Annotated in this window: 52 protein-coding genes, 1 other RNA gene and 5 pseudogenes (2 of these 58 cut by a window edge); 33 read left to right on the top strand and 25 right to left on the bottom strand. The window is 60.9% G+C overall.

What is annotated here, in order from left to right:
• The 6 genes from minC to lpcA all read left to right on the top strand — a co-directional run.
• Positions 1 to 475, top strand: partial view of a septum site-determining protein MinC gene (gene minC, locus N5J71_RS01980; RefSeq protein WP_004423412.1) — the 3' portion only. 257 nt of this gene lie to the left of the window's left edge; the window shows 475 of its 732 coding nt (coding positions 258–732); its start codon lies off the left edge, out of view; it ends in the stop codon at positions 473 to 475.
• A 100-nt stretch (positions 476 to 575) separates the two neighbouring features.
• Positions 576 to 1,391, top strand: coding sequence for a septum site-determining protein MinD (minD, locus tag N5J71_RS01985; protein WP_004423409.1), 816 nt, complete (start codon positions 576 to 578; stop codon positions 1,389 to 1,391).
• Positions 1,388 to 1,642: a cell division topological specificity factor MinE gene (gene minE, locus N5J71_RS01990; RefSeq protein ID WP_004423407.1), complete on the top strand. Its 255-nt coding sequence runs from the start codon at positions 1,388 to 1,390 to the stop codon at positions 1,640 to 1,642. The genes minD and minE overlap by 4 nt, the downstream gene beginning before the upstream one ends.
• Before the next feature lie 149 nt (positions 1,643 to 1,791).
• Entirely contained in the window at positions 1,792 to 2,427 is a 636-nt protein-coding gene (locus tag N5J71_RS01995) for an RluA family pseudouridine synthase (protein ID WP_004423405.1), read from the top strand.
• Positions 2,428 to 2,603: 176 nt separating this feature from the next.
• A complete protein-coding gene (locus tag N5J71_RS02000; RefSeq protein ID WP_279916203.1) occupies positions 2,604 to 3,893 on the top strand; it encodes a M18 family aminopeptidase in 1,290 nt (429 codons plus the stop codon).
• A 152-nt stretch (positions 3,894 to 4,045) separates the two neighbouring features.
• Positions 4,046 to 4,633 (top strand): D-sedoheptulose 7-phosphate isomerase, encoded by a 588-nt coding sequence (lpcA, locus tag N5J71_RS02005; protein WP_108234836.1) that lies wholly within the window; start codon positions 4,046 to 4,048, stop codon positions 4,631 to 4,633.
• Between the two features lie 275 nt (positions 4,634 to 4,908).
• On the opposite strand, the gene N5J71_RS02010 is transcribed toward lpcA, so the two are convergent.
• Positions 4,909 to 5,658 (bottom strand): helix-turn-helix transcriptional regulator, encoded by a 750-nt coding sequence (locus tag N5J71_RS02010; protein ID WP_004423396.1) that lies wholly within the window; start codon positions 5,656 to 5,658, stop codon positions 4,909 to 4,911.
• Between the two features lie 245 nt (positions 5,659 to 5,903).
• Between N5J71_RS02010 and N5J71_RS02015 the strand changes: the two genes are divergently transcribed.
• The 3 genes from N5J71_RS02015 (at position 5,904) to N5J71_RS02025 (ending at position 9,619) form a co-directional block, all read left to right on the top strand.
• A complete protein-coding gene (locus N5J71_RS02015) occupies positions 5,904 to 6,608 on the top strand; it encodes a hypothetical protein (protein WP_074860267.1) in 705 nt (234 codons plus the stop codon).
• 61 nt (positions 6,609 to 6,669) lie between these two features.
• The gene (lon, locus tag N5J71_RS02020) at positions 6,670 to 9,066 is read left to right on the top strand and encodes an endopeptidase La (protein WP_074860269.1); all 2,397 of its coding nucleotides are present in this window, start codon (positions 6,670 to 6,672) and stop codon (positions 9,064 to 9,066) included.
• A 160-nt stretch (positions 9,067 to 9,226) separates the two neighbouring features.
• Positions 9,227 to 9,619 carry a protease inhibitor I42 family protein gene (locus N5J71_RS02025; RefSeq protein WP_004423391.1) on the top strand — a complete coding sequence of 131 codons (393 nt, stop codon included), beginning with the start codon at positions 9,227 to 9,229 and terminating at the stop codon, positions 9,617 to 9,619.
• Between the two features lie 263 nt (positions 9,620 to 9,882).
• Here the strand turns inward: N5J71_RS02025 and N5J71_RS02030 are convergent, their stop codons facing one another.
• The 7 genes and pseudogenes from N5J71_RS02030 to N5J71_RS02060 all read right to left on the bottom strand — a co-directional run bounded on the left by N5J71_RS02030 (position 9,883) and on the right by N5J71_RS02060 (position 14,643).
• Positions 9,883 to 10,644 carry an ABC transporter permease gene (locus N5J71_RS02030; protein ID WP_074860274.1) on the bottom strand — a complete coding sequence of 254 codons (762 nt, stop codon included), beginning with the start codon at positions 10,642 to 10,644 and terminating at the stop codon, positions 9,883 to 9,885.
• Positions 10,641 to 11,570 carry an ABC transporter ATP-binding protein gene (locus N5J71_RS02035; RefSeq protein WP_004423387.1) on the bottom strand — a complete coding sequence of 310 codons (930 nt, stop codon included), beginning with the start codon at positions 11,568 to 11,570 and terminating at the stop codon, positions 10,641 to 10,643. The genes N5J71_RS02030 and N5J71_RS02035 overlap by 4 nt, the downstream gene beginning before the upstream one ends.
• A gap of 263 nt (positions 11,571 to 11,833) precedes the next feature.
• Entirely contained in the window at positions 11,834 to 12,775 is a 942-nt protein-coding gene (locus N5J71_RS02040; RefSeq protein WP_125873506.1) for a 2-hydroxyacid dehydrogenase, read from the bottom strand.
• Positions 12,776 to 12,788: 13 nt separating this feature from the next.
• Positions 12,789 to 13,091: pseudogene (garD, locus tag N5J71_RS02045) on the bottom strand (galactarate dehydratase); the annotation flags it as partial.
• Positions 13,067 to 13,321: an SAF domain-containing protein gene (locus N5J71_RS02050; RefSeq protein WP_341783734.1), complete on the bottom strand. Its 255-nt coding sequence runs from the start codon at positions 13,319 to 13,321 to the stop codon at positions 13,067 to 13,069. The gene N5J71_RS02050 and the pseudogene garD, both read right to left, overlap by 25 nt.
• A 23-nt stretch (positions 13,322 to 13,344) precedes the next feature.
• A pseudogene (locus tag N5J71_RS02055) lies at positions 13,345 to 13,874 on the bottom strand (enolase C-terminal domain-like protein); the annotation flags it as partial.
• A gap of 21 nt (positions 13,875 to 13,895) precedes the next feature.
• Positions 13,896 to 14,643: pseudogene (locus N5J71_RS02060) on the bottom strand (IS5 family transposase).
• A gap of 169 nt (positions 14,644 to 14,812) precedes the next feature.
• Here N5J71_RS02060 and N5J71_RS02065 point away from each other — a divergent pair.
• Both N5J71_RS02065 and N5J71_RS02070 read left to right on the top strand, forming a co-directional pair.
• Positions 14,813 to 16,438, top strand: a complete 1,626-nt coding sequence (locus tag N5J71_RS02065; protein ID WP_279916204.1) for a methyl-accepting chemotaxis protein — start codon at positions 14,813 to 14,815, stop codon at positions 16,436 to 16,438.
• A gap of 254 nt (positions 16,439 to 16,692) precedes the next feature.
• Positions 16,693 to 16,923 (top strand): PA4570 family protein, encoded by a 231-nt coding sequence (locus N5J71_RS02070; protein WP_004423370.1) that lies wholly within the window; start codon positions 16,693 to 16,695, stop codon positions 16,921 to 16,923.
• A gap of 257 nt (positions 16,924 to 17,180) precedes the next feature.
• Here the strand turns inward: N5J71_RS02070 and bamJ are convergent, their stop codons facing one another.
• A complete protein-coding gene (gene bamJ, locus N5J71_RS02075) occupies positions 17,181 to 17,810 on the bottom strand; it encodes a BamJ family beta-barrel-assembly machinery protein (protein ID WP_004423369.1) in 630 nt (209 codons plus the stop codon).
• Between the two features lie 213 nt (positions 17,811 to 18,023).
• Here bamJ and N5J71_RS02080 point away from each other — a divergent pair, with 213 nt between their 5' ends.
• The 3 genes from N5J71_RS02080 (at position 18,024) to N5J71_RS02090 (ending at position 23,268) form a co-directional block, all read left to right on the top strand.
• Positions 18,024 to 20,513, top strand: coding sequence for a hybrid sensor histidine kinase/response regulator (locus N5J71_RS02080; RefSeq protein ID WP_279916205.1), 2,490 nt, complete (start codon positions 18,024 to 18,026; stop codon positions 20,511 to 20,513).
• Positions 20,503 to 21,573: an HD domain-containing phosphohydrolase gene (locus N5J71_RS02085; RefSeq protein ID WP_116619625.1), complete on the top strand. Its 1,071-nt coding sequence runs from the start codon at positions 20,503 to 20,505 to the stop codon at positions 21,571 to 21,573. Before N5J71_RS02080 ends, N5J71_RS02085 begins: the two co-directional genes overlap by 11 nt.
• A 69-nt stretch (positions 21,574 to 21,642) precedes the next feature.
• Positions 21,643 to 23,268 carry a methyl-accepting chemotaxis protein gene (locus N5J71_RS02090; protein ID WP_084341509.1) on the top strand — a complete coding sequence of 542 codons (1,626 nt, stop codon included), beginning with the start codon at positions 21,643 to 21,645 and terminating at the stop codon, positions 23,266 to 23,268.
• Between the two features lie 41 nt (positions 23,269 to 23,309).
• On the opposite strand, the gene N5J71_RS02095 is transcribed toward N5J71_RS02090, so the two are convergent.
• From N5J71_RS02095 to N5J71_RS02130, 8 genes are all read right to left on the bottom strand, one after another.
• Complete coding sequence (locus N5J71_RS02095) at positions 23,310 to 23,438, bottom strand: DUF2256 domain-containing protein (RefSeq protein WP_021488275.1); 129 nt, start codon at positions 23,436 to 23,438, stop codon at positions 23,310 to 23,312.
• Positions 23,435 to 24,970 carry a cryptochrome/photolyase family protein gene (locus tag N5J71_RS02100; protein ID WP_279916206.1) on the bottom strand — a complete coding sequence of 512 codons (1,536 nt, stop codon included), beginning with the start codon at positions 24,968 to 24,970 and terminating at the stop codon, positions 23,435 to 23,437. Before N5J71_RS02100 ends, N5J71_RS02095 begins: the two co-directional genes overlap by 4 nt.
• Positions 24,967 to 26,367, bottom strand: a complete 1,401-nt coding sequence (locus tag N5J71_RS02105; protein WP_167377339.1) for a 3'-5' exonuclease family protein — start codon at positions 26,365 to 26,367, stop codon at positions 24,967 to 24,969. The genes N5J71_RS02100 and N5J71_RS02105 overlap by 4 nt, the downstream gene beginning before the upstream one ends.
• A complete protein-coding gene (locus N5J71_RS02110) occupies positions 26,364 to 26,666 on the bottom strand; it encodes a DUF6482 family protein (RefSeq protein WP_074860642.1) in 303 nt (100 codons plus the stop codon). Before N5J71_RS02110 ends, N5J71_RS02105 begins: the two co-directional genes overlap by 4 nt.
• Positions 26,667 to 26,807: 141 nt before the next feature.
• Positions 26,808 to 27,299, bottom strand: a complete 492-nt coding sequence (locus tag N5J71_RS02115) for a TIGR00645 family protein (RefSeq protein WP_084341507.1) — start codon at positions 27,297 to 27,299, stop codon at positions 26,808 to 26,810.
• Between the two features lie 140 nt (positions 27,300 to 27,439).
• Positions 27,440 to 27,793 carry a PA4575 family protein gene (locus tag N5J71_RS02120; protein ID WP_279916207.1) on the bottom strand — a complete coding sequence of 118 codons (354 nt, stop codon included), beginning with the start codon at positions 27,791 to 27,793 and terminating at the stop codon, positions 27,440 to 27,442.
• Positions 27,794 to 27,958: 165 nt separating this feature from the next.
• Positions 27,959 to 30,448, bottom strand: coding sequence for a Lon protease family protein (locus N5J71_RS02125; RefSeq protein WP_108233821.1), 2,490 nt, complete (start codon positions 30,446 to 30,448; stop codon positions 27,959 to 27,961).
• A gap of 83 nt (positions 30,449 to 30,531) precedes the next feature.
• Entirely contained in the window at positions 30,532 to 30,690 is a 159-nt protein-coding gene (locus N5J71_RS02130; RefSeq protein WP_162884198.1) for a hypothetical protein, read from the bottom strand.
• A gap of 48 nt (positions 30,691 to 30,738) precedes the next feature.
• Here N5J71_RS02130 and N5J71_RS02135 point away from each other — a divergent pair, with 48 nt between their 5' ends.
• Positions 30,739 to 30,936, top strand: coding sequence for a hypothetical protein (locus tag N5J71_RS02135; RefSeq protein ID WP_242408725.1), 198 nt, complete (start codon positions 30,739 to 30,741; stop codon positions 30,934 to 30,936).
• A 66-nt stretch (positions 30,937 to 31,002) separates the two neighbouring features.
• Positions 31,003 to 31,230 (top strand): magnesium transporter, encoded by a 228-nt coding sequence (locus N5J71_RS02140; RefSeq protein ID WP_242408747.1) that lies wholly within the window; start codon positions 31,003 to 31,005, stop codon positions 31,228 to 31,230.
• Here the strand turns inward: N5J71_RS02140 and N5J71_RS02145 are convergent.
• On the bottom strand, positions 31,200 to 31,544 hold the full coding sequence (locus tag N5J71_RS02145) for a TraR/DksA family transcriptional regulator (RefSeq protein WP_004423355.1): 345 nt from the start codon (positions 31,542 to 31,544) through the stop codon (positions 31,200 to 31,202). The genes N5J71_RS02140 and N5J71_RS02145 overlap by 31 nt on opposite strands.
• A 144-nt stretch (positions 31,545 to 31,688) precedes the next feature.
• On the opposite strand from N5J71_RS02145, the gene N5J71_RS02150 reads away from it, so the two are divergent.
• Positions 31,689 to 33,542, top strand: coding sequence for an Lnb N-terminal periplasmic domain-containing protein (locus tag N5J71_RS02150; protein ID WP_185754944.1), 1,854 nt, complete (start codon positions 31,689 to 31,691; stop codon positions 33,540 to 33,542).
• Between the two features lie 66 nt (positions 33,543 to 33,608).
• A complete protein-coding gene (locus tag N5J71_RS02155; RefSeq protein WP_004423350.1) occupies positions 33,609 to 33,854 on the top strand; it encodes a PA2433 domain-containing protein in 246 nt (81 codons plus the stop codon).
• Positions 33,855 to 33,870: 16 nt separating this feature from the next.
• On the opposite strand, the gene N5J71_RS02160 is transcribed toward N5J71_RS02155, so the two are convergent.
• The gene (locus N5J71_RS02160; RefSeq protein ID WP_004423348.1) at positions 33,871 to 36,786 is read right to left on the bottom strand and encodes a hybrid sensor histidine kinase/response regulator; all 2,916 of its coding nucleotides are present in this window, start codon (positions 36,784 to 36,786) and stop codon (positions 33,871 to 33,873) included.
• Positions 36,787 to 36,915: 129 nt separating this feature from the next.
• Here N5J71_RS02160 and ssrA point away from each other — a divergent pair.
• The 5 genes and pseudogenes from ssrA to N5J71_RS02185 all read left to right on the top strand — a co-directional run.
• Positions 36,916 to 37,307: a transfer-messenger RNA gene (ssrA, locus tag N5J71_RS02165) on the top strand.
• Positions 37,308 to 37,406: 99 nt separating this feature from the next.
• A complete protein-coding gene (locus N5J71_RS02170) occupies positions 37,407 to 39,860 on the top strand; it encodes a site-specific integrase (RefSeq protein ID WP_033987918.1) in 2,454 nt (817 codons plus the stop codon).
• A gap of 168 nt (positions 39,861 to 40,028) precedes the next feature.
• Positions 40,029 to 41,297: a site-specific integrase gene (locus N5J71_RS02175; RefSeq protein ID WP_033987917.1), complete on the top strand. Its 1,269-nt coding sequence runs from the start codon at positions 40,029 to 40,031 to the stop codon at positions 41,295 to 41,297.
• Positions 41,298 to 42,122: 825 nt separating this feature from the next.
• Positions 42,123 to 43,055 carry a site-specific integrase gene (locus N5J71_RS02180; RefSeq protein ID WP_071537056.1) on the top strand — a complete coding sequence of 311 codons (933 nt, stop codon included), beginning with the start codon at positions 42,123 to 42,125 and terminating at the stop codon, positions 43,053 to 43,055.
• Positions 42,982 to 43,150: pseudogene (locus tag N5J71_RS02185) on the top strand (IS66 family transposase); the annotation flags it as partial. The gene N5J71_RS02180 and the pseudogene N5J71_RS02185, both read left to right, overlap by 74 nt.
• Before the next feature lie 6 nt (positions 43,151 to 43,156).
• Here N5J71_RS02185 and istA read toward each other — a convergent pair.
• Positions 43,157 to 44,682, bottom strand: a pseudogene (gene istA / locus N5J71_RS02190) (IS21 family transposase).
• A gap of 380 nt (positions 44,683 to 45,062) precedes the next feature.
• Between istA and N5J71_RS02195 the strand changes: the two are divergent.
• A complete protein-coding gene (locus N5J71_RS02195; RefSeq protein ID WP_257598491.1) occupies positions 45,063 to 45,449 on the top strand; it encodes a DUF4113 domain-containing protein in 387 nt (128 codons plus the stop codon).
• A gap of 9 nt (positions 45,450 to 45,458) precedes the next feature.
• Here N5J71_RS02195 and N5J71_RS02200 read toward each other — a convergent pair whose 3' ends face one another.
• From N5J71_RS02200 to N5J71_RS02210, 3 genes are all read right to left on the bottom strand, one after another.
• Positions 45,459 to 46,328, bottom strand: a complete 870-nt coding sequence (locus N5J71_RS02200; RefSeq protein ID WP_257598490.1) for a site-specific integrase — start codon at positions 46,326 to 46,328, stop codon at positions 45,459 to 45,461.
• A gap of 275 nt (positions 46,329 to 46,603) precedes the next feature.
• Complete coding sequence (locus N5J71_RS02205) at positions 46,604 to 46,741, bottom strand: hypothetical protein (protein WP_156157183.1); 138 nt, start codon at positions 46,739 to 46,741, stop codon at positions 46,604 to 46,606.
• A 313-nt stretch (positions 46,742 to 47,054) separates the two neighbouring features.
• On the bottom strand, positions 47,055 to 47,954 hold the full coding sequence (locus N5J71_RS02210) for a LysR family transcriptional regulator (RefSeq protein WP_279916208.1): 900 nt from the start codon (positions 47,952 to 47,954) through the stop codon (positions 47,055 to 47,057).
• A 263-nt stretch (positions 47,955 to 48,217) separates the two neighbouring features.
• On the opposite strand from N5J71_RS02210, the gene N5J71_RS02215 reads away from it, so the two are divergent.
• From N5J71_RS02215 to atzD, 9 genes are read left to right on the top strand one after another with little or no spacing between them, the layout of a single operon-like run.
• Complete coding sequence (locus N5J71_RS02215; RefSeq protein WP_156157184.1) at positions 48,218 to 49,072, top strand: cysteine hydrolase family protein; 855 nt, start codon at positions 48,218 to 48,220, stop codon at positions 49,070 to 49,072.
• 2 nt (positions 49,073 to 49,074) lie between these two features.
• On the top strand, positions 49,075 to 50,124 hold the full coding sequence (locus tag N5J71_RS02220) for an ABC transporter substrate-binding protein (RefSeq protein WP_003459780.1): 1,050 nt from the start codon (positions 49,075 to 49,077) through the stop codon (positions 50,122 to 50,124).
• Between the two features lie 19 nt (positions 50,125 to 50,143).
• The gene (locus tag N5J71_RS02225; RefSeq protein WP_003459778.1) at positions 50,144 to 50,935 is read left to right on the top strand and encodes an SDR family NAD(P)-dependent oxidoreductase; all 792 of its coding nucleotides are present in this window, start codon (positions 50,144 to 50,146) and stop codon (positions 50,933 to 50,935) included.
• A 10-nt stretch (positions 50,936 to 50,945) separates the two neighbouring features.
• A complete protein-coding gene (allB, locus tag N5J71_RS02230; protein WP_003459776.1) occupies positions 50,946 to 52,394 on the top strand; it encodes an allantoinase AllB in 1,449 nt (482 codons plus the stop codon).
• A gap of 54 nt (positions 52,395 to 52,448) precedes the next feature.
• Entirely contained in the window at positions 52,449 to 53,333 is an 885-nt protein-coding gene (locus N5J71_RS02235) for an ABC transporter ATP-binding protein (RefSeq protein WP_003459774.1), read from the top strand.
• A complete protein-coding gene (locus N5J71_RS02240) occupies positions 53,330 to 54,091 on the top strand; it encodes an ABC transporter permease (RefSeq protein ID WP_003459772.1) in 762 nt (253 codons plus the stop codon). Before N5J71_RS02235 ends, N5J71_RS02240 begins: the two co-directional genes overlap by 4 nt.
• 15 nt (positions 54,092 to 54,106) lie before the next feature.
• Positions 54,107 to 54,709 (top strand): LOG family protein, encoded by a 603-nt coding sequence (locus N5J71_RS02245; RefSeq protein ID WP_003459771.1) that lies wholly within the window; start codon positions 54,107 to 54,109, stop codon positions 54,707 to 54,709.
• A 31-nt stretch (positions 54,710 to 54,740) separates the two neighbouring features.
• On the top strand, positions 54,741 to 55,166 hold the full coding sequence (locus N5J71_RS02250; protein ID WP_003459770.1) for a DUF3830 family protein: 426 nt from the start codon (positions 54,741 to 54,743) through the stop codon (positions 55,164 to 55,166).
• A gap of 36 nt (positions 55,167 to 55,202) precedes the next feature.
• Positions 55,203 to 56,294 (top strand): cyanuric acid amidohydrolase, encoded by a 1,092-nt coding sequence (atzD, locus tag N5J71_RS02255; protein WP_003459769.1) that lies wholly within the window; start codon positions 55,203 to 55,205, stop codon positions 56,292 to 56,294.
• A 13-nt stretch (positions 56,295 to 56,307) separates the two neighbouring features.
• On the opposite strand, the gene N5J71_RS02260 is transcribed toward atzD, so the two are convergent.
• Together N5J71_RS02260 and hpxZ are read right to left on the bottom strand one after the other, a co-directional pair.
• On the bottom strand, positions 56,308 to 56,994 hold the full coding sequence (locus tag N5J71_RS02260) for a GntR family transcriptional regulator (protein WP_039964396.1): 687 nt from the start codon (positions 56,992 to 56,994) through the stop codon (positions 56,308 to 56,310).
• A gap of 15 nt (positions 56,995 to 57,009) precedes the next feature.
• Positions 57,010 to 57,360 carry the 3' portion of an oxalurate catabolism protein HpxZ gene (gene hpxZ / locus N5J71_RS02265; RefSeq protein ID WP_003459767.1) on the bottom strand. Its footprint extends 45 nt past the window's final position, so 351 of the gene's 396 nt are visible here — the last part of the coding sequence; the start codon falls outside the window, past its right edge; its stop codon occupies positions 57,010 to 57,012.

A 57,360-nucleotide genomic window follows, 5' to 3' on the forward strand; every position in this document is an offset into this window, starting at 1 on the left:
GGCCATCCGCGCCGTACGCGAAAGTGATGTGGCTGCCGCCGAAGCCATGGATCTGCCCGTGCTGCCGCCGTCCGGCGCGCGCGAGCGGCCTATCGACCCGGCGCCGCCGAAGAAGGTCGAGGTAAAACCCGCCGAGCCCGAGCACAAGCCCGCCCGGGTCGTCACCACACCAGTGCGCGGCGGCCAGCAGATCTATGCCCAGGGTGGCGACCTGATCGTCCTGGCAGCGGTCAGCGCCGGGGCGGAACTTCTCGCCGATGGCAACATCCATGTTTACGCGCCCATGCGTGGCCGCGCCCTGGCTGGCATCAAGGGCAACACCCAGGCACGGATTTTCTGTCAGCAAATGGGCGCCGAAATGCTGTCGATCGCCGGCCATTACAAGGTCGCCGAAGACCTGCGCCGTGACCCGCTGTGGGGCGATGCGGTACATGTCAGCCTGTCGGGTGACGTGTTGAACATCACCCGCCTTTAACGGATACTGCGGCCACTTTTTTACGGATACAAAAAGGCATCTGGAAGCCTCGATTGGCTGACGGATTCCCGCGTTTTATTCATTTTTAGGGTGAATCACCTTGGCCAAGATCCTCGTAGTCACTTCCGGCAAGGGTGGCGTCGGTAAAACCACCACCAGCGCCGCCATCGGTACCGGCCTCGCCCTGCGCGGCCACAAGACCGTCATCGTCGACTTCGACGTCGGCCTGCGTAACCTCGACCTGATCATGGGCTGCGAACGCCGCGTGGTGTACGACTTCGTCAACGTGGTCAACGGCGAAGCCACCCTCACTCAGGCCCTGATCAAGGACAAGCGTCTCGAGAACCTCTACGTGCTGGCCGCCAGCCAGACCCGTGACAAGGACGCACTGACCCTCGAAGGCGTCGAGAAAGTCATCAATGAGCTGTCGCAAAATTTCGAATATGTGGTCTGCGACTCGCCTGCTGGTATCGAGAAGGGTGCACACCTGGCGATGTATTTCGCCGACGAAGCCATCGTCGTGACCAACCCGGAAGTGTCCTCGGTACGTGACTCCGACCGCATGCTCGGCCTACTGGCGAGCAAATCGCGCCGCGCCGAGAAAGGCGAAGAGCCGATCAAGGAACACCTGCTGCTGACCCGCTACAACCCCGAGCGCGTCACCAAGGGCGAAATGCTCGGCGTCGAAGACGTCGAGGAAATCCTCGCCATCCGCCTGCTCGGCGTGATCCCCGAATCCCAGGCCGTACTCAAGGCATCCAACCAGGGCATCCCGGTCATCCTCGATGACCAAAGCGATGCCGGCCAGGCCTACAGCGACGCTGTTGATCGCCTGCTTGGCAAGGAAGTCGCGCACCGCTTCCTGGATGTGAAGAAGCAGGGGTTCCTGCAGCGCCTGTTTGGAGGTCGAGAATGAATATTTTTGACTTCTTGCGTTCGCGCAAGAAGGAAACCACCGCATCCATCGCCAAAGAGCGCCTGCAGATCATCGTTGCCCACGAACGTGGCCAGCGTACTCAGCCGGACTACCTGCCTGCCCTGCAGCAGGAGTTGGTGGAAGTGATCCGCAAGTACGTCAACATCGACTCTGACCAGGTACAGGTTGCACTGGAAAACCAGGGCAGCTGCTCGATTCTGGAGTTGAACATCACTCTGCCGGATCGTTAATCGAGTCCAGTTGCGCTCACGGCGGCTTCGGCCGCCGTGTTCGTTTGTAGCCATCGATAGCCCGTAGGAGCGAGCTCTGCTCGCGAATATCGGTGACCTGCATTTTTCGCGAGCAGAGCTCGCTCCTACCAGACCGTTGCGAACGCCCCATGCCGCTAAGCCAGATCGAAATTCTCCACCAGGACGCCGCCTTGTTGGTGATCAACAAGCCCACCCTGCTGCTGTCGGTGCCGGGCCGCGCCGATGACAACAAGGATTGCCTGGTCACCCGCCTGCAGGAAAACGGCTACCCCGAGGCGCGCATCGTCCATCGGCTGGACTGGGAAACCTCGGGCATCATCGTCCTGGCTCGCGACGCCGACAGCCACCGCGAGCTGTCGCGCCAGTTCCACGACCGTGAAACCGAGAAGGCCTACACCGCCCTGTGCTGGGGCCAGCCGCAGGCCGACAGCGGCAGCATCGACCTGCCGCTGCGCTACGACCCGCCGACCAAACCACGCCACGTGGTCGATCACGAACTGGGCAAACAGGCGCTGACCCACTGGCGCGTCATCGAGCGCTGCGGCGACTGGTGCCGGGTCGAGCTCACGCCCATCACCGGACGCTCGCACCAGTTGCGCGTGCATATGCTGTCCATCGGTCATCCGCTGCTGGGCGACCGTCTCTACGCTCACGAACAGGCCCTGGCCGCCCATGAGCGCCTGTGCCTGCACGCCAGCATGCTCGCCCTTACCCACCCGCAAACGGGTGAGCGCATGCGCTTCGAGTGCCCGGCGCCATTTTGATCGCCCGCAGTAGGGTGGATGACGCTTTTTCATCCACCTTTCTGACTGCCACAACCTGCGCCCAAGACCCCGCAAGCGCCAGCAGATAGCCTGCAACTATCGCCCCAAACGAATGCACGGCCGGCACAGCGCGATGCAAATTGGTTACACTCGCGCCATCGTTGCCCGGAGTCCCTATGCGCGAAGAACTGATCCAAGGCTTGCTCGATTTTCTCAACGCCTCGCCGACGCCTTTCCATGCCACCACCAGCCTGGCCATGCGCCTGGAAGCCGCGGGTTACCGCCATTTAGACGAACGCGCGCCCTGGCAGACCGAAGCCGGCGGCCGCTATTACGTGACCCGCAACGACTCCTCGATCATTGCCTTCAAGCTGGGCAAGCGCCCGGCCGTCGATGGCGGCATTCGCCTGGTCGGTGCCCATACCGACAGCCCCTGCCTGCGCGTCAAGCCGAATCCGGAACTACAGCGCCAGGGCTTCTTCCAGCTCGGCGTGGAAGTCTACGGCGGCGCCCTGCTCGCCCCCTGGTTCGACCGCGACCTGTCGCTGGCCGGCCGCGTGACCTACCGCCGCGACGGCAAGGTCGAAAGCCAACTGATCGACTTCTACCAGCCCATCGCCGTGATCCCCAGCCTGGCCATCCACCTCAACCGCGAGGCCAACCAGGGCTGGGCGATCAATCCGCAGAACGAGCTACCACCGATCCTGGCCCAACTGGCCAGCAGCGAAACCGCCGACTTCCGCGCCCTGCTCGCCGAACAGCTGGCCATGGAGCACGACTTCAACCCGGACGCAGTGCTGGACTATGAACTGAGCTTCTACGACACCCAGAGCGCCGCCATCGTCGGTCTCAACCAGGACTTCATCGCCAGCGCACGCCTGGACAATCTGCTGTCCTGCTACGCCGGCCTGCTGGCACTGATCGAGTCCGATGACGAGGAAACCTGCGTACTGGTCTGCACCGACCACGAAGAAGTCGGCTCCTGCTCCGCCTGTGGCGCCGACGGCCCGTTCCTCGAACAGGTGCTGCGCCGCGTACTGCCTGGCGGCGACGCCTTCGTGCGCACCATCCAGCGCTCGCTGCTGGTCTCGGCCGACAATGCCCACGGCGTACACCCGAACTATGCCGACAAGCACGACGGCAACCACGGGCCCAAGCTCAACGCCGGCCCGGTAATCAAGATCAACAGCAACCAGCGCTACGCCACCAACAGCGAGACTGCGGGTTTCTTCCGCCACCTGTGCCTGGAAAACGAAGTACCGGTGCAAAGCTTCGTGGTGCGCAGCGACATGGCCTGCGGCTCCACCATCGGCCCGATCACCGCCAGCCAGCTGGGCGTGCGCACGGTCGACATCGGTCTGCCCACCTTCGCCATGCACTCGATTCGCGAACTGGCCGGCAGCCACGACCTGGAGCACCTGGTGAAAGTGCTGACCGCCTTCTATTCCAGCCCTGAACTCCCCTGAGAACCTATTTAAAGTCTGCTGCGCTTCGGCCCTGCAGCGTTAAAAACTGGCTCGAAATGCTCATTTACAACTCGTAAACTCCGCTTTCTCGCCAGTTTTTGCCTTGCATGGCTCTAGCTCGCGAAACTTTAAGAGAGGTTCTAAGACCTACGATGATCGAACATATCCGCAACAGCCTGCAGGAAGCTCAGCGCGCGCTGGAGGCCTTCCTCGCCAACGAACAGACCCTGGGCAATATCCAGAAGGCCGCCGAGTTGCTAGTCGAGAGCTTCGAGCACAAGGGCAAGGCCTTTTCCTGCGGCAACGGCGGCTCGATGTGCGACGCCATGCACTTTGCCGAGGAGCTGACCGGGCGCTACCGCAAGAACCGTCCCGGCATCGCCGCCGTGTCGATCAGCGACCCCAGCCATATCAGCTGCGTGGCCAACGATTTCGGTTACGACTTCATCTTCTCGCGCTATATCGAGTCGCATGGCCGCGAAGGTGACGTACTGATCGCCATCAGCACCAGCGGCAAGAGCCCCAACGTGGTCAAGGCCGCCGAAGCCGCCAGGGCGCTGGGTGTGAAGGTGATCGCCCTGACCGGCAAGCCCGGCTCGCTGCTGGAAAGCCTGGCCGATGTGTGCATCTGCGCCCCGGGCGGCGACTTCGCCGACCGCACGCAGGAGCTACACATCAAGGTGCTGCACATCCTCATCGAGCTGATCGAGCGCAGGCTGAGCCCGCAGAATTACGCCTGAGAATGGGTAGAGTGGGCCGGGCGGCGATCCGCTTCAGCCCATCGTCGGCTTACATGAGGCGTGGGCTGACTGGTGGGCTGAAGCCCACCTTAATCGGCTGGGCGATCTTCGGCGTTGCGCCAATGCTGGGTTACGCCGCCGCTGATGTGGTGGCGTGTTCAACAAGGTGACAGGCGCCGCTCTCCTAAACTGCCAGCCCTGTAGGAGCGAGCTCTGCTCGCGAACAGCAGCAGCAAAAGCTTCGCGAGCAGAGCTCGCTCCCACAAAAGCGCGAGTCAGGCGGCGCGCAGGCGCTTCGGGGTCAGCCCCATGTAACGGCGCATGGCCGTGGTCAGGGCGCTCTGACTGGAGAAACCACATTCCTCAGCGATCCGCACCAGCGGCAGGTTGCTCTCGCGCAGCATGCGCGCGGCGCGGTCGAGGCGAGTCTGAAGCAGGTATTGGTGTGGCGTGAGGCCAACACTGTCCTTGAACTGGGCATGGAAGTGGCTGGGGCTCAGACACATTTCGTGCGCCAACTCGGCGACGCTGATACGCCGCGCCAGGTGCTCGCCGATATAATCGTCCAAGCGCTGCAGATCCAGCGCCCCTTGCGGCTGCCGGCGCTGTTCGCCAAACAGACGCAGATGCAGGGCTCGGAGCAATACGCCACCAAGAGAGCGTGCCAGAATCGAGTCGCTACCGTAGCGCTCAAGCTCTGCGCCGGCATAGCTCAGCAGGTGCTGGAAATCGACATCGAGGGCGGGATAACGCGGAGTTTCGAACAGACGGTGGAGCAACTCGAGGTCTTCGCTGGGGGTGTCCTGTTCGTCCAGGTCGAGAATCAGCATGCGGTTGTCGCCCATGCCGGCGAACTGGTGGGCGGCATCGCCCGGCACCAGGCAGGCGCGCATACGGCAGACTTCCCCACCGCGGCCGCCGACTTCGAATTCGGCGCGGCCGACCAGGGACATCACCAATTGGTGATGATCATGGGCATGTTCATGGGCCTGTTCATCCAGGCGGATCACACGGGCTTGTAGCATCGCAAAAGACTGGTGGCACGAAACAAGGGTTGCACTTTACTCCTTTCCCAGGGAAAACGCCGCAACCACCCACCAGCGAAACGGTTGCACCTAGAGCAACCAACGCACCAATTCGCAGCCCCGCACAACCTCAGGCCCTATTACCGTGCACCCGATCAATCCCGCTGAACCGCATTACACAGCCTCCGGCAAATGGCAGGAGAGTTGCTTCGCTCCTTTCGACCGTCCCTGACAAGCGAACCCCGATGAGCGATGCCGCCCTCATTTTTCTGACCCTGCTGGTCGTGCTGCTCACACTGAGCTACTGGCTCACCCACCGCGCGGAAAATCGCCAGTTGAAAGCCAGCAAACAGGCGGACACCGAGATCGTGCAGCGCTGCCTCGACCTGCTTCAGGCCCTGCAGAAACATCGTGGGCTGGGCGCGCAGCAGGATGCCGCGAGCGTCACGCTGCGCAATACCCAGGCGCAGCAGCTGGATCAGCTCTGGCTGAACTGGCCCGGCGCCAGCATGCAACTACCTCCCCTGCAGCACCACTGGCCGCAGTTGCGCCGCAAACCCGCTGACTTCGATGCCCACTGCCGACTGATCGAAACACTGCTGACGGTGATCGAACAACTCGAAGATCGCCTCTACCGTCAACATCACCCCAGAATTCGCGGGCTCGGCGAGGCCTGCCGCTCGCTCGAAGACCTCGCCAGGCTGCGCGGCCTGGCGGTACGCGCGGCCAATTACGAGCGCTGCCCGCCTGGGCTGCAGATGCAACTGCGCTTTCTATGCAAGCGCATGCTCGATCAGGAACAAGACTCGCATCTGCTCGCGCTGATCGAGCGCCTGCAGAGTGACCTGATCGAGTCGGCACAGATTCGCCTGGCGCCCGGTGAGTGCTTCGCCCTGCTCACCCCACTGATCGAGCAGCGCCTGCAAGGCATTCGCCTGATCCTCGACTGAAACGTTGAAAAAATCCTGCACTCGCCCCATCTAGCAACCAAAGTACACACAAAGGTGCTCCATGAACGATCAGGACAACACCCCCGAAGCTGTCGAAGTTCACGTCAAGGCCGATAGCACCGGCCTGGTACTGCCCGCGCAGCAGCTGCCGGACAAGCTCTACATCATCCCCATCCACAACCGCCCGTTCTTTCCGGCGCAGGTGCTGCCGGTCATAGTCAACCAGCAGCCCTGGGGCCGTACGCTGGCGCGCGTCAGCAATACCGAGCATAAATGCCTGGCGGTATTCTTCGTCGACACCCCGCCGGACGAACATGGCGAGTTCGACCTCGATAGCCTGCCAGAGCACGGCACGCTGGTGCGTGTACATCACGTCAGCGAGGAAGGCGGCAAACTGCAGTTCGTCGCCCAGGGACTGACCCGCGTGCGCATCCGTGGCTGGCTCAGCCGCCGCGGCCCGTATCTGGCCGAAGTTGAGTACCCACAGGCGCCCAACGACCCGCGTGACGAGGTCAAGGCCTACGGCATGGCGCTGATCAATGCGATCAAGGAACTGCTGCCGCTCAACCCGCTGTACAGCGAGGAGTTGAAGAACTACCTCAACCGCTTCAGCCCCAACGATCCATCGCCACTCACCGATTTCGCCGCCGCCCTGACCACCGCCTCCGGCCACGAGTTGCAGGAAGTGCTGGATACCGTGCCCGTGCTCAAGCGCATGGAGAAGGTGCTGCCGCTGCTGCGCAAGGAGGTCGAAGTCGGCCGCCTGCAGAAGGAGCTGTCGGCCGAGGTGAACAAACAGATCGGCGAGCGTCAGCGCGAATTCTTCCTCAAGGAGCAGCTCAAGCTGATCCAGCAGGAGCTGGGCATCAGCAAGGACGACAAGAGTGCCGATCGTGAGGAATTTCTCGCCCGCCTCGAAGGCAAGACCCTGCCCGCGCCTGCACGCAAGCGTATCGACGAGGAATTGAACAAGCTGTCAATCCTGGAAACCGGTTCGCCGGAATACGCCGTCACGCGCAATTACCTGGACTGGGCCACCGCCCTGCCCTGGGGCATTCACGGCCAGGACAAGCTCGACCTGGGCCGCGCGCGCAAGGTGCTGGACAAGCACCACGCCGGCATGGACGACATCAAGCAGCGCATCATCGAGTTCTTGGCCGTCGGCGCCTTCAAGGGTGAGATCGCCGGCTCCATCGTGCTGCTGGTCGGCCCGCCTGGCGTGGGCAAGACCAGCATCGGCAAGTCCATCGCCGAATCCCTCGGCCGGCCGTTCTATCGCTTCTCGGTGGGCGGCATGCGTGACGAAGCGGAGATCAAGGGCCATCGCCGCACCTACATCGGTGCCATGCCCGGCAAGCTGGTGCAGGCGCTGAAGGAAGCCGAGGTGATGAACCCGGTGATCATGCTCGACGAGATCGACAAGATGGGCATCAGCTACCAGGGCGACCCCGCCTCGGCGCTGCTGGAAACGCTGGACCCGGAGCAGAACGTCGAATTCCTCGACCACTATCTGGACCTGCGCCTGGACCTGTCCAAGGTGCTGTTCGTCTGCACCGCCAATACCCTCGATTCCATCCCCGGGCCGCTGCTCGACCGCATGGAGGTGATCCGCCTGTCCGGCTACATCACCGAGGAAAAGCTGGCCATCGCCAAGCGCCACTTGTGGCCCAAGCAGTTGGAGAAAGCCGGCGTGCCGAAGGCGCGCCTGTCCATCAGCGATGCGGCGCTGCGCGCGGTGATCGAAGGCTATGCCCGCGAGGCCGGCGTGCGCCAACTGGAGAAACAACTGGGCAAGCTGGTGCGCAAGGCGGTAGTCAAGCTGCTGGACGATCCCGAGGCAAAAATCCGTATCGGCGCCAAGGATCTCGAGGAAGCCCTCGGCATGCCGGTGTTCCGCAACGAGCGGGTGCTGGCCGGCACCGGGGTGATCACCGGCCTGGCCTGGACCAGCATGGGCGGTGCGACCCTGCCGATCGAGGCGACGCGTATCCACACGCTCAATCGCGGCTTCAAGCTCACCGGCCAGCTCGGCGAGGTGATGAAGGAGTCGGCGGAGATCGCCTACAGCTACGTCAGCTCGCACCTCAAGCAGTTCGGCGGCGACCCGACCTTCTTCGACCAGGCCTTCGTCCACCTGCACGTACCGGAAGGCGCCACGCCCAAGGACGGCCCCAGCGCCGGCATCACCATGGCCAGCGCCCTGCTCTCGCTGGCGCGCAACCAGGCGCCGAAAAAGGGCGTGGCCATGACCGGCGAGCTGACCCTGACCGGCCAGGTGCTGCCCATCGGCGGCGTGCGCGAGAAGGTGATCGCGGCGCGGCGGCAGAAGATCTTCGAGCTGATCCTGCCGGAGGCCAACCGCGGCAGTTACGAGGAGTTGCCGGACTACCTCAAGGAAGGCCTGACCGTGCACTTCGCCAAGCGTTATGGGGACGTGGCCAAGGTGCTGTTCGACTAAAGAGGCATATGTAGGAGCGAGCTCTGCTCGCGAAGCTTTTCAGGCTCACATACATTCGCGAGCAGAGCTCGCCCCTACAGCAAACCGTGCGTCTCCACGGTCGCCACCGACAGGTCTATGCCGCTATGCTGGGGCCAGGTTTCGTCGACTGGAGTTCGTCATGCACGCCACCTTGCGCCTGCTTATCCTGCCAGCCCTGGCCCTGCTTACGGCCTGCGCCCATCAATCCGGCACGCTGGAGCTCAAGAAAGATCGGCAGTGCCCGCTGACGCTGAACAAGGGCCAGCAGCTGATTCTCAGCCTACCCAGCAACCCCACCACCGGCTTTCGCTGGGACGTGCGTGATGGCGCGGCGAACGTACTGCAAAGCCTCGGCCCCGAGGTGTACAGCAATCCCGAAGACGCCGGGCTGGTGGGCGCTGGCGGCATTTCCACCTGGCGCTTCATGGCGCGCGAGCCAGGCGAAGGTCGCCTGCTGCTGACCTACCAGCAGCCTTGGGAGCCGAACGTGCCGCCAGCGGAAACCTTCGAGTGTGAAGTGCGGGTGAAGTGAGCAAGCCGAACACGGTAGAGCTTCTGTGGGAGGGGCTTTAGCCGCGACGACTCGAGGCAAATCGCCGCTAAAGCGCCTCCCACGGCTCAGTGGGGCCGGCGCAACCCGCTACCTATTCATGGCGGGTTGCACCCGCCCTACAGGCTGCAAACGAACAAGGGGCGCTTATGCGCCCCTCATTTCTATCGTTTCGCGGCTGAAGCCGCTCCTACAATCAGAGACGTACTCGATCTATGTAGGAGCGGCTTCAGCCGCGAATGGCCTCAGCTCTTGAGCCGGTAGCCGGTCTTGAAGATCCAGCCCACCAGTAGGATGCACAGCGCCAGGAAGCCCAGCACCATGGCCAGGCTGACACCAACGTTGACGTCCGACACGCCGTAGAAGCTCCAGCGGAAGGCGCTGATCAGGTACACCACGGGGTTGAACAGGGTCACCGTCTGCCAGGTCGGCGGCAGCATGCTGATCGAATAGAAAGCGCCGCCGAGGAAGGTCAGCGGCGTAACGATCAGCGCCGGAACGATCTGCAGCTTCTCCCAGCCATCGGCCCAGACGCCGATGATGAAACCGAACAGGCTGAAGGTCAGCGCGGTCAGCACCAGAAACGCCGCCATCCAGATGGGATGCTGAATTTCGAAATCGACGAACAGCCTCGCCGTGAGCAGGATGATCAGGCCGAGAATCACCGACTTGGTCGCCGCCGCACCGACATAGCCAATGAGGATTTCCAGGTAGGACACCGGCGCCGACAGCAGCTCGTAGATGCTCCCCGAGTACTTGGGCATGTAGATGCCGAACGAAGCGTTGGAAATGCTCTCGGTCAGCAGTGCCAGCATGATCAGACCCGGAATGATGAAGGCGCCATAACTGACGCCCTGCACCTGGGTCATGCTCGAACCGATGGCCGAGCCGAACACCACGAAATACAGCGAGGTGCTGATCACCGGTGTGGCGATGCTCTGCAGCAGGGTGCGCCAGGTGCGCGCCAGCTCGAACAGGTAGATGGCCTTGATGGCGTACAGGTTCATGCGCGCGACTCCTTGATCAGACCGACGAAGATTTCTTCCAACGAACTCTGGCTCGACTGCAGGTCCTTGAAGTCGATGCCATGCTGGGCCAGATCACGCAGCAGTTCGGCGATGCCGGTGTTCTCGTGCTGGGCGTCGAAGGTGAACACCAGGGCATGGCCCTGATCGGCCAGCTCCAGACCATAGCGCGCCAGCTCGGCCGGCACGCAGGACAGCGGCTGCTGCAGGTGCAGGGTCAGCTGCTTCTTGCCCAGCTTGTGCATCAGCACCTGCTTGTCTTCCACCAGAATGATCCGGCCTTTGCTGATCACCCCGATACGGTCGGCCATCTCCTCGGCCTCCTCGATGTAGTGGGTGGTCAGAATGATGGTCACGCCGCGCTCACGCAGACGCCGCACCATGTTCCACATGTCGCGGCGCAGCTCCACGTCGACACCGGCGGTGGGCTCATCGAGAAACAGTATCTGCGGCTCGTGCGACAGCGCCTTGGCGATCATCACCCGGCGCTTCATGCCGCCGGACAGTTCCATGATCTTGGCGTTACGTTTGTCCCACAGCGACAGATCCTTGAGCAATTGCTCCAGGTAGGCCGGGTCAGGCTTCTTGCCAAACAGGCCACGGCTGAACTTGACCGTCGCCCAGACGGTTTCGAATACGTCGCTGACCAGCTCCTGCGGCACCAGGCCGATCTGCGAGCGGGCCGCGCGGTAGTCGCGGACGATGTCGTGACCGCCGACCAACACCTTGCCCTCGCCCGGATTGACGATGCCGCAAATGATGCTGATCAGGGTGGTCTTGCCGGCGCCGTTGGGGCCGAGCAAGGCGAAGATCTCGCCCTGGCGAATGTCCAGGTCAATGCCTTGCAAGGCCGGATGCCCGGACGCGTAGATCTTGTTCAGTTGCTGGATGGAAATGACCGACTGCACGGTGGATGGCCCCTTGCCTGCGGAAAACTCCACAGTTTACAGGGCATGAGGCACTGACATCAGCGCGAGAGAGAAAAAACGGCGCACTTGTGGTGCGCCGGGGATGCAGCAGGTGAGGTAAGAAGCGATCACGGCGCTTGTGACGTCGTGACGATAGGCCAGGCTGCAGATGCCGCCCGGCGTATTCAGCGGCCGTTCATGATTGCACGCGAAGCTGTAGGGCGGGTGAAACCCGCCGCCTTGATTGGCGGGTTGCACCCGCCCTACAACGGAGTCAATAACTTGCCGGTGGCGATGAAGGCACGCAGGTTGTCCAGCACCAGATCGGCCATCTGCTGGCGGGTCTCGACACTGGCGCTACCGACGTGCGGCAGCAGCACCACGTTGTCCAATTCACGCAACGCTGCCGGTACCTGGGGTTCGCGCTCGAAAACATCCAGCCCGGCACCACCGATTACCTTCTGCTGCAGCGCAGCGATCAGCGCCGCTTCATCGACCACCGAGCCACGCGCCACGTTGATCAGAAAACCATCAGGTCCCAGCGCTTCGAGCACCTTGGCGTCGATCAGGTGATAGGTCGCCTGGCCACCCGGGCAGGTCAACACCAGGAAATCCGCCCAGCGCGCCAACGTCAGCAGATCCGGCTCGTGCTGATAGCGGCTGCCCACGACCGGGCGCCGGTTGTGGTAACGCACCGGCATGGAGAAGCCCGAGGCGCGCAGTGCCACCGCCTCGCCAATACGGCCTAGGCCGACGATACCCAGGCGCTTGCCGCTGACCCGGCGCGCCAGCGGGAAGCCCGTAGTGCTGCTCCAGGCGCCGCTGCGCACGAAGCGATCAGCCTCGGACAGGCGCCGCGCGCTGTCGATCATCAAGCCCATGGCCAGGTCGGCCACGCAGTCGTTGAGTACATCCGGCGTGGTGCTGAGCACGATGCCGCGATCACGCAGCAGCTCCAGCGGATAGGGATCGTAGCCAACGCCGAAACTGCAGATGGCGCGCAGATTCGGCAGCAGCGAAAGCTGATCGGCGGTGCAGCCGAAACGGGCCGAGGACACCATGTAGAGAAACTGCTCGCCCTGTTCGCGCAGAAACGCCAGCGGCTCGGCCTGTTGCCACAGCGCACTGACTTCATACTCGGCTGCCAGCTCGCGGTTGAAACGCTCGCTCAGCGGGCCGATCTGTAACACCTTGGCTTTGCTCATGACGATCCCCCGTTCAGGTCACCGGCGCCGGGTTGAACAGTACCAGATCGTTGTGCAGACGCAGGCGTTCGGCGCAGGTCTGCTTGTGACCGCTGGCCACGTCCAGATAGAGCTGGAAGATGTGCCAGCCCATTTGCTCCAGGGTCATGCGCCCGGAGACGATCTGCCCGGCGTCGACGTCGATCAGATCCGGCCAGCGCTCGGCCAGTTACGTGCGTGTGGCCACCTTGATCACCGGCACCATGGACAGGCCATAAGGCGTGCCGCGGTCGGTGGTGAAGATATGCAGGTTCATGCCCGCCGCCAGTTGCAGGTGCCGACGCAGCCATCCGGGTTGCGGAAGCCTGCGAAGGTGTAACCCTGCAGCGGCTCGCCGGGCGAGGTTTTGACGGTCGCCTTGGGCAGGTTGTCCAGCACTGGCGGCTTGGGCATGCACAGCACCTGCTCAGTCACCCAGCTGCCGGCGGCAATGGGTTTCAGCGCATAACCGATCACTTCGCCATAAGGCACCACCTCGCCGCCTTCGACGATATCCACCAACGCCACCTTGTGGCTCTGCGGGATGCCTTGTCCAGCTCGACGCCGAGGCCCGGCGTTTTCGGCACCTGCACCAGACCACCTTCGATGCGCAACGGGTTACGCATCAGGTACTGGCCGTCCTGCCAGATCCAGTGGGTATCGATGGCGGTCACGCGACCCGGCGCCGCAGCGGCGACGTGGGTGAACATGGCCAGGGAGATATCGAAGTGGTTGTTCGAATGCGAGCCCCAGGTCATGCCCCAGTCGTTGCACATCTGCGCCACACGCACGGAGCCGCCATGGTCCAGAAATGCGGGTCGGCCAGCGGGATATCCACCGATTGCAGGGAGATGGTGTGGCCCATCTGCCGCCAGTCGGTCGCGATCATGTTGGTCGCGGTGGGCAGACCGGTGGCACGGCGGAACTCGGCCATCACTTCACGACCGGAGTAGCCGTTCTCGGCGCCGCACGGGTCTTCGGCATAGGCCAGCACACCATGCAGGTCGCGGCACAAGGCGATGGCCTGATCCAGCGACCAGCCGCCGTTGGGGTCGAGCGTCACACGAGCATTCGGGAAGCGCGGCCAGGGTCTGTTGCCGTTTCACATAGGTAACCAGAGAAAGGCACAGGCCATGGCCACGACGCTTTCGTAATTTCTCTTGAGCTTGTCGAACCGAGATGCCACTGCCCGGTAGTGCTTTAGCCGGGCGAAGGCGTTCTCCACCAAGTGCCGGTTGCGGTAAAGACCTCTGTCCAGATCCGCGTTGCCTTTCACGGAGTTACGCTTTCTCGGGATCACGGCCTTGGCCCCTTGTTGCTCAACCTGCTGCCGAACTCTCTCGCTGTCATAGCCCTTGTCCGCGACAATGGTTTCAGCCTCCGGGAGCTTGGCAATCAATGCGGGAGCCTGGGTGCAATCATTGAGTTGCCCCCCGTAATTTCAAACTCGATGGGCAGTCCATGAGCATCAACTGCCAGGTGAATCTTGCTGGTATTGCCAGCTCGACTTTTTCCTATGGCCTCATCGTTGCCACTGGCAGCGCCTGCACTGTGTTGGTGAGCCTTGGCATAGCTGCCATCAATGAACACCCATTCCATGTCGGGCTGCGCCACAAGCTCCTTGAAAACCTTGAGCCATTTTCCAGTTGCTGACCACGCATTGAAGCGTTTATAGACCTTATTCCAGTTCCCGAACGCTTCGGGTAGATCTCTCCAGGGGCATCCCGTGCGCATGCGGTACAGCATGCCCTCCACGGTCATTTGTAGATCACGCTTGTTGTAGATGCCCTATGCAGTAGAATTTCCTGCAGCTTCGACCAATGCTTATCACTGAGCAATAATCGGGGCATTGCAAACTCGTATCGATGTTGTGTCAGAGCTTCAGCGATACGAATTTTCTCTTACATATCAACTGGTTAGCGCGAAGCGGCAACAGCCCCTAGACATGTCACAAATCTGCAACACTCATCTTCCACGCTGAGCATGCCCCGCTACGCCTGACTTCCGAGGCATACCATCATGTTCCTGCAAAAATCCCTGCGCGCGCAGATTCTCACTCTGCTCGGCGGCAGCCTGACGCTGATTCTGGTCACCGCCCTGGCCTGTTTCAGCTTCCTTTCCAGTGGTATGCAGTCCTATCGCGGCCTGCTCGATGGGCCGCTGGAATCTTCGCGCCTGATCGACGCGGCCAACGTCGAATTCAAGATTCAGGTGCAGGAATGGAAGAACGTCCTGCTGCGCGGTCAGGACAGCGCCAACCTGCAGCGCTACTGGGGCCAGTTCGAAGCGCAGGAGCGCAAGGTGCAGGACATTCTCGGCCAGTTGACCCAGGTCGCCGCAGCCGACCCGGCCTTGAAGACGCAAGTCGAGCGCCTGCGTAGCGAACATCAGGCGCTTGGTGGCAATTACCGCAAGGGCCGCGACGCCTTCGTGGCCGCCGGAGCCGATGCCAAAGCCGGCGATGAAGCCGTCAAAGGCATCGACCGCGCGGCCAGCGAGCAGATGACCGCCCTGGTCGAGCAGTTGCGCCAGAACAGCCTGAACCAGGCCGAGCAGATCAACGCCAGCGCCGCGCGCACCATTCTCAGCGGCACAGTCGTGATGCTGGCCGCCGCCCTGGTCATCGCCGTATTCAGCCTGTGGCTGGTCAACCGTAATCTGATCATCCCCATCCGCCAACTGATCGGCCATGTCGACCAACTCAGCCAAGGCCGTTTCGGCCAACGCGTGGAAAGCACCCGGCAAGATGAACTGGGCCTGCTGGCGCGCGCCGCGAACACCCTGCGCGACTTTCTTGCCAGCACCAGCGAGCGCCTGCACCACAGTACGCAGAACCTCGACAGCGCCAGCAGCGAGCTGAACGCCATCGCCTCACGCATGACCGAGGGCGTCAGCGAGCAGTTCGAGCGCACCGATCAGGTCGCCACGGCCATGCATGAGATGTCCGCCACGGCGCAGGAAGTCGCGCGCCACGCCGCCGACGCCGCGCACGCGGCCAACGATGCCGACGACTCGGCACGTCAGGGCAGCACGGTGATGCAATCGACCATCGCCACCATCACCGACATTCGCGGCGAGATCGCCAACACCGCCGAGGTGATCCGTCGCCTGGAAAGCGACAGCGGGCGTATCGGCAAGGTGCTGGAAGTAATCCGCGGCATCGCCGAGCAGACCAATTTGCTGGCGCTCAACGCCGCCATCGAAGCCGCTCGCGCTGGTGAACAAGGCCGCGGCTTCGCCGTGGTCGCCGACGAGGTGCGCCACCTGGCCCAGCGCACCGCCGAGTCCACCGCAGAGATCAACCAGATCATCGACACCGTGCAGAGCGGTGCGCTGAATGCCGTGCGCGCCATCGAGAGCGGTCAACAGCGCAGCGAACAGGGCGTGACCCAGGTCATCGAAGCCGGTGCCATGCTGCAGCGCATCACCGAAGCGGTGGAAGCCATCCGCGACATGAACCAGCAGATCGCCACCGCCGCCGAAGAGCAAACCTCGGTGGCCGAGGATATCTCGCGCAACCTTACCGAGCTGACCGCCATCGCCAGCGCCAACCAGGACAACGTCGAACGTACGCAGAAAGCCAGCCGCAACCTGCATGATATGTCCGGGCAACTGGGTGAAGTGACTCGCCGCCTGGGCTCCTGACCCGATCTGCGAACCGGCATGGCACGCGTCTCCGCCTCCAGCATCTACCGCCTGCGCGCAGAGTGAGTAGCGAGGCGCGGGATCAACAGCATGCTGCGCCCCTCCAACTCGCCTGCGGTAAAGGTCTGCACGGCTTCGCCTTGTCCGCCCCACCTGCTGAAAACAGGCAAACGACAAAAGGCAGCAATTAACCCTTGCTATTTATGTAATAGGAATTATTCTCAGTTGCGTAATGACGGCCAAGGAGACCTGCCATGACCTACCTGATCGATGCCTGGCTGGACCGCCCGCATCCCTACCTGCGCATCCTCAACCGTGAAACCGGTGAAGTCTGCGCCATGCTCGAAGAAGAAGCCCTGGACGAACTGCGTGATCAGGGCGACCTGGATTTACACGAGCTCAGCTCCAGCGAACCCATCGTCCTCAAGGAACTGGTGCGCAGCCTGTTTCTGTACTGCTACGCCCGGGCATTGCGCCCATCCTGAAAGACAAAACGGCCCTTGTGCAATGCAGAAGGGCCGTTCGTACGCCGCCTAGGGTGGACGACGCTTCACCCGTCCACCGTGGTCGCGATGGTGGACAAAAACAGCATTGCCCACCCTACAAACCTTTTGGAGGCATCGCGAGCTAGAGCGATACAAGGCAAAAACAAGGGAGAAAGCGGAGTGTACTTTTGTACATGAGCATTTCGAGCTTGTTTTTAACGCAGTAGCGCCGACGCGCAGCAGGCCGTTGGCGGTTCTTACAGAATATCCAGCAGCTCGACATCGAATACCAGCACACTGTGCGGCGGGATGCTGCCGACGCCCTGAGCGCCGTAGGCCAGCTCGCTCGGTACGTGCAGGCGCCATTTGCTGCCGGTGCCCATCAGTTGCAGGGCCTCGACCCAACCCGGAATCACACCACCGACCGGGAATTCAGCCGGCTGGCCGCGCTCGTAGGAGCTGTCGAACACGGTGCCGTCGATCAGGGTGCCATGGTAGTGGGTACGCACCTGATCCTCAGCCGACGGCTTGGCGCCCTCGCCCGCGACCAGCACTTCATACTGCAGGCCGGAGGCCAACACGGTCACGCCCTCGCGCTTGGCGTTCTCGGCCAGGTAGGCACGGCCTTCACCGGCAGCGGCTTCGGCCTTGGCGGCAGCTTCGGCCTGCATGATCTCGCGGATGACCTTGAAGCTGGCGCCCAGCTCGGCTTCGGAAACACGACTGGCCTGGCCGCTGAACGCGTCGGTCAGACCGGCGAGAATGGCGTTCAGATCGACCCCGGGCGGCGGGTTGTCACGCAGCTGACCACCGAGTTGACGACCGATGCCGTAACTGACGCGACCTTCATCGGAGGACAGGTCGGGGCTGAAGTTGAATTCGGACATGAAAGGCTCCGCTTTGGGCTGTGAAAAAAGGTCGGCCAGACTAGCACAGAACCCCATGTCATCGGACACCAGCCCTACCGTCCATCTGCCTGCAAAGGGCAGAGATCAATCCCTTGATCTGGCGCAAACACGACTACCTTTAGCTAAGCCTTACTTAAGAAAAGCCCAGATATCATATCGACATCATTCGTTCGCCCCTCAGGAGCGTGCGTCATGCAAAGCGGCTCTCAAGTCAGTCTTCGGACATGGATATGGCGCGCTTTCGTACAGACGGCATTGATTCCGCTGATTCTGGTGGAGACGGTACTGATCAGCGTCTACCTGATCAGCAACGCATCGATCCGCGATGCGCAGATATCCCATCTGCGCGAGACAACCCTGAGCGACCTGCAAGCGGCCGCCAGCCAGGAAGCGCATCGGGTCGAAAGCGAGCTGGGCCACATCGCGCGCCTCACCAGCACCTATGCCTCCCTGACCCAGCAAGCATTGGACAACAGCCAGCCGAGTGCGCCGGCAGAACTGGCCGTGACGCCCAGCGGCGTACGTTACAGCCCACGCGATGACGGTGGCGCGGCCTCCTTCTACTCCAACGTCACGCCCCTGGATAAGCAGGATCTGGACAAGGTAGCGCGCTTGGCCACCCTCGACCCGCTGATGCGTGAAACCGTGCGGCAAAACCCGCTGGTAGCCAGCATCTATTTCAACAGCTGGGACAGCTACAACCGCATCTTTCCATGGTTCGACACACCTTCGCAGTATCCCCACGACATGGTGATACCCGACTACAACTTCTATTACCTGGCAGACGCCAAGCACAACCCCGAACGCAAGGTCGCCTGGACCGACGTCTACCTCGACCCGGCTGGCCAGGGCTGGATGCTTTCTGCCGTTGCCCCCGTGCTGCGTGGGGACTTTCTCGAAGGTGTGGTGGGCCTGGACATCACCGTCGGCAAGCTGCTCGAACACATTCAGAGCCTCGACGTGCCCTGGAATGGTTATGGCGTGATCGTCAGCAAGCAGATGAACATCATGGCACTGCCTCCCGCAGGCGAAGACGACTTCAGCCTGGACGAGCTAACCACTCACTCCTACGACGAAGCCATCAGTTCGGAGCTGTTCAAGCCTGAAGACTTCAACCTGGGCAAACGTGCCGATACCGAAGACCTCGCCAAAGCCATCGCACAGCAGGACAAAGGCGTACTCTCGGTCCGACTCAACGGCCGTCCGCACTTGGTCGCCTGGGCCACGATCCCGGCTACCGACTGGCACATGCTCACCGTCGTCGACGAGGCCGAAGTGTTCAGCCAGACCAACGCACTGGCCAGCCACTACCGCAACATCGGCTACCTGCTGATCGGCGGCCTGGTGTTGTTCTACCTGGTGTTCTTCGCCTTCATGTGGGGCCGTGCCCGCGAACTGACCGAGCGCCTGCGCAAACCCATCGGCGGCATCGTCGCCATGCTCCGCGAAATCGGCCAGGGCAACTGGAAGCCCAAGCGCCCGGCGACCACCATCACCGAACTTGAGGCGATCATCGATGACGTCGAATCCATGGGCCAGCGCCTGGAACGCAGCGCCACCCAGCTTCAGCGCGCCAGCCACGAGGCCCAGGAAGCCAGCCGCGCCAAGAGCCAGTTCATCTCCAGCATGAGCCATGAGCTGCGCACCCCGCTCAACGCCATCCAGGGCTTCGCGCAATTGATGCGCATGCAACAGGCTCAGCCGGACAAGCAGGACACCGACTACCTGGAAGAAATCCTGCTCGCCAGCCGCCACCTCAACCAGTTGGTGGGCGATATCCTCGACTGGTCGAGCCTGCAGAGCGACCAGCCACGCCTGGACATGACCAAGGTCGACGCCGTCGCCCTGATGAACGAGTGCGCCGACCTGGTCGCACCGGAAGTCGAAGCCCATGGCCTGGAACTCAAGCTGACGCTGCCGGAAACAGCCGTGCCGGTACTGGCGGACCAGCGGCGCCTGCGCCAGGTGCTGCTCAACCTGCTGTCCAACGCCATCAAGTACACCCCGTCCGGCAGTATCAGCCTGAGCTGCACCAAACATGATGACCGTGTACGGCTGATGGTCAGCGACACCGGCATGGGTATCGCCAGTGAGTTGCAACCGCTGCTGTTCGAACCCTTTCAGCGCCTGGGCCAGGAGAACGGCGCCATCCAGGGCACCGGAATTGGCCTATCGTTGTGCAAGGAATATGCAGCGCTGATGAATGGCGAGATGGGCCTGCACAGCGAGCCGAACAAGGGCAGCCAGTTCTGGATCGACCTGCCGCGCCACGTCACCCCGGTACAAGCTGAAGCAGTTGAATCGACGTCGCACCAGGCATGCGTCTATCACGGCGACCTAGACCGCACGAACCGTGAAATCGTCAGCCAGGCGCTGGCCGATATCGATCTGCAGCAGTTCGAGGATGGCCAGCAACTGCTGGCGGCGCTGCACAGCAGACGTCCTGATCTGCTGCTGCTCAGCGTCGAGCTGAATGGCCTGGACGGCCGCGACCTGCTCCGCGCCCTGCACCAGAGCGCCGAGTTGGCGGACCTGCCGGTGATTCTGCTAAGCCGTGAAGATCAGTTGCAGGAACTGGTCGGCCTGGGTGCCAGCGCCTTGCTCGGCGTGCCCATCGATCCTGATGAACTACACCAACTGGTCTGCGACCTGACCGGTAAGGAGGCTAACGATGCTGTCTAAGGACTTTCGACAATCACGCGTGGTCATCGTCGATGATGTGATCGCCAACAGTCGCCTGCTGGAGTCCAGCCTCCGGGCCTTTGGCCTGCGCGACACCATCAGTTTCTCCGATTCGGCCGCCGCGCTGGACTGGTTGCAGCACAACCCCTGGAGCCTGCTGCTGCTCGATCTGGACATGCCGGCGCCGAACGGCTTCGACATTCTCCGCGCGCTGGCCGACCGTGATCGCAGCAGCAACCCGATCATCATCATCACCGCGCTGAACGACGCGGCCAGCCGCCGCACCGGCCTGGAACTGGGCGCCAACGATTATCTGAGCAAACCCGTCGACCTGCCCGAGGTGATCCTGCGAGTGCGCAGCAACCTGCAACTGAGCCAGGCCAGCCTGGCCCTGTACGAAGCCAACACGACCCTGGAACAACGCGTGCGCGAGCGCACTGCACAATTGAGCCAGAGCTATTCGGCGTTGGTACGCACGCTGTGCCGAGCATCGGCCTACAGAGACAGTGAGACTGGCAACCATATCGTGCGTATCGGTGAGTCAGCCGCGTTGATTGCCGAGGCCTATGGCATGAGCGCCGACTGGGTCGAGCTGATTCGTCAGGCGGCGCCGATGCACGATGTCGGCAAGATCGGCATCGCCGACCATATCCTGCTCAAACCCGGCGCTCTGACCGATGATGAACACCGGCAGATGCAGGAGCACCCCGCCATCGGCCACGCCATTCTGACCGACCAGCACGCCTCCGAGCTGACCACGCTGGCGGCAGAAATCGCCCTGACCCACCACGAGAAATGGGATGGCAGCGGCTACCCGAGTGGGCTGCGTGGCGAACAGATTCCTCTGTCCGGACGCATCGTCGCCATCTGCGACGTCTACGACGCCTTGCGCATGCCACGCCCATACAAGGCGCCCTGGCCCATCGAAAAAGCCCAGGCGTTTATTCGTGAACAGTCCGGCAAGCATTTCGACCCAGAGTTGGTCTCGCTGGTGGAGAGCCTCTATGAGCAGATCGAGACGCTCCAGCACGACCTCAGCGATTGCCCGCAAGGAGACTGATGGATCTTGATAACGACATGTAACGCCTCAGCCCGCTAGTCATCTCTTAAATCTTTGAGTACTGCCACCATGAACTTCAGATCCATCTCCATAGCCCCTCGTGCTGCAATAGGATTTGGCTTGATCGCATTGCTGGTTTTCGCCCTCGGCGGCTTCTCGCTGCTGCAGATGAGCAGCATGCATGACCGCTCTAATGAGGTAGACGACAACTGGGTCCCCAGCATCAATACCCTGGGCGACCTGTCTCAGGACGTCCTGCGCCTGCGCGCCGCCACCTTGCGCATGCTGCTCAGTGAGACGCCCCTGCAATTGCAGGAGAGCACCACGCTCGCGCAGAGCCTGCTCAGTGACCTGGAGCGCGTTCAGCAACGTTACGAGGGGCTGATCAGCTCCGCGGAAGAACAGGCGCATTACGATGACTTCAAGCGCTACGAGAACACCTACCTTGCGACCCGTACCCAGCTTGTCCAGCACCTGGCCAACAATGACCGGCCGGCCGCACTGGCCTTGCTCTACAACAGCCTGAACCCGCAAGCCGACGTGATGATCAAGGCGCTCAATGAGCTGATCATGCACAACCGCGATGGTGCCTCGGCTGCGGCCAAGGCCTCCGATCAGGTCTACACCCAGGCCACCCGGGGCACGTTGCTGGTCATGGCATTGTCGGCCATTGCCACGGTGATACTCGCCGCGCTGCTGACTCGCAGCATCGTCAAGCCATTGGCCGACGCGGTACAGGTGGCGGACTCGGTGGCCAGCGGCAATCTGACCCTGAATATCGACACCCAGGGCAATGACGAGCCGGCCAAGCTGTTGCAGGCGCTCAAGAGCATGCAGGGCAATCTGCGCGGCACCATCGAACAGATCGCCGACGCCTCCAATCAACTGGCATCGGCCGCTGAACAACTGAGTGCCGTCACCGATGGCACCGCGCGCAACCTGCACCAGCAAAGCCTGGAGATCGACCAGGCCGCCACCGCCGTCACCGAAATGAGCAGCGCCGTGGATGAGGTGGCGCGTAACGCCGCCAGTGCCTCGGAAAGCTCCAGCGAATCCGGGCGCATTGCCCGCCAGGGCAGCGAGCGCATCACTCAGACGCTGTCGTCGATCAACCAACTGGCCGCCGATGTCGATTCGACCTCGAGCAACTTCGGCCAACTGGCCGGCAAGATCCGTGGCATCAGCCAGGTACTCGACGTGATTCGCAGCATCGCCGAACAGACCAACCTGCTTGCCCTCAACGCCGCCATCGAGGCTGCACGTGCAGGCGAAGCGGGTCGCGGTTTTGCCGTGGTTGCCGATGAAGTGCGCGCCCTGGCGCACAAGACCGGGCAATCCACCCGCGAGATCGAGACCATGATCAGTACCGTGCAAGGTGACACCGAACAGGCGGTGCGCGCCATGGAATCGAGCAACGGGCTAGCCAAGCAGACGCTGGACATCGCCGAGGGCGCGGGAGTCGCGCTGGATCAGATCATTCAGTCGATTGCCGAGATCGGCGACCGCAACCTGGTGATCGCCAGTGCCACCGAACAGCAGGCCCACGTGGCCCGCGAAGTGGATCGCAACCTGATCAACATTCGCGACCTGTCGCTGCAGAACTCGGCTGGTTCGGAACAGACCAGCACCGCCAGCCGCGCGCTGTCGAGCCTGGCCGCCAACATGCAGGGCATGGTCGCGCGCTTTCAGGTCTGAGCCATCGCAGCGGGTGCCCGGAGGTTACTCCGGGCACCCGCTCAACGCGAACGCCGACAGCGCTCGGAGCAGTAGCGCACCTCGTCCCAGCAGCGCGCCCACTTCTTGCGCCAGCTGAACGGCAGGCCGCAGACCGCGCAGGTCTTCACCGGCAACTCGCTTTTCTTCACAGCATCTCCCCGGCATCGAGCTTGGCCAGCAGGCGCTCGCCCCAGTCCCACAGCGCCTGCTGCTTGGCCTCGGTCATGCGCGCCAGGTTGCGGTAGACCATGCCAATGCGCGGGTTGCGTTCCAGAGGCTCGCGGTGGCGCATCAGAAAATGCCAGTACAGCGCGTTGAACGGGCAGGCCGATTCGCCGGTGCTCTCGCTCACCTTGTAGCTGCAGCCCTGGCAATGGTTGGACATGCGTTTGATGTACTGACCACTGGCGCAATAAGGCTTGGAGCCGAGGTAGCCACCGTCGGCATGCATCACCATGCCCAGGGTGTTGGGCAGCTCCACCCAGTCGAAGGCGTCCATGTACACGGCCAGGTACCAGTCGCAGATGGCTTTGGGCGCGATGCCAGCGAGCAAGGCGAAGTTACCGGTGACCATCAGCCGCTGGATATGGTGCGCGTAGGCATGCTCCAGAGTCTGGCCGATGGCCTGACGCATGCAGTTCATCCGCGTCTTGCCGGTCCAGTAGAACTCGGGCAGCGCTCGTGAGTTGCCAAAGCGATTGCCCTCGGCGTACTCCGGCATACCTAGCCAGTAGATGCCGCGCACGTATTCGCGCCAGCCGATCAACTGGCGGATGAAACCTTCGGCGGCGTTCAGCGGCACGTCGCCGGCACGATAGGCGGCCTCGACCTCGGCGCAGATCCGCCGCAGATCGAGCAAGCCGATGTTCAGCGCAGCGCTGATCCGCGAGTGGAAAAGAAAGGGCTCACCATCGGCCATGGCGTCCTGGTAATCACCGAAGTCTGCCAGGCCCTGGGCCAGAAAATACTGCCAGAGACGTTCGGCCTGCTCGGCCGTGACCGGATAATCAAAACCCTCCAGGCTGCCGTAATGGCTGGTGAAGCGCCGCTCGACCAGCGCCAGTACATCACGGGTGATGGCATCCGGCTCGATACTCAGCGGCGCGGGTGGACGCACGCCTTTAGGCAATGCCTTGCGGTTGTCCGCATCGAAGTTCCAGGCACCGCCCTCCGGTGTGCCGTCAGGGTTGAGTAGCAGCCCGCTGTCGCGGCGCATCTCACGGTAGAAGAACTCCATGCGCAACTGCTTGCGCCCCTTGGCCCAGGCAGCGAACGCATCGCGGCTGCAGAGAAAGCGGCTGTCCTGATGCCAGTGGATCGGCACGCCACAATGACGCAGCGCCTGCTCCAGGCGCCAGTCGCCGCACTCGGTCAGATGCACCTCGGCAGGGTCGAGCCGTTGCGTCCAGCGCAGCAGCTCGCCCGGCAACGAGCCCGTGTTGTCCGGATCGTCCAAGGCCACGTAATGCACCTGCTGGCCCTGCTCACGTAAGGCTTCGGCGAAATGGCGCATGGCGCTGAAGATCAGGGCGATCTTCTTCGGGTGATGCGGCACATGACTGGCCTCCTCCATCACTTCGGCCAGCAGCACGTAGTCGTGCTCGCGGTCGATGTCCTTCAATGCACCGAGGCCATGGGTAAGCTGGTCACCCAGGATCAGAATCAGACGGCGCGCACTCACAGCGGCACGATCTCCATATTCGGGTGGCGGCGCAGATGGCCGAGCAGGATGTGATAGGTATCGAGATTGAAACCGCCACGACGCGCGGCCAGCAGCGGCTGGGCATGATCGAGTTGATCGACCGTACCGAGATGACGCCATTGATCGAGCACGTGCCACTGAGTGAGGCCGTGCTGCTCGTCGCGCTCGACCAGCGCGACCGGCCCGTTCCAGGGCCAGGCCTGGGTCTGCAGGCGCTCGGCACCGGCAAGCAGCCGCCTGTCATGGGCCGAGCGCGGTTCCTCACCACAGCAGGCGCCCGCGCAGTGCCCCAGTTGATAGGCGAAGCAGGCTCCCTCGCCCTCCTCCAGCCCCAGCACGCGCAGACACAGACGCCGCTCGCGCGCCTGCTCCAGTAGCCACTGGCGCGCCTGATGACGCGAGCGGAACAGCCCAACATGCCTGAGCCCGGGCCTCAATGCATGGTGCTGCAGCAGTTCGATGTGCAGCTCACCAGGCTCGCCCGTCAGCGCCCAGGTCAACAGCTCGCGCTGTTTGCGCAGTCGACGGTTGTACAAGGGTTGCAGACGCTTGATCTCGGCGGACTCGAACAGCAGCGCGCCCAGCTCACCGGCGGTGATAGCCAGCTGCACGTCGCGGATCTGCTGCACCATCTGCAGGCTGCGACGGTCGCGGTGATCGTTCTGAAAATGCGACATCACCCGGCGGCGCAAATTACGGCTCTTGCCCACATACAGTTGCGCACCGCCATCACCCAGGAAGTAATAAACCCCCGGACGCTCCGGCAACTGGGCGAAACGCTCTGCGGCCAGCAACGGGGGCCGCGCCGCACTGCGCAGTTGCTGCCCGAGAGTCGTAGGCGCGACCTCCTGCAGCAGGTGCTGAGCCAGCGTCAACACGGCCTCGGCATCCGGCACGGCGCGATCGCGGAAGAAACGCGTAATGCCAAAATGTGCACAAAGCGCATCGAAGCCGGCGCTCGCCAACTGCGGCAACGTCGCTCTGGCCAAGCGCAGGGTGCACAACTGCGGCGGACGCAGCGTCTTCCAGTCAGGCAGCACTCGGCGCAAGAACGCCAGGCTGAAGCGCAAGTTATGGCCCATCAGCACGCGGCCGCGAATGGCATCGGCTATCGCTCGCGCTTCGCTGTCGATGCGTGGCTGGCCACTTAATTCCAGAGGGTGTAATCCACTTAGACTGAGCAACTGCGGGGGCAACGCGACGCATGGCTCGAACAACCAGTGCAAGCGCTCTGCGACACACCCCTCAGCATCGACCTGAATGATCGCCAGCTCCCAGATGGCATCGCGCGCTGGATGCACGCCCGTGGTCTTCACCTCCACAACTGCCAGGGCCCTGCCCTGCAGCGTGGCGGCTGCAGCGAACGTCGCCGTCACCAGCCAGAACGGAAGGCGATGGGTACGCGCAGGCTATTGTCAGCCGATGGCATGCCGCACATCTCGTCATGTACCGAGCTGTGCACCAGGAAGAACGGCAGCGCCGGCATTTCCTGCAGCACGTCACGCGCATGTTCTACCGAACGCAGGTTAAGCGTACTGCCCTGGTCGGTAAGAATCGGGTGGGCACGTCCTTCCATCCGCGCTTCGAGCAGATAAATGCCACCTTCTAGGGAGATCAGATTGAGTTCGTCGACGCGCCCGGCTTGGGCGTGGGTGGACAGATCATTCAGGTTCATCAGGCTTGCCTCCGGCCTTGACTATACAAGAACTTATACAAAAACAATTCTTGTATAACAAAGAAAAAGCTCAAGCCCAGAAAGCAAAACGCCCGTCACGTTCGGACGGGCGGTTGTTAAGCGGCTTCCGATCAGTCCAAGTCAGTCGTGCTTGGTGACCTTGTCCAGATAGCCCATGGCGAAGGCCGAGCCAACGAAGGTCAGGTGAATGATCACGTACCATTTCAGGTACTCCAGATCGTAGTTTTTCGCATCCATGAACACCTTGAGCAGGTGGATGGAGGAAATCGCCACGATGGACGCCGCCACTTTCATCTTCAGCGAGCTGGAGTCCATCTTGCCAAGCCAGCTGAGCTTCTCGGTGCCTTCGTGAATATCCAGGCGTGAAACGAAGTTCTCGTAGCCGGACAGCATCACCATCACCAGGAGCCCACCGACCAGCGCCATGTCGATCAGCGACAGGAGTTTGAGGATCACGTCGGCTTCGGCCAGGGAAAAGATCTGCGGCAGGATGTGATAAAGCTCTTGGAAGAACTTGACCGACAAGGCGAGCACAGCGAGAGAAAGACCGAAGTAGATCGGCGCCAGCAACCAGCGCGATGCATACATGGCATTTTCGATGAAGCGTTCCATGGAGGACTCACTGAAGAAGGGGAAAATCGCGGCGAGTATACCCATCGCCCAGCATCAGCAGAAGATGCCCAACGCACTGTGGATAACCACAGCCCTGCTGTCTCGCCCAGCTGGCCCTGGCGCGCCTTGTTTCAGGCGTTTCAGCTCTGCCCGTCAGTCTCGGGCTGCGGCTGAAATACACCGCCATGGCTGTGGCGTTCGCCGTTGACACGACGCAACTCGGCCTGCAAGTGCAGACACCAGATCGGCGGTTCGTAGCATTCTACGTAGCCTTGCAGGACTAGGCTCTCGGCAATCGCCGTAAGCACCCCTTCAGCGACAGAGGGCCCATAGAACGGGCCCTGCGCCTTGATCGCGGAAGGCTGCGCCCCCGACATACCGGCGGCGCAAAGCAGTGTCCAACGTCCGTTGTCTCCTGCCAGTGGCCTGATCACGCATTCGATGCGAGTGACCAGGCCCAGGCATTGACGGGTGAGACAGAGGCTGCGCGGCATGGCGGCGACCCTCGCGGAATCCAGGCTCCAGCCTACACCCCGAACGATCGCACTGTGAAGGCCAAAGTTATCCATGCAATCTGTGGATAACTCTGTGTATGAGGCGTGAGCAAGAACGCCTGCGCGCCTGTCCCGGGCAATCCGGGACAATCGTGCAAGATATGATCAGCTCGCTGCGCCTTCGCCCTCGCCTTTCTTGCGCCGTGGCGCCTTGGCCGGTTTCGCCGCTGCCGCCTCGGCTTCGGCTTTCGCCTTGTCCGCGTCGGCCGGCTTGAGCGCTTCTTCCAGCCCGATCTCGGCGATATCGCGCAAACGCTCGACCACACGGGCGTTGACGCTGCCTTTGGGGAAGCGACCCTTTTCGTCCGGGTGCCCGGCCGCCTCGCCGACCAGCAAGCTCAATGCCTCGTCGACATGGCGCACGGCATAGACGTTGAACTGGCCGGCACGCACCGCCTGCAGCACACGCTCATCGAGCATCAAGTTGGCGACGTTGGAGTGCGGGATGATCACCCCCTGCTCGCCAGTTAGGCCACGCGCCTCGCACAGGCGGAAGAAGCCTTCGATCTTCTCGTTGACGCCGCCGACCGCCTGCACCTCGCCGAACTGGTTGATCGACCCGGTGATGGCGAAGCACTGCTTGAGCGGGGTGCGCGACAACGCCGAGATCAGCGTGCACACCTCGCCGAGCGAGGCGCTATCGCCGTCGACGTAACCGTAGGACTGTTCCAGGGCGATACTGGCGGAAATCTCCAGCGGAAATTCCTGGGCGTAGCGGCTGCCGAGGAACCCGGTGAGGATCATCACGCCCTTGGAATGAATTGGCTGACCAAGGCTGACCTCACGCTCGATGTCGACGATGCCGCTACCGCCCGGATAGACGGTGGCGGAAATCCGCGCCGGCACACCGAAGGCCGAGTCGCCGACCTCCAGCACGGTCAGGCCGTTGCACTTGCCGACGGCGGCACCGCAGGTGTCGATGAGAATGATGCCGGCCAGCATGTCGTCGATGATCCGCGCCGACACGCGTCCGGTGCGGGTGGCCTTGGCCTTGAGCGCGCGCTCGATATGGCCGACGTCGGTGATGCTTTCCCCGGCAAGCTGGCGAATGAAGTCGGCCTCGCTGACCAGCTGGAACAGGTCACCGATACGCGCTGACAGGCGACCCTGGTGCTCGGCCAGACGCGCGCTGTGAGTAGCCAGGCGCGCCACCGCAGCGCCGGTCAAGGGCGCCATGCCCTCTTCCGAGGTACGCGTTTTCATCAGTTGCGCGAATTGCTCAAGACTTTCTTCGGCGAGCGGGATGTCCTCGTCGAAATCGACCAGTACGCGGAACATCTCCTGGAAGTCCGGATCGGCGTCCTGCAGCGCGTAATAGAGCTGACGCGAGCCGATGATGATGACTTTCAGCTGCAGCGGAATGACCTGCGGGTTGAGGGTGACGGTCGCGATGCGGCCGAGGTCGCCCAGCGGCGACTCCATCTTCAACTGGCGTGAATGCAGGGCGCGCTTTAGCGCCTCCCAGACGAAGGGCTCACTGAGCAGTTTTTCCGCCTCGACCACCAGGTAGCCACCGTTGGCGCGGTGCAACGCGCCGGGGCGCAGCTGACGGTAGCTGGTGTACAGCGCGCCCTGATCGGAGCTGTACTCGATGCGGCCGAACAGGTTGTCGTAAGTCGGGTGCGACTCGAACACCACCGGTGCACCGCCGTTGGCGTGGTGACCAACCACCAGGCTCGGGCAGTACATTTCCTCCAGCAGCTTGCGCAGCTGCGGGTCGGCCTTGTCGACATCCACCAGTTGCTCGACGGCGGTTTTCAGCAGGTTGATCTGCATGGCCTGCAGATAGGCGCAAACGCCGGCGTTTTCCGCGTATTTCTGCGACAATGGCGCCAGCAAGGGCTGCAACGCGACAGTGATGGTCTCTTCATTGAGCTGGCGCAGCAGGTTGCTCGACTCGCGCTTCCACTGCGGCAGGCTGGCCAGCTCCTCGTTGAGGCGCTCTTCCAGCGCGGCAATATCGGAGTGGAAGCGCTCGCGCTCGGCTTCCGGCAACTGAGCGAACTCGGCTTCATCCAGCGCCTTGCCGTCGGCCATCGGGGTAAAGGCGATATTGGTGCTGTCGCGGTACAGGGCCACGCCCTTCTCCAGCGACAGCTTCTCGATCACATCCAGCGCCTGGTCGTAGCGCTTGTTGAAGCTGCGATCGATGGCGCTTTTCTTCTGCTGATAGGTCGGCGTTTCGAACACCGCCGGGAAGGTGGCCAGCAGATTGTCGATCAACTGGTTGATATCGGCGATGAAAGCACTCGCGGTGCCGGCTGGCAGCTCCAGCGCGCGCGGCTCGCGCGGCTCGTCGAAATGATTGACGTAGACCCGGTCGGCCGGCGTCTCCATGCGCTTGGCTTCGGCCTTGAGGTAGCGCTGCACGAAGGAGAAGCGTCCGGTACCCGGCTCGCCCATGACGAACACGTTGTAGCCAGGACGCGGCATGGCCACGCCGAACTGCAGGGCCTCGACCGCGCGGGCCTGGCCCAGTACGCCGCGGAAGGGTTCGAGATCATCGGTACTGCTGAAGTTGAACTGCTCGGGGGCGAAGGGGCGGGTCAGTGAGTCGGGGGCAAGGCGCAAAGCATCGAGGCTACGCTTGGACATTGGCGATCCTTATAGCGGGCGGAAGTTTCCGCAAAACATGGGGTGATTCTGGGCCTGTGGCGCGAAAGGGATCAAGGCTTGATTCAGCTCAGGATGAAAAATCCGAGCGCGTAATAAGCTGCCCACCACCGCCCTTCACGCGAAAGCCGCCATGCCCAGAACCGATCACCTGCATTGAGGAAAGCTACGGCCTGCGTCAGCGCAACCAAGCCGATGCGCTGTTCGAAACCCTTGGTTTTCACGTTACCCAGGTTGGCAACGCCTCGCCATTCTGGGCCTTTCGCCTGCGCGTGCCTTGGCTGCTGGCGACCATCGCCAGCGGCACCCTCTGCGCCCTGCTGGCCAGCCTCTACGAACTGACCCTGGCCAAGAGCATCGTCCTCGCTTTCTTCCTTACCCTGGTGCTGGGCCTGGGCGAGAGCGTGAGCATGCAATCAATGTCGGTGACCATCCAGGCGCTGCGCAGCGTCCGCCCCAATCTGAGCTAGTACCTGCGCAGCCTGCGTCATGAACTGCCGACCGCGCTGCTGCTCGGCAGCACCTGCGGCAGTCTGGTGGCGATGATCGTCTGGCTCTGGCGCGGCGAGGCCTGGACCGGACTGATCATCGGCTGCAGCATCCTGCTGTCGCTCGGCGCTGCCTGCCTGCTCGGCCTCAGCGTACCAACGCTGCTGCACGCCCTGAGGCTCGACCCGAAGATCGCAGCAGGGCCGGTGACCCTGGCAGTGACCGACCTGTGCACCTTGCTGTTCTACTTCAGCCTGGCCGCCTGGTTGCTGTGACCCTCCCTATCTTCGGCACAACGCAGGCAGTATTCGGCCACCGGCAGCGCGGCCAGACGCGCCGCCTCGATTGCTTCGCCGCAGCACAGGCACTCGCCATAACGCCCCTCGGCCAGGCGCAGCTGCGCCTGGTGCACCAGCAGCAATCCCTGCTCGGCCTCGGCCAGCAGGGCTTCGAGCACCTCATCGTTCTGCCGCTGCTGCGCCTGTTCGGCGAAATCCGCCGAGTGGCTGCGCGCCAGATCGCGCCGAATCGCCTCCGCACGGGTCGTGTAATCATGCAGTAGAGCGTCCAACACATCACGGTGAGCCATGAGCAATCTCCTCGCGTAGGAAAGAAGCTTCAGTGTGATGCACCACGCAACGCCAATGACTGACGCCGGTCAGCACTTGCGCGAAATGTCTTGTTCGACTGCCTTGACACCAATCGACAGCCTGGCCAAAGCTCGGCCATCGCCATGACCAGAAGAACAGCGATCTTGAAACGGATATTCGCCGTCCTTGCCCTGAGCCTCAGTCCTCCCCTGCATGCCGCCACGCTCGAACAACTGGCCAACGACCCCTACTGGATCGCCCTCGGCCACTACGAGACCGGCAAGCTCGGCGGCTGGCGCAGCTATGTCGACGACGACGATTTCTTTCTCGCAGAAGATGGCGACAGCAACCCTGCAGCCGAACTGCAGGCGACCCTGAAGGCCCTGTACCAACCCGCTGAACTGGGCGACCGTCACCCACAATGCGTCTACCCGGCGCGTACCCGCTGGCTCAAGGCGCAATTGCAACTCGATGACCTGCCCAGCCCCGACTGCGCCGAATACCGAAACTGGATCGCCGACGTCAATCCGCACAGCACGGTGCTGGTGTTCCCAGCGGCCTACCTGAACAGCCCCTCGTCGATGTTCGGCCATACCCTGCTGCGCATCGATCAACCGGATATCGACAGCCACAACACCGCGCTGCTGAGCTACGCGCTGAACTTCGGCGCCTTCATCGAAGGCGACGACAACAGCATTCTCTATGCCTGGCGTGGCCTGATGGGCGGCTACCCCGGCCTGTTCGCCCTGGTGCCGTATCGCGAGAAACTCAGCGAGTACAACCGCCTGGAAAACCGCGACCTGTGGGAATACCGGCTGAACCTGACGGCAGAAGAAACCGCGCGCATGGTCGAACACGTCTGGGAGCTCAAGCAGATCCGCTTCGACTACTTCTTCTTCGACGAGAACTGCTCCTACCGCCTGCTGGAGCTACTGGAAATCGCCCGCCCCGGCATCGAGCTGACCGAGCATTTCCCGCTCACCGCCATCCCCACCGATACCGTGCGTGCGGTCAAGGATGCTGGGCTGATCGAGCGCATCGACTATCGCCCCTCCCGCGAGCGCGAACTGCTGGCGCGCGCGGAACCGCTTAATAGCGACGAGAAAACCTGGGTACTGCGCCTGAGCCAAGACCCGGCGCTGCTTGATGACAGCGACTTTCTCGCCCTGCCCACCGAACGCCGCGCGCTGATCCAGGACGCCGCCTTCCGCCTGGTGCGCTACCACGCCAACGATGAAGAACGCAGCAGCAATGCTCAGCGCAGCTTCCAGTTGCTCGGTGCGATCAACCGTAACCCGCCACCGCCTTTGCAGGTCGAGCGTCCGCCGCTACCAGAGGAAGGCCATGAGTCGCGCACCTGGCAACTGGCTGGCGGCAGCCGCGACGATCGCGCCTTTGCCGAGTACGGCTTGCGCATGGCCTACCACGACCTCAACGACAACCTGGACGGCTTCCCGCTCGGCGCACAGATCGAGATTTTCCAGCTCAAGCTGCGTCAGTACGAGAACAACCACTGGCAGCTGCAACGCCTGGACCTGGCCAACATCCGCTCGCTGACACCGCGCAATGCCCTGCTGCAGCCGCTGTCCTGGCAGGTTGGCGGCGGCCTGGAGCGGGTGCTCGGCGAAGATGGCGACACCCGGCTGGTAGGCCATATCAGCGGCGGCGCCGGTGCCACCTGGCAGTTGCACGATGACCTGCTCGGCTTCGCTCTCGGCACCGCGCGTCTGGAATACAACGAGGATTTCGCTGCCGTGATCGCCCCGGCGCTGGGCTTCAACAGCGGGCTGCTGTGGCGCAACCCGTTGGGTAACCTGACATTGGAGGCAGCCGGCGACTACTTCCACAACGGCGAAGTGCGCCGGCGCCTGTCGCTCAACCAACAGTGGGAAATGTCACGCAACCTCGGCCTGCGCCTGAGCGCCCAGCGCGAGTTCAGCCAACTGGCCAGCCCGGTCAATGAAGTGAAGCTGGAGCTGCGCTGGTATCACTACTGACACACCAATGCACTGACGACAGGCTTCTATACTGAAATTCCCGCCACCCGTTTCAGGAGAGTCACCATGCGTCGCACGCTCATGTTTCTCGCCGCAACCCTGATCAGCCTGCCACTGTGGGCCATGCATTGCCCGCAGGATATGGCCAAGATCGATGCATTGTTGCAAAGCGATCCGCCTGCCGACCCAGAGGTGCTGGCCAAGGTGCAGGAGCTGCGCGCCGAAGGTGAAGCCCTGCACAAGGCCGGCGATCATGCCGAGTCGGTCAAGGTGCTGGGCGAAGCCCTCGACCTGCTGGCCGCCAGCGAATGAATCACGCTGGGCTTGCTCAATAACCGCTGTACAGCAAGCCCAGCGCGACCTGACGCACCTCCTGCAGATCCACCGGTTTGCTCAGGCAGGCCGAAGCGCCGCGCGCTTTGGCATCCTCGAACAACCGTGCATCGGCCACCGCGCTGATCACCATCACCGGCACATCACGCAAACGCGGCTCAGCGCGCATGGCGTCGAGAATATCCAGCCCATTGCCGTCAGGCAGGTCGATATCCAGCAACACCAGTGCCGGCTCACTTTCCTGCAATTCGGCCAGTGCCCGCTGGCATGAACTCACGCCCCTGACCTCGGCAAACTCACGCAACGATGCCTGCAGGATCTTCATGCAGGCGGGATGATCCTCCACGCACAGCACCTGCACCAGACTTTTCACGGCCTGCGCCGGCACCTCGGCAGTCTCGTCGCCGAACACATCAGGGCTGGCCGCACTGGGGATGTCGAGCCAGAAACGACTACCGACACCAGGCTCGCTACGCACGCCGATTTCGCCTTCCATCAACGTGGCCAGCTCGCGGCAGAGCACCAGCCCGATGCCAGTACCGGGAATATTCGAGCTTTCCCGGCCGAGACGCTGAAAAGGCTGGAACAGCTGCGCCTGCTGCTCGCTGGAAAGCCCCGGTCCAGTGTCGTCAACCCACAACCGCACACAGTCGGCACGCACCTCGTAGCCCATGCGGATCATGCCGCGCGGGCTGTTGTACTTGATCGCATTGGACAGCAGGTTGAGCAGAATCTGCCGTACCCGGCGCGGGTCGCCCTGTACGAACAAGGGCGGATTGGCTGCCTCCATCACCTGCAGTTGCAACTGTTTCTGCTGCACTTCAGGCTGCACCAGCTCGGCACAACCGTTGAGTAGCGCGCCGATTTCGATCGGCTGGAACTGCAGCTGCTGACGCCGGCTCTCGATGCTCGACAGATCGAGAATGTCGTCTACCAATGAAGTGAGATGGCGACTGGCGGTGACAATTTCGCGCGCGTAATCGGTCTCCAGTTTGGCGTCGTGCTTGTCCTGCACCTCCATCTCGATCAACTGGGCGAAGCCATGGATGGCGTTGAGCGGCGTGCGCAGTTCGTGACTCATGCTCGACAGAAAGCGACTCTTGGCCTGGCTGGCCGCGAGCGCTTCAAGGCTGGCGTGGCGCAGTTCTTCCTGCACTTGTTTGAGCCGAGTGATGTCGACGTGCGTACCGGCAATACGCAGCGGCCAGCCGCTCGCGTCACGCGCCAGGACCTTGCCACGGCTGAGCAGCCAGAGGTAATCACCGCGGCAATCGAGATAGCGGTACTCGGCGTCGAAATACTCTTCGCCACTGTCAGCGAATAGCTTGCGCAGGTGACGCAGACGTTCCAGATCATCGGGGTGTACGCGCTGGTTGAACTCGCTAAGCGTCAAGTGATTCGCACCCAGGCCAAAACGCCGGACGAAGCGCTCGCTGAGATCAATGGTCAGGTCGGTGGTATCGATCTGCCAGAGACTTTCAGTTGTACTCTCCAGCACCAGTTGCAGAATGCTTTGCGCCTCCTGCCGCTCATGCTCGCTGGCCTTGAGTTGCTTGCCGGCCTGCTGCACGGCGTCAGCCAGGCGACTGACCTCGGCGATATGACTGTCCGGCACGGCTGGTAAATATTTGCCCTGCCCCAGGCTGGTCGCCATGTCGACGATGCCATCGATGGGCTCGGCAAGTTGCTTGCTGAGGTTGCGCGAACGCAGCCACATCAGGGCGAAGAACAGCAGATAGAACGCTGCCAGGCCGGCAATCAGCAGATAGCCGATCTGCATGTAACGCTCGGCCAACTGGTTGGTGTCATGGAAGATCTGCTCCTCGTCCACCACCAACAGCAAGCGCCAGCCGGTTTGCGGAATTTCGCTCCAGGCCACCAGTTGCTTGCGGCCGCCGAGCAGCACTTCCTGCACGTTGCCATTGCCCTCGTTCATCGCCTGAAGCAATGGCTCCATACCCTCGCGCTTGGCCAGGTTGAAGTCCTCGGGCTTGAGTACTTCACGGCGCACGGCCTCTTCGTAGGAGTACTGGGTCAGCTCACGCAGACCAAAATCCAGCTCCCCTGCCTTCGGCAACGCCATGATGTTGTGGTCATGGCTGACCAGCATCGCGTAGCCCTGCCAAGGCACGTTGAGTTCGGCAATCTCGCCCAGTATCTGGCCCACGGTCACGTCGAGACCGACCACGCCTTCGAGAAAGTCCTCGCGATACACCGGGGCGATGGCCGACATCATCCATCCCAGGCCTGCCGGGTCGAGGTAAACCTCGGTCCACATCACCTTGCGTTCGGGGTTGTGCTTGGCGTCAGCAAGGTAATAGAAGTTGTAATCGGGTATCACCATGTCATGGGGATACTGCGCGGGCGTATCGAACCAGGGGTAAATGCGGTTGTAGCTGTCCCAGGTATTGAAATACAGCGCCGCTACCAGCGGGCTGGCCTGCTGGATCGAACGCATCAGCGGATCGAGTTGCGACAGCCGCATGGCCTTGGCGTGATCCTGTTGCGCCAGCGGCGTACTGTTGGCATAGAAGGATGCTGCGCGCCCGTCATCGCTGCGGGTATAGAACACGCCACTGTCAGTAACTGCGTGGCGCTGATGCTCGAGCTCATCGGCCTGGAAGCGCGTATCGAGCAACGCCTCGTACGCGGCCTCACGATAAACCTGCACCAGCGACTCGATGGAGCGCAGGCGCCCATCGATGATCTGTCCTTCACGTTGCGCGGCACTGGCCAGATCCTTGACTGCCGTTTCCTGCAAGTGTTCGATCTGCGCATCACGAATCGCCTGATTGCTCAGCAGATACACCGCGATCAGCACCGACTCCACCAGAATCAGCGGTATGAGCGCACTTTGCACAAACGCCCGCCATATCCACTGACGCAGAGGGTAGCGGCTAGAACTCGGCATTGAGGCTCCTTCCGGGGGCAAGCGCAGACAGACGCAGGGCGCCATCATAGCGCCCTGCGATGGAATCCGCAGTCGACGCAGAGGAACCTTTGCCGTAAACTCATGTCCTATCCGTAACCGCAAAGCTTTGGGGCCGATTAGGATTCGACGCCGGTAGCGAAGCTCGAGGTGCATGCCGACTTGGTAACAGAAGTCGTAAATCAACTGTTGCAACTTTCTATAGTTGCCAATGACGAAAACTACGAGGGCTACGCTCTCGCTGCGTAAGCGGCGCGACTAGTCCTTCTGGTAGCTTCGGCTCCAGCGATCACTAGGGGATGCCTGTAAACCTGAAGTGATTGTCATGCAGAACAGGATCGCCGCGTAGTACGTTGTGGACGAAGTGGCTAAAACTTACACAACTCGCCCAATGCACCCTGCCCGTCGGGCGGCTGAGGGTTAACTCAATAGACACGGCTAAGCATGTAGTACCGACAGTGGAGAACTGGCGGACGGGGGTTCAAATCCCCCCGGCTCCACCAAATACAGTCTGAAACCCGTCTAAACCGCGGGTTTCAGACACGATTTGATGGCAATGGATTTCACACAGTCCAACTGTGAATCCAAATAGGTATGCCATCATGTCCAAGCGTCAAAGCAAAACCGGTGTTCAGCACCTGGTCTATCAAGCCAAAACCGGCTTTCAGTACTACCTCACCTTTCCCAAGCATTTCGCGCTCAACCCACAGCTACCAGCGCAAATCCGCTGGTCTCTGGGTTATGACGAAGCGCTTGCTCGCAACCTGGCTGCGCATCTGAACCTGCGGTTCAAGCAATTCCTGCAAAAAACCAATGAGGACCGTGTTCGATTCTCCTCGCATAACGTTCTCTTCGAGCTCGAAGAACTACACCACCTCGTGCAGCAAAATTTGGAGAGCACGCGGATGGTGTGGCGTATTCGCCCCTCTCCCAGCAAGCTCGCATCCATTGACCCCACGCCGGGCTATGAGCGTTTGATGAGGGAATGCCAAGAGCACCCGGTTCTCTTTACTGAAGAGCCAGGCGGAGAAATACACTTCGCGCTGTTCCCTAGTCAGAAGCTAACGAAAGTCCTCAATATCGGCTTCACGCGCTTCGACTGGCCTCTCGGTACTCGCGACCCCGCAGTGGCAAACAGCGCAGCGATCTACATCTACAACGCCATCACAGCTCTAGAGACGCTGCCGCTCACAGGTATCCGTTACGCCCCCGGGCATCCTCTCGTCTCTCTGATGTCGTTCTATGAATATCTGTGCTTCGCGCGCCCGGACCAGGGCCGGAATCTGCTGCACATTCCGCCGAGCCTACCCCAGTCCGCGTACGCCGTCGGCTTCTGGCTGAATCAACAGCACGTGGACATCGATTCGCTTGAAATCTGCAACCGCTTCCTCATCGTGCAGGAGGAAAGCGGGCTTTATTCTCTGCGTATTCCGCTCAGTCACCCTCGCCTGAAAGCGAACCCTCGGCGCCCGTCTGAAATCAATATCGAACTGCTGACCAGTTCGCCGATCGTCGCGTTGCTGATGATCCAAGCAACGCTTATTCAGATCGATAAGGCCTTGCTGCAGAGCTTTGTCGAGCACAATTCGACTGATGCTTATGAGCGTGCAATGCAAGAAATCAGCGATCTGATTCGCCGGACGCTAGGGCCAATCCCGCCAGCCGAACCGATGACTTCACTTCCGGAGCTGGTCGCTGCAAATGACGCCCCTCCTGTCCCCCAGGATCCCGGAACCCTGGCACTGCTCAGTGCGCTGAGCAGCGTTCTGCCCGAGGCACAAAAAACGAAACTGGCCACGCTGTTTGACACCCCGGCAAGTAATGACCGTTTGATTCCAGCGGGCTTGAGCAATCCTGAGCAGCTCAACTTTGCTGCACTCGTCAATGAGTTCGAAGAGCGCCAAATCCGCGAAGGGGCTTGGAGCAATCCGCGCACACGCATCACGATGCATGCACGTCTCGAAGGACTTGCCGAGCTCATTGGTGGTCACAGGACACTCGACTCTTTGAGCCGTTCAGACTTCAACGCACTGCGCGATCAGCTCCGTAGCTATCCGAAAAACCGCCACCGCCTGCGGGCCACACGCTATCAGCCCTTGAGCCAAATCATCCAGGGTGGCAAGTACGAGCCCATCAATGCGCGCACAGCTAAGAAGTTTTTTGAGCTAGCGCGGGCGGTCGTCGGCTATGCGCACGACCAGGGTTATCTGAAAGAGAACCTTGCCGCTGGCCTGGTGTTCAGCACGAAAGGCGCCCCCTCACCACGCAAGCGCACCTACACTCACCGGCAGATTGAGCAACTGCTTAATGGCCCCGCGTATACCCTCAAAGAACCTCCGCGCTGGCGACTGGATGACTATCGCTTCTGGCTGCCACTGCTCGGCCTCTATACCGGTGCTCGCTTGAGTGAGCTTTGCCAACTTCGCCTCGGGGATATCCGCGAGGAGCTTGGTGTCTGGGTGATCAGCATCAGCAGTTCTGGTGCACGTCAGCTAAAAACGGCGGACTCCGAGCGCCTCGTGCCGCTGCATAAAGCCATTCTTGAAGCTGGGTTTTTAGAGTTTCATCAGCAACGCCTGGATGCGAATGACGGAGATCTGTCGGCCCAGCTTTTCGACAACATCCGCGTGTATGGCGATCTGTCGCCTGGGCATGTGGCAAGCCGCTGGTTTATCGGCTCCAGCAAGGAAGACCAAGGTTACCTGGGTCAATGCGGGCTGGGCGATGACGAGCTGACTTTCCACGGCCTGCGGCATACGTTCATCAACCAATTCCGTCGGCAGAAGCTCGACATGCTGATCGGCAAGGCCCTAGTCGGGCACGCGGACCGCAGCACCACGGGTGGCTATGGAGATTGCTATCCGAGCTATGTTCTCAAGGAAGAGCTCGACAAGATCGACTTCGAGGTCCCCGTTGAGCATATTCATTACTCCCAATACCTGCTTCTGAAAGACCGTCAAGGCTCCTTCAAGGTAGGACGGCCTAGAGGAAAAGCCTCCCTCAAGAGCTCAAGTTGGTCCGAAAAACGGCATTGGAAGTCATTTATCCAAAAATAATTTCTGAGGCCGGAGAAAGGGGAAATCTGACATTTCCCCTTTGCTAGCAAGGCTTTTCGATATTGACAAATTGTCAATAAAATCTATCAAGATGGAAAATTCGATAGAGAGTATTGACTGTATATATAACCAGCATTATGTTTAGACCTCACCCATAGTGAGGCTAACATGAATGTAAATCGTACCCCCAATCTATCCATCCCTTTCTTCAATGGCCTTTTCATAAGTGCCGCTCCTGGCCATGAAAAGTCTCTTGAGCTAGCCATTCCGCACCTGTCACTGGTCGTGAATGCGCTCAACCGTTATCACTACTCTCCCCTTTTGAGTGAATACCTAGATACCGTGCTCTCTCGCTTTTTGCGCTCGAACGACTACAGCGCCAAGAACGAGTACATGCTCCGAGCACGCATGGAGAAGATCAAACGCGTTCTCACTGCAGAAAATCCAGAGCGGCGAGTTTGTGAACTCAGCAGTGCGGATATTCAGACTCTTAAGGACCAGCTTCCTGCTCTCCTGAAGCAGAACAGCACATCGCAGAGCCAAGGGGGCAACCTGCAAGGCTATTTCCAGCTCTTCAACAGAATGATCAACGAAGCTGTCAACGATCAGTTGCTTGCTGAGCCTGTGAAAGTACATGGCTGCCAGACTAAATCTCAGGTAGAGACGAAAGCGCTTCTGGACTCCAACCTCGTTGGTCTCTTCGATAGCTGGCCTTATCAGGCATACGATCCTGGGACACCGATAGCCCATGTACGCCACGATGCCCACAGCTATTGTTTCTGGTTGATGCCACTCGGTATCTTCACGGGAGCCAGGCTCAACGAGCTTTGCCAGCTACGTGTTCACGACGTGTTCCACGATGTTCACGGCGTGCCGCTGATTAGCATTAACGACAACGGCTTCAACAAGTCTCTGAAAAATTCGTCATCGAGGCGCGAGATTCCTGTCTGCTCGAAGCTGATCGAAATGGGTTTCCTAGACTTCGTGATGGAGCGGCGCCAGGCAGAAGGCCCGGATGCCCTGCTTTTTTCAGAACTGCGCTTTGACGAAAAGCATCTGTACTCACGTGCCGCGAGCCGTTTCTTCTGCGGGCCTGTGACAGGAGCGGGCTTCATCGGACAGCATTGCCCAGTAGCCCTCAACGGTGGCTTCAACTTTAAAAGCTTCCGTCGCACTTTCGCGACACGGCTTCAGAAGTCGGGTGTACCCGAAACCACCATCGCACATCTGCTGGGGCACACCGAGGGCAAGCTAGAGGTCACTACCGAACACTACTTGGAAAAGCCGGAGTCCCTGATTTTGCGGGATATTCTGGAGCGCAACCTGAGCTACAACCTGCCCTTGGCAACCATCAACTGGCAGCACTTCAAACATTTGATGGGCAGCCAGGCAGGACGCAGTAAGCGAGGCCGGAAAGCCAAGAAGACGCTGCACTAGCCCCTCATAACACAGAGCAACATTGTCAACTGGATATGATGCGATGAAGGGCTGGGAAGGGTCGCCATCAAGGCGGCCTTTTGCATTTTAGAAGCCTGCCCTCAAGCGCAGGAGACGACCCAATGCCCCCACCAGATCCATGGAAGCAGCACCAGATTCCCCCTGCGACGGAGACTGCAATAGCAGCCAGCTTTGCGACACGACATGCGTGTCGCAACAGGGAAATGCGATACCCCCACCATGCCGCACTACCAGTTGTGATACCCGAGGTGTCGCAAAGCGGAGGTGCAACACACTTACTCTGCCACAAGCGGCACCTGCGATGCCTGTTCGGGCACCCAAAACAGTCACTATGGGCACCCACGTTGCCAGTTTAGGCGCAGGGAATGCCCGTACCGGCACTGTTTTTCTTGGTTATATTTCAGAGAAATCCATTATAAATCAAAGCGTTATCATAGATCCGTATAACCAAAGACGTCCTTTTTGCCAAGCCTTTTTGCGTGCCACTCATTCTTCGACCCTAGCTCACCCAACTGCCTTGGTCGCTTTTTTTGCGGCCTGCCGCGGCTGCTTTTTCTTTTGATGACAAACACTTGCGCGGGCTCTTGCTCCATGCGCACGCTGAATGAAGATGAAGCGTGTCGCGTGAGTGAGAGCCCGCGCCCCTTACTCGCGGCGCGAGTAAGGGGGCGTTGGGGCAGTTCAGACGGAACGAGAAAACACGTAGCGCAGGCGGAGGGGTTTCAGAGGAGTCTGGACTGCTCCAACGCCGTTCGCGGAGCGGCTTAGCTTTGTCATCAAAAACAACAAGAAGAGATGACTGCCATGCACCAGAGTACCTTGAAAAAATACCAGACCCGGGCGACAAATTTTTACCGCGCACACTGTGGCACGGACACCCCCAATTCTGCGCAAATTTGCGCGGCTTTGCTCGCTCAAGCTCAAGCGTATCGTCCGAACAGCTTCAGCACGCTTAAGAGCGCGTTAGCACACGACCAGGTAGCTCGCGGCAACCCAGACGTGGCGAAAGCGATCCGACATCTGGTCAACCCGGTGACAGCGCTTGGCTCGACACTACCGAGAAAGCCGAAGCCCAAGAAAGTCCGCACCGTTTCCGATGATGATTTCTGGGAGCTCATTCTGCACCTGCGCTCACGTGACTTTCATGATGAGGCCGTCTGTGCAGTGCTGGCTTACTACTTGGGTGTCCGTCCCTGCGAGATGCGCACGATCAAAGTAATTGGCAACCAGGTACACATCGTTGGGGGCAAAAAAAGCGCGCCCTTGCATCGTGGTGCGGACAGGACACTGATTATTGATCGGCCTGCCGTCCTCAAAGCCGTCGCAGAGGCTGCAGAATGGATGAGCAAATGCTGCAGGACAGACACCGCCATCCGAGACCGTTTGCGCAAAGAATGCCGAGCCCTATGGCCTCGTCGCAAACGGCATCCAACACTGAAAAGCTTCAGGCATCAAATGGGCTCAAACCTGAAGGCATCGGGAGAGAGTGATGAGGCCGTAGCATACATCATGGGGCACCAGTCGACCGAGTCGGTTGGTGTATACGGTGACAGGCGCTGCGGAGATGGGCTAATGATTTTCGTGAGGGTTGTTGCTGGAGCGGATCTGACTAAGGTGCGCAAGCCGAAAAAACCAGCACGATTTGGTAAGGGCCAGGTGATTGGACGGATCGGCCATCAGCAAAGCATTGGATTACAGCCTCAAACGCTGGACGGCGCTGTCGCGCTATCTCGATGACGGCGCCGTACCCATTGACAATAATTGGGCAGAGAACCAGATCCGGCTGGGCGTTGGGGCGCAAGAACTGGCTCTTTGCAGGTTCACTCCGCACCTTGGGTTCAGTGGTAGTAACCGGGGCCGCGCAGGTTGGCGTGGTCGTCCGGCAGCAGGGGCAGGTGCTGCTGGGCCAGCGGCAGGTTTTCCAGCCCCTGGCGTAGGATCGATTCGAGGCTCTTGTAGCTGCACGCGCCGAGGCTGAGGGCGCGTCGGCAGGCCAGCTCCAAGCGCACTTCGCCATGGGTCTTGCCGAGGCGCAGGATGCCCAGGCAGGCCCGGTAACCCTGCTGCGGATGGATGCGCCGTTCGAGGATGTGACCGATCACGCCGGCGGTGTTCGGCCCGGTCTGCTCGGCCCAGCGGATCAGCCGCTGCGGCGTCCACTCGGCATGCTCGCGATGGCTCTTGGGCATGTGCTCGGCCTGCGTGCTGTGCCGGCCCTTGTGCATTGAGCGCAGGTGGCTGGCCACTCGCTGGTTGGCGTGGAAACACTCGACGGTGCGCGCCGTCAGGCGCACCTCCAGCTGCTTCTTCACCAGTTGATACGGCACCGAGTAGTAATGCCCATCGACCTCGACGTGGTAGTCGATGTGCACCCGCGCCTTCTTCCACTCGGCGTAGACGTAGGGTTGCTCCGGCAGTGGCCGCAGCGCCGGACGATCCAGGCTGTCGAAGGCCGCCTGGCGCGAGCCCGGCAGCTTCTTGAACGGGCGTTGGTTGAGTCTGGCCAGCAACGCCGCGATGGCTGTGTTGAGTTCGTCCAGGGAGAAGAACTGGCGGTTGCGCAGCGCGGCAAGGATCCAGCGCTCGACCACCTGCACGCCAACTTCAGCCTTGGCCTTGTCGCGCGGCTTACGGGCCCGCGCCGGCACCACCGCTACACCATAGTGCTCGGCCAGGTCGCGGTAGCTGGGGTTGATGTCCGGCTCGTAGCGGTGGCTCTTGCTCACCGCGCTGCGCAGGTTGTCCGGCACCACGATCTCCGGTACCCCGCCGAGGAAGGCAAAGCAGCGGGCATGGGAGCCCAGCCAGTCCGGCAGCTGCTGCGACCAGGTGGCCTCGGCGAAAGTGTAGCTGGAGGCACCAAGCACCGCGACGAATACCTGCGCCTGGCGGATCTCGCCGCTGTGACGGTCGATCACCGGCACCGTCTGGCCAGCATAGTCGACGAACAGCTTCTCGCCGACGCGGTGCTCCTGACGCATCACCACGTCCAGCTTGCCCTGCCAGGCTCGGTAGTGCTCGCAGAACCAGCTGTACTGGAAACCCTGCGGCTGGCTCAGGTGGTACTCCTGCCAGAGCAACGCCAGAGTCACGCCAGAGTCACGCCAGGACGGCGTAGCTCGGCATGCACCCAAGACCAATCGGGCAGTGGCCGTTGCTCGCTGGGTACCGCAGGGGCCGGTGGAAACAGCTGCTGCTCCAGCTCAACATCGGACAACGAGCAGGGCCAGGTGAGGCCGCTGGCGGCAAAGCGATTAAGGTAATCGCCGACGGTGACACGACCGACCTGCAAGCTGACCGCAATCTGGCGAGCCGATAGTCCGACCTCGAACTTGAGACGTAGTACTTCGCAAATCTTACGCATGGATAAACGCTCCACGACGACCTCTCTGCTTCGAAAAAGAGGTCGATGGTAGTGAAGGAATCCTGCGTTGCTGCCTGCCCGATTGGGTGGCCAGATGGCCGTGGAATCAGTGGCCGGATCAGCGTGGAATCGATGGCCAGATGCTCATGGAATAGGTGGCCGGATGACCGTGGAATCCGCACCTTGGCTTTAGACCGGCGACATATCACCACATGTACCGGGACCCGATGGTGTATCAGCGACACCTCCATGCGACACACCTGGGCTGTCGCACGCTCACGCTGCGATACGCTCCCCTTGTCGCATGAACGGTCTGCGATACACCCAGCATATCGCACATGCGGTTTGCGACACCCAACGGTGAATCAAGGCGCACCGGTATGTTCAACCCGAGTGAGGCCAAATACGCCAACGGCCTGCTTTGCCAACTGCCCTACCCGACCGACGATACTCGCCTGATTATTGCTGCTGCTCGTGAAGGTATCAGCCGGCTATACCGGGATGGATTCAGCTATGCGAAAGCACAGGTACTGCTCTTGGATCTGTGCGGTCGGGATGAATACACGCCTGACCTATTTGCCCCTGAACAGCCCGTGAAGACCGAACGACTGATGAGTACGCTGGATGCCATTAACGGACGCTGGGGGCGTGGAACGCTGCAACCGGGGCGCCTCACCAAAACAGCCGAATGGAGCATGCGACGGGAGTTGCTCTCTCCCGCCTATACCACCCGCTGGGGGGACCTACTGAAGGTCGACGCCCGGTGAGCTCGACAATCAGCAATCAATACGCAAGGCCTTCGAACGAGATCGAGCGTATGCAGCATGTGTTGTTCGAACTCTCGATAAGTCTGCTTCGCACGCAGGCTTGACCTGGACAGCCTCAGCGCGGCCAAATCGTTTATCGCCGTATCGTGCAATAGAGTCCGTCGCTTGATGACCCATCACATAAGCAATTTCGACCCGCGACAGGCCCGATGCCTTGAGGTTTGATCCAAACTGGTGGCGCAACGTGTACATACTCGGCACTTTTCTACGAGGAAAGGTCTCAAGAGCCGCGCGACGGATCGCTATGCGGATTGCGTCCAAGCTCTTGCCTTGAGAATGGAAAGCCTCAAGAGCATTGCTCACCAGCCTGCAGAAATCCTCACTGGCTTCAAGCACTCGGTCAGCACCACGCAAACCGCCATGGCTGTGTTTCGCACCAGGAATCACTATGCGATTGCCATTGACGCTGATGCCACTGAGTTCACAAGGACGCGCGCCCGTCATACTGATCAACAAAAGGGCCCCGGCCTCAACCACCTGCTCCTTCGCTAATAGCTCCTTGACCCAGCTCCCAAACTCTTCATCAGAAATTCTCTGCCGCCGAGACTGCTTGCGTTTGCGAGGCAAGCCCAAAACGGTAACAGGATTGAGTGTCCGATTGATTTCCTGGGCAATCCAGAAGTGATTCCGGAGCTTCTGATCCAGCGCGAGTGCATTGCGCAACCGCCTGAAATAGTCGGGCCGATATTCAGGCGCAGCCCGCAATAAAGCACCAACGATACTGAACTCATTTAGCTCACTGACCGGGATGTCAGGCAAACGGGTGGCGTAGAAGTGGCTGGCTAGTGAGCGGTATGCATTTTGGGTCTCTGTGTTCATGCTGATTCTTCTTTCTTATACGTACGAACGAGCTCGCACATAACCAGCATGCTCAATGAGCAAAAGCTATCGCAATAGGGAAATCAATTATTTTTGCATAACAAAGATCGAGTGAACGTCAAGGCAGACAGCCTTGTCCTGTGTGGACATAGGTTCGTTGATTGAAGACGAGACTGATCAATTATCGGTGACTGCTCCGGTAATTTAGTATCTACGAAAGCCGGGACAATTCAATCCGGCGCAGGTAAATATTGCATACCCACACCGGCATCCTGTCACACAGTGGCGGGAAGATAACGCTCGATCTCGGCGATGATCATGTTCAATGAGGTGATGCTCTGCACTATGGACTCATCCAGTTTCTGGATCACATGCTTGTCGCGCTCCAACTTGATGGCACCGAATAAGTCCATTTTATCAAGCAGATAAAAGGCGAAAATCATGCAGGAAGATGTGGAGGCGCCAATGATTATCGCAGTGAGCTTTTGATATCGGTAGTGATCGAAGTCGGCCAGAAATGGCTACCTATTTCAGACCATCCTTAATGTGAAAAATAGCATGCGGTAGTCAGAAACAGCGAAATAAGCGGGTGATCTGTCCATTACGTGATCAGCGTGCCTCTTTCAAAATCGGTCACGACCGAAGTCGGTCAGAAATGGTGACTTATTTCCGGGTGAGATAACTTCCATAGTTTTTAACGGATGGCTACACCGAACCGACAAAAGGCTACTTCCTGAAACTGGCGAAGGTATGACGCAGGTACTCGGCAAAAGCGTAAGCAACCAAGGGTAACTGGCGATTTTGAAGGCACGCTAACACCAGATTTGCCGAAGGGAACCCACGATCAGCGACCTTGCGGCTAACTAGTCCGCCATCCTTTAGAGAGATGCCGATCTCTATCTGAAAGGTCAGCGCTAACTCGTAACGCAGGTAGCCAAGCATAAACTCGAAGCTATTACTTTCAATCATCGGCCGCAGCTTAATTGATCGTCGTGCAAGAAAAGCATCGATCAACTGGCGTCCGGCAATATCTGGCGTCGGCAGCACAAGTGGATAATCCATGCATTGTCGCAGCTTGATCGGTTCATCTTTGACGGCCAGTGGATGGTCGCGATGCATAACCAGACACAACGGCTGTATCAGCTCATCCAGGCGCACGATGTCGGTCTCACGGGTCAGGTGAAAGATCAGTGCTAGGTCCGTCTCGAAAGTCCGCAGAGAGTTCAATGCACGGTGGTGATCACCCACCTGCACCTGAAACTCAACCAGCGGATGCTTCTGCTTGAAGCCAGCGATGCGCTCCGGCAGAAAGGCAGCAGCAGCAGCCTGACTGACGACGATACGTACACAACCCCGACGAAGGCCCTGTAGATCCTCGATTTCCGAACGGACCCGTTCCAGATGAGCTGCACGGCTGCGAATGTACTGCACAAACAGCTCACCTGCGGCGGTCAGACGCATACTGCGTGGCAAACGCTCGAACAGCGGTATGCCTAGTTCAACCTCCAAATCCTGAATGCGTCGATTCACCGCAGAAGGAGCAATGTGCAGGCGTTCGGCCGCTTGGCGTATAGACCCGCTACGGGCGACCTCGTCGAAATAATGTAAGAACCGCAAATGATTCAAGACTGACTCCTTTAGTGGTGTCTTCGCCAGAACACCTTGTATGCAACATAAAGGCGCGCGAGCGCCCTTCCATGTTGCATAGATGGAAATGTCCAACACTCAGTGCCCACGTAATAGTTGTAGCTATACGGTGCATTTCAGATTGGCCGTAGTGATCTGCATAGCGCGTGCCCAATATACAGCGCAGCCGCAGCACCCACCTTTCAAGGAGAAGCGTACGTACGTTGCCATTTCGGCAACACAATGCTCGTCAAAAGGTCGCTTTGCAGCAACGCAAATGGCATGCCCTCTGCTTTGGCCATGGCATGAACAGAAAATCACTCTCTACGTCCTCGGTCACGGCCGCCTCCTTCGGACCAGCCCGCTCTAATGCCTGGCGTCTGAACGCGACCGGGATCAGCCTGGTTCGTCAGCCTGAATCGGTACAGCCGCTGCGGATCGAGACCGAGACCAGCTCGCTGGAAATCGATCTGTCGCGCAGTTTGCTGGTGGTGGTCGACATGCAGAATGACTTCTGTCATCCGCACGGCTGGTTTGCCCAGAAGGGCATCAGTATGCGCGCTACCCGCCGCCCGATTCCCTTACTGAACCGGTTGCTGCCGGCCTGGCGTCAAGCGGGCGCACCGGTACTCTGGCTCAACTGGGGGATTCGCGCGGATCGTCTCAACTTGCCGCCCACTGTGCATTTCAAGGGCAAGCGCTCAGCCGAGGGGGTGGGCTATGCGGAGCGATCGCCGCTGGATCATGGCCGTTCGGTGGTCCAGGGGGAATGGGGCGCGCAGATCGTGGACGAATTATCAGTAGCTCCCAACGATATCTGTGTGAACAAGCACCGCCTCAGCGGCTTCTGGGATACCGAGTTGGACTCCCTGTTGCGCGCCAATGGTATGACCACCCTGCTGTTCGCGGGCATCAATACTGATCGCTGCGTGTTTTCCACGCTGCAGGACGCTGCCTTTCTCGGCTACGACTGCATTCTGCTTGCCGACGCGTGCAGCACGCCGTCGCCCGCCTATGTTTCACGCGCCATTCATTTTCTCGTTGAGCAGTGCCACGGCTTCATCGCCACCGCTACTGCCCTGCAAACATCACTCGCATCCCACCATCAGGAGTCCTGAACATGACCTTATTGTCTTATCGTTCCCTCATCTGGAAGCGCCTGGGCGCAGCCAGCCTGGCGCTCGGCCTGGCATTTTCCGGCAGCGCACCGGCGCTCGCCGCCACGGATATCAACCTGGTACTGAACTGGAAATACGAAGGAGCTCAGGCCTGGTTTTTCCTGGCCGAGGACAAGGGCTACTTCAAGGAACAGGGCCTGAACGTCACCATCGACCAGGGTGAAGGCTCGGCCGCATCGGTGCCCAAGGTCGCGTCCGGGGTGTATCACGCCGGCTTCGGTGATACCAACGCGCTGATCCAGCTGGCTTCCACCCAACCGGAGCGGGCACCGGTGGGTGTTTACATGATCTACAACACGCCGCCGTTCGTCATCGCGGTGAAGGCCGACAGCCCGATCAAGGAGCCCAAGGATGTAGAAGGCAAGGTCATCGGCGCCCCGGCCAATGACGCCGCACTCAAGCTGTTTCCTGCTTTTGCCGAACTGACCGGCATCGACCAGTCCAAGGTGACCATCAACAACATGGCACCCAACCTGCGTGAGCAGTTGCTGATGCGCGGTCAGATCGACGCTGCTTTCGGTTACCTGACCACTATCAGCTTTAGTGCCAAAGGCATGCGTGTGGATCCGGAGAAGGAGCTGCGCTTCATTCGTTACGGCGATCACGGTATGGATCTGTATTCCAACTCGATCTTCTTCTCACAGGATTTCATCAACAACCATCCGGACGCCGTTCGTGGCTTCCTGACCGCCGTCAATCAGGCCATCCAGGATGCGATTGCCCATCCAGAAGAAGCCATTGATGCGCTGATGAAACGTGAACCCCTGCTCAACCGCAGCGTGGAAATGGACAAGATGCTCTCCACCGTACGCAACGACATGAGCCATCCGGAGATTGCCGACATCGGCCTGGGCGACGTGAACGATGAGCGGTTGAAGAAGAACATCGACATCGTCGTGGCCGCCAACGAACTGGATAACACCCCGGGCATCGAACAGATCTTCGATCGCCGCTTCCTGCCCGAGCGTGATGCACGCCCGAGCGAACTCTGAAACCGGTCCGGAGACTCTCATGAATCTTGATCTGAAAGGCAAAGTCGTCGTCATCACGGGCCCCGCCAAGGGCATGGGCCGGGCCGTCACCCTGGGCTTCGCCGGTGAGGGCGCACACCTGGTGCTCGCAGGCCGCGACACCGCTGCCATTGACGAGGTTGCCCAGGAACTCAACGCCATGGGCACCGAAGCGCTGGTGGTCAAATGCGACATGACCCGCAGCGAAGAGGCCGAGCGTCTGGCGGCAGAAACCCTCGCCCGCTTCGGCCGGATAGATGTGCTGGTCAATGTTGCCGGCGGATCCGGGCCCATCGGCAAGACCGGTTGGGAAACCACTCAGGATGAATTCGACGAGATTGTGCAGCTGAACATGACCGGCTGCTTCAACACCATGCGCGCCGTCATGCCCGCCATGATAGAGCAACGCGGCGGCAAGATCGTCAACGTCGGCGGCACCTTCGGCATGCGCGGTCGCGCCGGGCGCATGGCCTACTCAGCGTCCAAGTGGGGTCTGCGTGGCATCACCAAGAGTTTCGCACTGGAGGCCGGCAGTTACGGGATCAACGTCAACTGCGTGGCGCCGGGCATGGTTGATGGTCCGCGCTTTCGCGACAAGGTCTGCGCCAATATGGCCGACAAGCTCGGCATCAGCCCAGAGGAAGCCGCCGTGCGCCACGCCGAGGACTATGCCCTCAAACGCGTTTCAACCGATAACGACGTCGCCAACGCCTGCCTGTTTCTGGCCAGCGACGTGGCCCGTCAAATCACGGGGGTCGATCTGCCGGTAGATGGCGGATGGGCCCTGCTCTAGGAGAATATTCATGAGTCAAGTAGACCTGGTCATTCGCGGCGCTCGCGTCGTATCCGACCATCAGATTATCGAAGCCTCGGTCGCCATCGACGGCGAAACCATCGTCGCTGTCGGCCATGACGACCTGATGCCATCCGCTCGCGAGGTATTGCAGGCCGACGGCATGTATCTGCTGCCGGGTGCCATCGACAGCCATGTGCATTTCCGTGACCCAGGCTACCCGCATAAGGAGACCTGGAAGACCGGCTCTGCGGCAGCCGCTTGCGGTGGCGTCACCACGGTGTTCGAAATGCCCAACACCAACCCGCCGACCGGTACGGTCGAGGCGCTGAATCTGAAGCTCAAGGCCGCCGAATCCTCTTATGTGGATTTCGGCATACACGGGTTGCTCGGGGATGACACCGTCGGCCACCTGGAAGAACTGGTCGACGCTGGCGTGACTAGCTTCAAGGCCTTCGTCGGCAACACGTTCGGCAACCTGCCCTCCCCCAGTGATGGCGCCCTGCTCGAAGGCTTTGAAAAACTCGCGCCCCTGGGCATTCGCACCGTAGTGCATGCGGAAAACTCGTCGATTTTGGCCCGCCGGCAGAAACGCATGCAGGCCGAGGGCCGGATCGACGCTCTGGCGCATCTGGCCGCCCGCCCGGTGGTCGCCGAGATCGAGGCTATCGGTCGCGTCCTGACGCTGGCTGAGTGGACCGGTGCACGGGTGCATATTGCCCACCACAGCGCCGCAGACTCGCTGTTTCTGATCCGCGAGGCGAAGCGGCGCGGCGTCGATGTCACGGTGGAAACCTGCCCTCAGTATCTCCTGCTCAATACCGATCATACCGATCATCTGGGCGGCATCCTGCGTTTGAATCCGCCAATCCGTGAAGCCCGGCACAATCAGCCGCTGTGGGACGCCATGATGGATGGCACCATAGACATGATTGCCACCGACCATGCGCCCCATGCGCCGGAAGAGAAAACCCGGGCGAATATCTGGGAGTGCGACTGTGGCTTCCCGGGTATCGAAACCCAGATGGCGCTGATGCTTACCGAGGTGAATCGCGAGCGCGCCACGTTGATGGACTACGTGCGCTGGAGCTCGGTGAATCCGGCCAAGGCCTGGGGTATCTACGGCACCAAGGGCGTGATTGCGCCCGGCGCCCATGCGGATATCGCGGTGGTGGACATGAACAAGTCCGGCATCCTGTCCGAGAACGAGCTACAGAGCATCAGCAAGATATCCCCGTGGGACGGCCGTGCGGTGAAAGGCTACCCGATCCACACGCTGCTGCGCGGCCGCTTCGTGATGCGCAACGGCAAACTGGTTACCGAGGCCGCAGGCTGGGGCCGCTCAGTGAAAGGTGTCCAGGCGATGCCCAAGGCCAAACCGCAGAATACCGAGCACTACACCAGCGCGATTCTGAAGACCCCGGACGGCGTGCGCCCCACCGCCGAACCGACACGGTGAACACTATGCATGCTGACCTGCCCGTGGCAGGACCGTTGACGAGGAGTAACGCCGATGCTTGAAGGCAAATCAGCCGCCACGCCCAGAACCGTGATCGAACTGTCGAACGTGACCGTGCGTTATGGCGGCAATATGGTCGCGCTGGACAATACAAGTCTGCGCATCGACCAAGGCGATTTCGTCGCCCTCGTTGGCCCCAGTGGCTGCGGCAAGTCGACCATCCTCAAGTTGGTCGCCGGCCTGATTGAGCCAACGGAAGGCGCTGCCATCGTCGGCGGTCGCGAGGTGGGCGCTATCGGCAATCACGCCAAACGCCTGGGGCTGGCGTTCCAGAACCCGACCATGTTGCCGTGGCTGAGCATTCTGGACAACGTGATGATCCCGCTGAAGATCGTCGAGCCTTTCCGTCAGGACTACCGTCGCAAGAAGAATGGCGAATTTCGCGAGCGGGCTGAAGCCCTGCTGGAGCAGGTCGGACTGGCGGGCTTTGGCAGCAAGCGCCCGTGGGAGTTATCCGGAGGCATGTTGCAGCGCGCTTCGCTGTGCCGAGCACTGGTCCACGAACCGGATATCCTGCTGCTGGATGAACCCTTTGGCGCCCTCGATCAGTTCACCCGTGAAGAGCTGTGGGACACCATGCAGGCCCTGTGGATGGCCAAGCGGCCCACGGTCCTGCTGGTGACCCATGATCTACGCGAATCAGCCTACCTAGCCAGTCGCATCTGCGTCATGAGCGCCCGACCCGGGCGCATCATCCAGGACGAGACCGTGCATTTCGCCCGGCCCCGTACGTTGGAGTCCAGTTATGAGCCGGACTTCACTGCGCTCGTCCAGGCGCTGCGCATGAGCATTGCCCATGCCCGTTCCGATGCTGACAACCCGACCAAGGCCGGCCCTGCCCCAGCACCGGCACCCCGCCCCACGGAGACTTCGCTATGACCCAGGAACTGTCGCGTTTGCGGCGCAACATGTTGTCATTTTCCGCCATGGTATTTTTCTTTCTGGCCTGGGAAGTCATCTGCCGCGTGCTCGGCGTGTCGGAACTGGTCTTGCCGGTGCCCAGCCAGATCGCTGCCGTACTCATCGACAAGATGCCGATCCTCTGGCCACATGCCCAGCAGACTTTGATGACGACGCTGATCGGCTTTTTCCTCGGGGTGCTCATCGGACTGATCATCGGTGTGATCATTGGCTCGTCACGGGTGGCCTACGACATTGCCTATCCGCTGCTGGTCGGTTTTTCCAGTATCCCCAAGGTCGCAGTCGTACCCATCTTCGTGGTCTGGTTCGGCTCGGGCACCATCCCGGCGATTCTCACGTCGATGGTCATCGGCATCTTCCCGGTCGTGGTCAATGTCGCTACCGGTCTGGCCACCACCGAGCCGGAGCTGGAAGACGTACTGCGGGTGCTGGGGGCGAAGAAGCGGGACATTCTCTGGAACGTTGGCCTGCCGCGCACCATGCCCTACCTGTTCGCCTCGCTGAAAATCGCGCTGACCTCGGCGTTTATCGGCACCGTACTGGCCGAAACCATCGCCTCGAACAAAGGTATTGGGAACGTGATGATGATCGCCAGCGGCAACTTCGACGTCCCCTTGGTATTTGCCGGGCTGTTCATACTGGCTGCCATGGGAGTCGCGCTGTACTCAATCTCTGCGCTGGTAGAGAACCACTTCACCAGTTGGACTCAACGCTAGATCTCAGGAGACTCCATGCAGAACGCCACACCCCCACTACGCAGTATCGCGGTATTTTCCGGCTCCAATTTCGGTGTCTCGCCCGAGTATGCCGAGCAGGCCCGGGCGTTGGGCAGCGAAATAGCCCGGCGTGGCATCACGCTGGTCTACGGCGGTACTACCAAAGGCCTGATGGGCGTGGTCGCCGATGCTGCTCTCGCCCAAGGCGGTGAAGTGATCGGTGTGATCAACCAGCGTTTGTTTGATCGCGGCCATCTGCACCCCGGCCTCAGCGGCCACGAGGTGGCCGACAGCATGCGCAGCCGCAAGGCGCGCATGTCTGATCTGGCGGATGCCTTCATCGCCCTGCCCGGCGGGCTCGGCACGCTGGAGGAGCTGTTCGAGGTCGCCACGCTGACCCAGCTCGGCGATCACAACAAGGCCTTTGCCTGCCTGAATGTGCGGCAGTTCTTCGAGCCATTGCGCGCCCTGCTCGACCACGCTCGGCAGGAAGGCTTCATGAAGACCGAGCATGCCGAGATGATCATCATCGAATCCGACCCAGGCCTGCTGCTTGACCAACTGGCCGAATGGCGCGCGCCCACCGTGACCAAATGGATCGACCAGCCCGGCTCCTGACCACGTAACCGCCCCAAATACAGGAAACAGCATGACCACAATCAAGATCACTGCCGGTGGCTTCGAGTTTCTGGCTGAAGCCCACCCCGATGCACCCGAGACCCTGGCCGCCTTCGTACAACTGCTGCCCTATCGGCAGAAGTTCATCCATGTGCGCTGGAGCGGCGAAGGTTGCTGGGTGCCAATGGGAGATTACCAACTGAACAACAACGGCAAGCCGGTGGGTTTCGAAAACCACACCAGTCACCCGTCGGTGGGCGACATTCTGTTCTACCCCGGCGGCTACAGCGAGACCGAAATCATCATGGCCTACGGTGCCTGCAGCTTCTCCAGCAAGCTAGGGCAACTGGCCGGCAATCACTTTCTGACCATCACCCAGGGCCGCGAAAACCTCCGTGCGCTCGGACTCAAAACGCTCTGGGAAGGTGCTCAGGACGTTCTGTTCGAGTTGGCCTGAAGCGCCACCGCCCCTTGTCAATCAGGTAACAAAACCATGAAAACACGTGTAACGCGGCTGACAGTGGCCGCCCCCAATGACGTCTCGGCCCTGGCCCAGGCGATCGAATCCGGCGAGGTCGACCCCACGCGCGTCATTGCCGTGCTCGGCAAGACCGAGGGCAATGGCTGCGTCAATGATTTCACCCGCGCCTTCGCTACCAGCACACTCAAGCGTTTCTTCGCCGAACGCCTGGCACTGAATGAGACGGAAGTCGACGAGCGTATTGCCTTCGTCATGTCCGGTGGGACCGAGGGCGGCCTGAGCCCGCATTGGCTGGTATTCGAGGTCGACGACAGCGCACCGTCCCGTGATACCACTACGCCAGGCCTGGCTGCCGGCGTGGCCTTCACTCGTGACTTGCGCCCGGAAGAGATCGGCCGCACCTCCCAGGTGGAACTGACCCGTGACGCGGTGCTGCGGGCCATGGCCGCCGCCGGCATCCAGCGGGTCGAGGATGTGCATTTCGTTCAGATCAAATGCCCGCTCCTGACCGCCGCACGCATCAACGAGGCCGCCGCACGCGGCCAGAGCGTGGCCTGTCACGATACCTACGAGTCCATGGGCTATTCCAGGGGTGCCTCGGCCCTCGGTGTGGCCGCGGCTCTCGGTGACTTGCCCGGCGACGTCCGCGACGAGCAGATCTGCCGCGAGTGGTCACTCTACTCCAGCCGAGCCAGTAGTTCGGCCGGCATTGAACTTCTGCGTAACGAGGTTCTGGTACTGGGCAACGCGCCAGGCTGGGACCCGGAGTATCGGATCGGTCATGCCGTCATGGAAGATGCGCTGGACGCGCAGGCGATCGAGCGTGCACTGGCGAGCGTGCCAGGGGGAGATAAGATCAAGCTGACGCCCGAGCGCCTGGCTGGCCTGCTGGTCAAGGCTGAGCCCTCCGCGTCCGGCAGTATTCGCGGCAACCGCCATGTAATGAGCGATGACAGCGACATCAATGGTTCACGCCATGCGCGTGCGCTGGTGGGTGGTGTGCTGGCAGGTCAACTGGGGGACACGCGTCTGTTCGTCTCCGGCGGTGCCGAACATCAGGGGCCAAATGGAGGGGGGCCGTTGGCCCTGATCGTACGCAGCTAGAAGCGCTTAGGGATCATGCCTGTCGAAGGCTGTGGCGCGCCTCGGCCAGCATCGACAGGCTGATCTTGCGTACTTCGATCTTGCTCTGCTCGATATGGGAGCGCAGCATCATCTGTGCCTCATCGCGCTTGCGCGCTGCCAGGGCAGTCAGAATGCGGGCGTGTTCGTTGTAGGTTTCCTCGATGCGGGCGCTCTTGTAGAAATCCAGGCGCCGGACGATACGAATGCGATCACAGACCTCGGCATGCACACGCATCATTTCGCGATTGCCGGCCGCAGCCAATAGACCGCAGTGGAATGCCTCATCCAGATCGGCCACCTGTTTCATGCCGTGCTCACGCCGCTCCGGCGGCACCATCCATACTCGGTTGAGGTCGGCAAGCGCGCCGGCCAGGTCCGGCAGACCGCACAAACGCTCGATGGCAACGCTCTCCAGCACAACGCGCAAATCGTAGAGCTCGTCGATCTGATCGAAGTCCAGTGGCTTTACCGTCCAGCCCCGGCGAAAACCCACTTCCAGATAGCCCTCGCGCTCCAGGCGATAGAGCGCGTCACGAACCGGCGTGCGTGATACCTGGTAACGCGCGGCCAGTTCGGTCTCGCTGAAGCGATCATGGGGCAGCAGCTGGTAGTCGAAGATTTCCTGCTTCAACCGCTGGTAGATCTGCTCGGCCAGGGCATTGGTCTGGGGCTTTAGAATGGCATCACCTGCTGTTCAAAGCGTACTGAGATCGACACTCACATGCGCGGAAACCACTTTCCAGCCAGCTGGAAAGCGTACCCAGGTCTGCATTTGTCGGCCCGTACGGTGGGTTTCACCGTCACTGAATTCCGTACTGACAGTGGCATAGTTTTCATCAAAAGTGGATATCACCGTATTGCGCAGTAGCCGGCCTTGGCCCACCGGCGTACAGACGCGCCGATAAGCGGCGATATTCCGGGCGCCGTAGAGATTTTCGGCAACGCCGTAACGCACGGTATGATCGGTGTTCCAGAAGTAGTCGTCCAGCACCTCCAGCTCGTTGGCCAGCAAGGCACGCTCGTAGTCTTCAAAGGCCAGGCGCAC

Origin of the sequence: Ectopseudomonas oleovorans (assembly GCF_029845265.1) — a bacterium.
GTDB classification, from domain to species: Bacteria; Pseudomonadota; Gammaproteobacteria; order Pseudomonadales; family Pseudomonadaceae; genus Aquipseudomonas; species Aquipseudomonas oleovorans.

Excerpts from the sequence above, each read along its gene's own strand:
- N5J71_RS02115 (WP_084341507.1), bottom strand. The coding sequence starts at position 27,299 with ATGGAACGCTTCATCGAAAATGCCATGTATGCATCGCGCTGGTTGCTG.
- N5J71_RS01995 (WP_004423405.1), top strand. The coding sequence starts at position 1,792 with ATGCCGCTAAGCCAGATCGAAATTCTCCACCAGGACGCCGCCTTGTTG.
- N5J71_RS02070 (WP_004423370.1), top strand. The coding sequence starts at position 16,693 with ATGACCTACCTGATCGATGCCTGGCTGGACCGCCCGCATCCCTACCTG.
- N5J71_RS02010 (WP_004423396.1), bottom strand. The coding sequence starts at position 5,658 with ATGCTACAAGCCCGTGTGATCCGCCTGGATGAACAGGCCCATGAACAT.
- N5J71_RS02015 (WP_074860267.1), top strand. The coding sequence starts at position 5,904 with ATGAGCGATGCCGCCCTCATTTTTCTGACCCTGCTGGTCGTGCTGCTC.
- N5J71_RS02235 (WP_003459774.1), top strand. The coding sequence starts at position 52,449 with ATGCTTGAAGGCAAATCAGCCGCCACGCCCAGAACCGTGATCGAACTG.
- N5J71_RS02250 (WP_003459770.1), top strand. The coding sequence starts at position 54,741 with ATGACCACAATCAAGATCACTGCCGGTGGCTTCGAGTTTCTGGCTGAA.
- N5J71_RS02160 (WP_004423348.1), bottom strand. The coding sequence starts at position 36,786 with ATGCCGAGTTCTAGCCGCTACCCTCTGCGTCAGTGGATATGGCGGGCG.
- N5J71_RS02150 (WP_185754944.1), top strand. The coding sequence starts at position 31,689 with ATGACCAGAAGAACAGCGATCTTGAAACGGATATTCGCCGTCCTTGCC.
- N5J71_RS02000 (WP_279916203.1), top strand. The coding sequence starts at position 2,604 with ATGCGCGAAGAACTGATCCAAGGCTTGCTCGATTTTCTCAACGCCTCG.
- N5J71_RS02225 (WP_003459778.1), top strand. The coding sequence starts at position 50,144 with ATGAATCTTGATCTGAAAGGCAAAGTCGTCGTCATCACGGGCCCCGCC.
- N5J71_RS02025 (WP_004423391.1), top strand. The coding sequence starts at position 9,227 with ATGCACGCCACCTTGCGCCTGCTTATCCTGCCAGCCCTGGCCCTGCTT.
- N5J71_RS02200 (WP_257598490.1), bottom strand. The coding sequence starts at position 46,328 with ATGAACACAGAGACCCAAAATGCATACCGCTCACTAGCCAGCCACTTC.
- N5J71_RS02110 (WP_074860642.1), bottom strand. The coding sequence starts at position 26,666 with ATGAACCTGAATGATCTGTCCACCCACGCCCAAGCCGGGCGCGTCGAC.
- N5J71_RS02125 (WP_108233821.1), bottom strand. The coding sequence starts at position 30,448 with ATGTCCAAGCGTAGCCTCGATGCTTTGCGCCTTGCCCCCGACTCACTG.
- bamJ (WP_004423369.1), bottom strand. The coding sequence starts at position 17,810 with ATGTCCGAATTCAACTTCAGCCCCGACCTGTCCTCCGATGAAGGTCGC.
- N5J71_RS02245 (WP_003459771.1), top strand. The coding sequence starts at position 54,107 with ATGCAGAACGCCACACCCCCACTACGCAGTATCGCGGTATTTTCCGGC.
- N5J71_RS02220 (WP_003459780.1), top strand. The coding sequence starts at position 49,075 with ATGACCTTATTGTCTTATCGTTCCCTCATCTGGAAGCGCCTGGGCGCA.
- N5J71_RS02195 (WP_257598491.1), top strand. The coding sequence starts at position 45,063 with ATGTTCAACCCGAGTGAGGCCAAATACGCCAACGGCCTGCTTTGCCAA.
- N5J71_RS02170 (WP_033987918.1), top strand. The coding sequence starts at position 37,407 with ATGTCCAAGCGTCAAAGCAAAACCGGTGTTCAGCACCTGGTCTATCAA.
- N5J71_RS02205 (WP_156157183.1), bottom strand. The coding sequence starts at position 46,741 with ATGGACTTATTCGGTGCCATCAAGTTGGAGCGCGACAAGCATGTGATC.
- N5J71_RS02180 (WP_071537056.1), top strand. The coding sequence starts at position 42,123 with ATGCACCAGAGTACCTTGAAAAAATACCAGACCCGGGCGACAAATTTT.
- N5J71_RS02085 (WP_116619625.1), top strand. The coding sequence starts at position 20,503 with ATGCTGTCTAAGGACTTTCGACAATCACGCGTGGTCATCGTCGATGAT.
- N5J71_RS02030 (WP_074860274.1), bottom strand. The coding sequence starts at position 10,644 with ATGAACCTGTACGCCATCAAGGCCATCTACCTGTTCGAGCTGGCGCGC.
- N5J71_RS02040 (WP_125873506.1), bottom strand. The coding sequence starts at position 12,775 with ATGAGCAAAGCCAAGGTGTTACAGATCGGCCCGCTGAGCGAGCGTTTC.
- N5J71_RS02155 (WP_004423350.1), top strand. The coding sequence starts at position 33,609 with ATGCGTCGCACGCTCATGTTTCTCGCCGCAACCCTGATCAGCCTGCCA.
- N5J71_RS02145 (WP_004423355.1), bottom strand. The coding sequence starts at position 31,544 with ATGGCTCACCGTGATGTGTTGGACGCTCTACTGCATGATTACACGACC.
- lpcA (WP_108234836.1), top strand. The coding sequence starts at position 4,046 with ATGATCGAACATATCCGCAACAGCCTGCAGGAAGCTCAGCGCGCGCTG.
- N5J71_RS02240 (WP_003459772.1), top strand. The coding sequence starts at position 53,330 with ATGACCCAGGAACTGTCGCGTTTGCGGCGCAACATGTTGTCATTTTCC.
- N5J71_RS02120 (WP_279916207.1), bottom strand. The coding sequence starts at position 27,793 with ATGCCGCGCAGCCTCTGTCTCACCCGTCAATGCCTGGGCCTGGTCACT.
- N5J71_RS02080 (WP_279916205.1), top strand. The coding sequence starts at position 18,024 with ATGCAAAGCGGCTCTCAAGTCAGTCTTCGGACATGGATATGGCGCGCT.
- minE (WP_004423407.1), top strand. The coding sequence starts at position 1,388 with ATGAATATTTTTGACTTCTTGCGTTCGCGCAAGAAGGAAACCACCGCA.
- N5J71_RS02065 (WP_279916204.1), top strand. The coding sequence starts at position 14,813 with ATGTTCCTGCAAAAATCCCTGCGCGCGCAGATTCTCACTCTGCTCGGC.
- lon (WP_074860269.1), top strand. The coding sequence starts at position 6,670 with ATGAACGATCAGGACAACACCCCCGAAGCTGTCGAAGTTCACGTCAAG.
- N5J71_RS02090 (WP_084341509.1), top strand. The coding sequence starts at position 21,643 with ATGAACTTCAGATCCATCTCCATAGCCCCTCGTGCTGCAATAGGATTT.
- atzD (WP_003459769.1), top strand. The coding sequence starts at position 55,203 with ATGAAAACACGTGTAACGCGGCTGACAGTGGCCGCCCCCAATGACGTC.
- allB (WP_003459776.1), top strand. The coding sequence starts at position 50,946 with ATGAGTCAAGTAGACCTGGTCATTCGCGGCGCTCGCGTCGTATCCGAC.
- N5J71_RS02175 (WP_033987917.1), top strand. The coding sequence starts at position 40,029 with ATGAATGTAAATCGTACCCCCAATCTATCCATCCCTTTCTTCAATGGC.